We start from the raw sequence: 57,671 nt of genomic DNA on the forward strand, positions 1-57,671 counted from the left end.
GGGCCGATCAACGCATGGATCGAGCCGCGGCGCACCCGCAGGTTGACGTCGCTCACCGCCGTGAACCCCTTGAACTCCTTGGTGAGGTTCCGCGTCTGAAGAATGGTTTCGTGTTGGTGCATTTGTCTCCTGCCTGGTCTGTTCTGTTTTGCTGGTTTGAAAGCGTCTACTGCGCGGTCCAGCCGCCGTCGGCGACCCACGTCGCGCCGCGCACCTCGGCCGCCTGGGGCGAGCACAGCATCAGCGCAAGGTTGCCGAGCTCCTCGGGCGTCACGAACCGGCCCGACGGCTGCTTTTCGCCCAGCAAGCGCGCGCGCGCATCGTCCGCGCTCAGCCCTTCCCGAGCGGCAAGGTCGTCGATCTGCTGCTGCACCAGCGGGGTCAACACGAAGCCCGGACAGATGGCGTTGCAGGTCACGCCCGTGCGCGCCGTCTCCAGCGCGGTGACCTTGGTCAGCCCTACCAGCCCGTGCTTGGCGGCGACGTAGGCCGACTTGCCGGCGGAGCCGACCAGGCCATGCACCGAGGCAATGTTGATGATCCGGCCCCAGTTGCGCGCGCGCATGCCAGGCAGTGCCTGTCGGGTTGTATGGAACCCCGAGCTCAGGTTGATGGCGAGGATGTCGTCCCACTTGCGAACATCGAAGCTATCGATCGGCGCCACGTGCTGGATGCCGGCGTTGTTCACCAGCACATCTACCGCACCGAAGCGCTCCTGCGCCATGGCGAACATGGCTTCAATCTCTTGCGGACTGCGCATGTCGGCGGGATGGTGGATGACCGCGGCGCCGGTCGCCCGGATGGCGGCGACAGCGGCCTCGGCGTCGCCAAAGCCATTGAGCACGAGATTGGCGCCAGCCCGGGCCACCGCCTGCGCGATGCCCAGTCCGATGCCGCTGGTCGAGCCGGTAACGAGCGCGGTTTTTCCGTTCAGGATTGTCATAGGAATCTGTATCTATTTTTGGGCTGGCGTGTCATGGCGGGCGCGGCCGACCGCGCATGCACGTTTCCCCGCGTGCGCAAGCGCGAGTGCGGGGGCCCGGCATCATTGCAGCGTTCGTGCCAGGTCAAAATATGACTTACACCTCGCAAAACAGCGCGCATTGGCACCTGAATTCTCGCTATCGAGATCATTTGGCAAAATGCGATCCTTCATGTGAGAATCCGTCTCGCCATGGAGACACCACGATGAATGAACTTCGCGAGACCGAAGACGGCGGCATGCTGGGCAATTACGACGCCGTCGCCCGGCGCGCGATGGAATCGCTGTTCCGTACCTTCGAGAATTTCAGCGAGGGCACCATCGTGGTCGACGCGCACGCGCGCGTGGTCTGGATCAACAAGCGGTATGCCGCGCGTTTCGGCTTCGAGGACCCGCAGGCGGCAATCGGGCTGGAGTGCGAGCGGGTGATCCCGACCAGCCTGATGCGCCAGGTGGTCGAGACCGGCAAGCCGATCCTGCTCGATATCCTTGAAACCCCGCAGGATCCGATGATCGTGATGCGCCTGCCGATCAAGGACAACGATGGCAATACCATCGGCGCGGTCGGCTTTGCCCTGTTCGACGAACTCAAGTCGCTGACGCCGCTGTTTACGCACTACACCCGCGTGCGCGAAGAGCTGGTCGCCACGCGCCGTACGCTGGAGCAGACACGGCGTGCCAAGTACACCTTTGCCAGCTTCGTCGGCAACTGCCCCGCCACGCTCGAGGTCAAGCGGCTGGCGCGCCGGGCCGCGCAGGCCGATGCGCCGGTATTGCTTCTGGGCGATACCGGCACCGGCAAGGAACTGCTGGCCCACGCCATCCACGCGGCCTCTGCACGCGCGGGACGGCCGCTGGTGACCCTGAACATGGCGGCCATTCCCGAAACCTTGCTTGAAGTCGAGTTCTTCGGCGCGGCGCCGGGCGCGTACACCGGCGCCGAGCGCAAGGGCCGCATGGGCAAGTTCGAACTGGCCGACGGCGGCACGCTGTTCCTGGACGAAATCGGCGACATGCCGCTGATGCTGCAAAGCAAGCTGCTGCGCGCCCTGCAGGAGAAGGAGATCGAGCCCATTGGCTCGAACCGCATCATCCGCGCCGACGTGCGCATCATCGCCGCCACCTCCGCTGACCTGCCGGCCCTGGTGGAAGCCGGCAAATTTCGCGCGGACCTGTATTACCGGCTCAACGTGCTGCCGATCTGCCTGCCCCCGCTACGTCAGCGCCAGCCCGACGTTCTGCCGCTGGTCTATGCCACGCTGGAAGAAATCTGCGCGCGCGCTGAGCGCGATGCCCCGGTGCTGACGCAGGACGCGCTGAAACTGCTGGCCGAATACCACTGGCCCGGCAACGTGCGCCAGTTGCGCAACATCCTCGAGCGACTGGTGATGATGCACGACTCCGGCGAGGTCGACGGCAGCACGCTGGCATCCCTGCTCGGCATCAAGGCCGGCCCGGCACCGGCTGACGTGCCGCCGCCGCAGGCTGCACCGGCGGGCGCTGCCGGACAAGCAGCGGAGCCCGGCTACGCCGAAGCCATGGCCAGGTTCGAAGCCGCCTACCTGGTCCGGGCGCTGACGGCCAGTTCAGGCCACGTGGCCCGTGCCGCGGCGGCCATCGGCATCAGCCGGGCGGCGCTATACAAGAAGCTGGTCGCACACCGGAATGCCGGGCGCCTGCCGTCGCGCGGGATGTGGGACCTGGGCGGATGATTCTGTGGCGGCTGGAAAGCGTGCGCCAATGGCATCCGCCTGGCTGGTGCGATGCTGGGCCAGGCGATGCGGGCCGTGGATGGCGCGACGGCCATGCAACCGCCGATGCCGCGGCTGACCCCCACCTTGGTGGGATCTCGCCCACAACTGGCTGATGGTGTGACAGGCATCACCGACGTGACCGGCGTGCTTGCCTAGAATGCCGCGTAACGGTCGTCTTCACGGCCGTTAATCCCCGCATTTTCCGCCAGTTGCTCCCCGGGCACTGGCGGCATTTTTTGCGTGCTTCGCCACGAGCCGGCTCCGGTGGATGGAACCCGGGTCAGCCACGCCGGCAAGCGCAAGGCAGCGTCCGGCTCAGCGCATCCAGTAGCCGACAGCCAGCGCCACGGCAATGGCCAGCACAAGCAGGATAGGCACGGTGCGATTGCGGCGGTCTCGCCGCGGATAGCGATGGAATTCGCCCAGGCCGCCGTTGGTCAGTTTTTCCCAATCCATGAGAAGCGCAAAGTTGCCATGTCAGGCGCAGCAGGCGATTGTGGCAGCGCCTGCCGCACGATACTGTGCCCGCCGGCACAATCGCGCAGTCCGTCGCACGGCTCAGAACTCCATCAGCACGCCGGTGCTGACGCTGCCGGCGCGGTAGCGGAACAGCGGGATGGAATCGTCGGATTGCTGGTACAGGCCCTGGACATAGAACGAGAGATCAGTCGCATGGCGATAGGTGTAGCGCAGCAGCACCTGGCTGAGCACCTGGCGTCGGCGCGTGTCGCCGAACAATGCGCGGAAGTACGGCTGGCGATCGCGCAATTCCTGCCGCTGGGCGAGCGCCACCACCAGATGGCGCGGATGCGGCAGCCATGTCAGGTTCGCAAGGATGGCGTAGCCATCGCGGTCGCCACCCGCGCGCTCGTTGCGGGCCAGGTCGCGGATGACACCGACCGCGGCCGACACCTGCATGTTGGGCGCGAGGTCCAGCCGCCCGCGCAAGCGCAGGTCGTGGCGGCGCGCGTCGAAGGCATGGCCATCGGGATAGCGGTCGAGCGCCATGCTGGTGTCGATACCGACCCGGTAAAGCTTGCCTGCCAGCTGGCGCTCCGGCAACCAGTACCCCAGCAGCATGCTGCCGCCATACTGGTACGGTCGGCCGCCCAGCCATGTGTAGCCGAGCGCGGCCTGCCCCTCCACCAGCCCGACGCGGGTCTCGCTGCCGTAGTGGACGGCCAGGCTTGTGCCGTACTGGCTATAGTCGTGGCGCCGGGCGTATTGGCGGATCGAGGCGCCCGCGGAGACGTTCAACCCTTCGACGCCGCCGGTGCCCCAGTTCACGCTGCCGTCCATGCCGGCAAAGCGGTCCGCCTGCGCCAGCTGTGACGGCTGCAGCAACAGGTATGGCACCGATGCCCCGGGGGCCAGCGGCACCACCGGATTGCGCGGGCCATAGTTGGCGTTGGTGGTGTAGCCGGCCTGCAACGATAGCTGCCCGCGCAAACGCGGGTCAGGGCGCGTGCATCCCCCCCGGACATAGGAGTCGATCAGCACGCGGATTGCGGGCGGCACATCGGCGCCGCCCTGCAGTTGGGAAAACTGCGTGAAGGCGCGCTCGCGCTCGCCCAGCTCGCACAGGGCAATGGCGATGTCTAGCCGTGCGCCGGCGTGCGGCAGCGGCAGCCGCTCGACATCGAGCAGCAGCTGCCGCGCCGCGTCGAAGTCGCCGTCGCGCATCGCGCCATGAACGCGCTGGTAGAAGGATTCGTAAGCCCCGCCGGCGTCGAAAGCCGCGGCGGGCAATTCTGCGACGATGCCACCCGGGGATCCCGGCTGATGCGGCGCCACCAGATCCGGCATGGCTGGCCGGGCGGGGAGTACCGGCTGGGCCGAGTGCGCCCATTGCGCCGCACCGGCAGCACACATCAGCATTGCGCACAGACTCGCCCGCGTGCACCGGGCACGCGCATCAGGCAACAGCCGGCTCCGACAGGTCGAAAGGCTGCGGGCATGGCCGGCCGCGAACCGCGTAGATCTGCTCGGCCCGGCTGCGCCCGCGCAAGCGCGCGCGGCCGACCGGCTTTAGCACGTGACGCAGCGCGAGCGCCGCGGTCCCCTCGCCCACCAGCAGGTCGGCCGAGACCGCCTTGCACAGGTCCTGCAGGCGCGACGCGATATTGACCGTATCGCCGATGGCCGTGTAGCTCTTGCGCAGCGGCGAGCCGATCTCGCCGACCACGGCGTCGCCGCTGTGCAATCCGATGCAGATGCGCACCGGCGCCAGCCACGGGCATTCCGCCTGCAGCCGCGCGTTGAGCGCCGGCATGCCGGACAGGATGGCGCAGGCGCACGCCAGGCCGCGATCCGCATGGTCGGGCTGATCGAGCGGGGCGTTCCAGAACGCCATCACCGCGTCCCCCATGTACTTGTCCACGGTGCCGCCAGCGGCGTGGATCTGCGCGGTCAGCGCTTCCAGGACGATCTCCGTCACCTTGACCAGCCGCTCCGGCGCCATGGTCTCGGCCAGCGCGGTGTAGCCCTCCATGTCGGCGAACAGCACGGTCAGCGTCCGGCGCATGGGCAGCATCGCCTCGTAGCCGCGCTCGCGCAGCAGGGCTTCCATCACCGCCGGCGGCAGATAGCGGCGGAAACGGCGCTGGAACTGCCGCGCCTGCGCGCGCGCCAGCGCCCACTCCGCCGGCGCCTGCAACAGCAGCAGCATGAGCGCGGCCACCACGGGCAGCACCGCCGCCCGCCCGGCCGCGCCCGGCGGCAAGCCCAGCAGCACCAGCAGCCATAGCCCGGCCATGCCGGTCAGGGCGCCATAGGTCGCCAGCAGGTTGCCGCCGCGCGACAGCCACGCGAGCCCGAGCACCGTAGCCAGGGTCCAGGCCCAGCCCAGCCACGGCAGCACCAGCCGCGCCGAAGGCGCAGCGGCTTCCGCCAGCAGCCAGTCGAGCATCTCGGCATGCGCCATCACGCCCGGCAGGCGTGGATCGTGCGGGCTGACGACATGGTCCGACAGGCCGAGCGCCGACGCGCCGACCAGCACATAGCGTCCGGCCAGCGCCTGCGCCGGCACGCGCCGGGCCAGCACGTCGACCGCGCTGAATACCGGAAACCCCGCGCTCGCATGGCGCCACGGAATGAGCACGAAGCCATCGGCCTCCTTCGCTGCCGCCATCAGCGGCGCCAATGCGGTCCAGGGCAGCGCCGCGGGCAGGCCGGGCCTGGCGCACAGCAGGGCCGCCGCCGCCAGCATCGGATAATGCCGCCCCGCATAGCCGATCACCGGCGCCATGCGCCGTACCACCCCGTCGGCATCCACCTGGGGGGTGATATGGCCGACGCAGTCGCCGGGGGCTGCGGCGAAAAAATTGCCGAGATGGCCCGTCGCCGCCGGCACGTCGGCCATCATGCCGGGCGCCGCGGGATTGGCAGGAGCCGGCAGCGCGCCACCGGGATGACCTGTCCGCACCGCGTCCGGCGTCAGGTAAAAGGCCTGCGAAAACACCATCCGGTGCCGCCTGGAGAGCGCAAGCAAGGCGGCGTCGGCGGCGGCGTCCCGGGGTTCCGGAAACACCATGTCCAGGGCAACCACGCGGGCCCTATGCCGCGCGAAGAGTTCACCGGCCAGCCCGGCCACGACTTCGCGCGGCCACGGCCAGGGCCCGACGACATCCAGGCTGGCCTCGTCGATCTCGATCACCGCGACATGCGCCGACTGGCCGGCGGACGGGCCCAGCCGCCAGCGCAGGTCGGCCACCAGGTCCTCCAGGCGGTGAAACCAGCGCGGCGACCACGTGCCGCTGCCAAGCAAGGCGCAGGCGCCCAGGACCAGGGCGAACAGGCCCGGGCGCAGCCAGTCGCGCGGCGTGGCCGCGCCTAGCGCCCCCAATTTGTCGCCCCGACAGCGGTCTGCCCGGAGGCGCCGATTTCGCTGCTGAATACGTAGCCGGCCTGCGTCGCTTCAGTGCCGGCCAGCGCACCGCGCACCGTGGCATTGCCCGCGGCCTGGTCGCTGCGCATCATGCCGTCGGAGGTCACCGAGCCTTGCGCGCGCATCTGATGGCTGAGCTGGCCGGTGCTGACGGTAAGACTCGTGTCGAAGCGGCGCTTGCCGAAGTCGACCACGAGCGAAGGATCCGCCACCGTCGCCGCGGTCGCCTTCCCATTGCCCACGACGTAGGCCTCGGCGCCCTTCAACTGGAAGCCGAACACGCCCTTGACCGGCATCGTCATCGGCTCGCGCGTATCGCGCAACAGGGCGAACGGACCGAAACCGCCCATGGCAACGATGTCATGCACGCCTGCGCGCAGTGCCTCCAGGGTGGTGTCCGCCGGCAGGTTGGCCAGGGCCTGGTAGCGGCCCCAGAACAGCTTCTGCGCCTCCGGCGGCGGCGGGGGAGGCGGCGGGCGCACCACCGGCGTCTCGGGCACGGGCGGCGGGGCGGGACGCGGCTCAGGCAACAACCTGGCGGCGTCGCCGAGTATTTCGATCTCGTTGGCAGTGACGACCGCCGGTGCGCTGACCGCGGAGGTCCTGACCGGCCCGCCGGCAGCGCTGCCCTCGTCCTTGCCCGGCGGAGCCACTGCCTCCGGCGACAGGTGCTGGAACTGCGGCCCAAGCAGCGTCGGCTGGGTCTCGCCATGGCGCAGCTGCAGGATGCTGCCCCCCGCCTGGCTCGACAGTCCCGTGCCGCCTTCGCACGGGCCCATGCCTGCGGGTCGGCAGCCGCCAAGGAACGGCGACATCACGATGCCACCCGCGCGCACACTGACGCGCGTGGTCCGCGCGTCAGTGAAGACAGAGAAGTCGGTGCCGCGGATGCCGATCGCGGCCACCGGGGTATTCATGCGGAAACGCTCGCGCGCAGCCTGTGCGCCCTCACCTGAGATGGTACGCACCACGCCGCGGTTCAGGCGCAGCTTGATCTGGGTGTTGGCGGGCGCGGCGCCGTCGTAGACGTAGGCCTCGATGGTGAGGCTGGAGTTCGGACGCAGGCTGACAAAGCCGCGGTCTACCGTGTTGACGTACACGTAGCCGTCGCTGCCGGTCTGCAGCGTCACGCCCTCGTGCAGGGCGCTGCCGGCCTGCAGAGGCTGGCGCTCGCCGTGCAACTCGATCCAGGCGCTGCCGGCCACCACGGCGATCTTGCCCACCTCGGCCGGTCCTTGCGCCCAGGCCAGCCCCGCCCAGCCGATCGACAGCACGCCGACCAGCATTCCCCGGATTATCGATTCCATTGCAACCCCTTCTGACTTCAGTGCAGCGCAAGGGCCGCACGCCCGGCCCTGTGCAGGTCGCCCAGAGGGCTCCCGCATCGTCGACAGGCTGGCGACGATGATGACCGAGCCACGCCCGGCGCTTTGTGACAGGAGTCACAAACTTGGCCAACGCGGACGTGTTAGCTTGGACGTGGGGTGACAGCTATGTAACGTCCATGTCTAGAATTTCAGCAATGAAGCCGCTTGACCTGCTCAGGCGACAACGTCTCCTGGCCGGCCTGGATGACGAAACGCTGCTCGAGCTGCAGGCCGAGATCAGGATCCAGCGGTTTCGCAAGCGGGAATTTGTCGTCCACCACGGCGCCGCCGGCGATTCGCTGATGATGCTGCTAAGCGGCCGGCTCCAGGTCATCGCACTGGCCGAGGACGGGCGGGAAGTCGGGCTCGATTTCGTCGAACCCGGCGATTATTTCGGCGAGCTGTCCATCATCGATGGCCTGCCCCGCTCGGCATCCATCGTTGCCAGCGTCGATTCCCTCGTCGGCTTCCTGCCCCGGCAGAAGGCGAAGTGGCTGTTCTATAACCACCCTAGCGTGGTCGAGACACTGCTGCAGAAGCTGTGCAACACGATCCGCCAGGCTTCCAGCTACCGTTCGATGCTGGGCATGAACCGGGCCTATTCGCGCGTCTATGCGATCCTGATGAGCGCCGCGCGCAACCCGACCGGCAACCTCGTCACGATCGAGAACCTGCCCAATCAGCAAGGTATCGCGATCATGGCCAATGTAAGCCGCGAAACCGTGTCGCGCGCCATCCACGCCCTGGTCAGCACCGGCATCGTCCAGAAGGACTTGCGCCGCCTGATCGTGCGCGAGCCCGTCATTCTGGAAAAGCTGGCCAAGGGCGAAGCCGAGATTCAGGTACGCAAGAAGCCCGAGGCAAAGGCGGCGTAGCGTTCGCCGATCTTGCGCCAGTCGCCGTTGGCGGCGACCTTGGCGCGCGCCGACCCGACCAGCGCGTCATGACGGGCGGTGTCGAGCTCGCGCGCGGCGCACAGGGCGCCGGCAAGGTCGTCGGCCTCGATCGGCACGAAGTCTTCCCACGCCGTCAGGCCGCTGCCGCGCGCGCCGAACACCGTGCTCAGCACCAGCAGGCCGCTGGCCGTGTACTCGGCCAGCTTCAGGTTGGTGCCGGAGCCGGCCAGCACGGGATTGAGGCCATAGTCGGCCAGGCCCAGCCACAGCGACTTCTCGGCGGCATCGACTACGCCGAGCATGGCGACGTTGCCGGGGCGGGGCTCGGCGTCGAGCATGCCGCAGACCGAGCCCATGATGGCAAAGTCCAGCGCCGGGCTGCGTGCCGCCGCCGCCAGCACCAGCGCGGCGGCTTCGAGATTGGGCCCGTGCGCGCTGCCCATGAACAAGGCCAGCGGCCGCTCCTTGCCCAGGCGGCGCCCTCGTGTCTTGCGCTCGGCGGCCGCCACGAACGGCGTCTCGGCGATCTCGATGCCGTTGGCCAGCACGGCCACCGGCGTCCCGGCGAGCTGGTACAACTGGCGCAGCCGCTCGGCATCCTGTTCGCTGCAAGCCGTCACGCCACGCGCCTGTTCGGCGCACTGGCGCTCGTAATGCCGGACCAGCTGGGCCGCCCAGGCGTGCCGGCCATACATGCCCGCCTTCAGGTCGTATTCCACGTTGTGCGCCTCGTACAGGTGCGGACGCGGCTCGCCGGCAGCCTGCAAGGCGGGGAAGCCGTACGGATGCGCGCAAACCGCCAGTTGCGCGCTGCGCAGCTGCTCGCGCAGCGCCTCAAGCCACTGCGGCACGCTGTCCGGATGCATCGCGGCGGCCAGGTCGCCCGCGGACACGCCGAGCTTCTGTTCGAGATCCCGGGCATGATCGCGCAGGCGCGGCGTCACCGGCACCACCTCCTCCACTACGCCTGGCGCCAGCGGCCTGGCATGGCGCGGCATCGCGGTATCCGCCAGGTTGACGAAGCGCACATCAAAAGCCTGTGCCAGGTGACGGTAGAGGCCAAACAGCCGCAGCTTGCCACCGCTGACCACCGGTTCGACGGCAAACGTATTGACGACCACGACGCGCGGCCTGGCCGGACGCGCCACATGCGGCGCGGCGGGAGCCGGTGCGGACGCCGATGCGGCGACCGGGGCGGCACCGCACAGCAGCCAGTCGCCAAAGGCCTGCCAGTGGATCGCCGCCGCACGTTCGCGCGCGCGCAGGCCCATCGCGGCGACACCGGCCGGGTCGGCCGCAAGCCGGGCGATGGCCGCACCCAGCGACCGCGCGTCGGGTGCCGCGACCACGCCATTGACCCCGTCTTCGATCAGTTCGGTCGGTCCGCCGCTGTCGCTGACGGTCAGCACCGGCCGGCCGCACAGCATCGCCTCCAGCGTGATCAGGCCGTAGTCCTCCTGGTATGGCACGAACGGGACGAAGGCCGCGCGGGCGTACGCCTGGGCCAGTTCCGCGTCGGTCAGCCGGCCAAGGAACTGGATACCGTCGTGGCGCGCCGCGCGCGCGCGCAGGGCCTTCTCTTCGGGGCCGGCGCCGGCGATGCGCAGCGGCATGGCCGCGCCGCTGCACCTGTAGGCGTCGATCAGCAAGTCGATGCGCTTGGCGCCCACCAGCCGGCTCGCGGTGAAGATGCCGGTGTCGTCCGGCAGCGGGGCCGGCGCCAGGCCCTCCAGCCCGGTCGGGTGATGGCACACCTCAACCTGGCAGCCGGCGGGAAAATGCGCGGCACGATCCCGCACCGTGCGCGAGATCGCCGCGTAGCGCCGGATATGGCCGGGCTGCATGCCGATGCGGTCGAGCAGGTGGACCACCGCGCGCGCGAACGTCCCGGGAAAATGCAACAGGTCCGGCGGTGCATCGGCGCGCGCCAGCGCGGCCAGCAGGATATCGGCCACCTCGGCGGCATCGAGGCTTTCGCCGCCGCGGCCCTCCAGCAGCGCGGCCTCGAGCGCCGGCGGCAAGCGCAGGCGCGCCACCGCGGCGGCGTCCGGGGGCTGCGCCAGGTGCGCCGGACAGGTGTCATAGAGGCCGCGCAGCTTGTGCTGCAGATAGACCATGTGGTTAGGGTGCCGGACCATCCACGCCGGGTACTTCGTGCTGATGACCAGGTCGAAGTGGCTCAGGTCCAGGCGTGCGAACCTGCGGTAGCTGCCGATCAGCTCGATCAGGTTGCGCTCCGGGCTTGGCAGCTTGATCAGCTCGGCCACCACGCCCGCGCGCCGGTTCAGTTCGCGCAGCATGCCCCACCACAGGTTCTCGGCGCCGCCGATGATAAAAGGCACCGGACTCGGCGCCACGATCGCTACTCTCATGTGTTCCGCTCTACCATGATGTGGTCAGTTGTCTTCGCGAGGCGCCGCTCACGACGTCAGCGTCGCGACCACGTGTTCCCAGCCGATGCCGCGCGCCAGCAGCATTTGCCGGCCCGCCACGCCCATCTCGGCGGCCTGCGCCGGGCGGGCCGCGATGGCTTCCAGCGTCGCGGCGAGCGCGTCCGGATCCGGCGGCACCACCCAGCCGTTCTCGCCATGCCGCACAAATTCGAGCGGCCCGCCGCCGTCGCTGCAGACCACCACGGGCTTGGACGAGAGCATCGCCTCGAGCGGCACATAGCCGTAGTCTTCGTCCCGCGCGGGGAAACACACGGCCAGAGCGCGCGCGTAGAAGTGCAGCTTTTCCTGTTCGCTGATCTCGCCCAGCAGCGCCACGCGGTGGCCGACACCCAGCGCCTCGATCCGCTGGCGCAGTACCTCCATCTGCCCGCCGGTGCCGGCCAGCACGATCGACAGGCCGGCGCGCAACCGCGCCGCGGCCTCGACCAGCAGCGCCTGACGCTTGAGGGTCTCGAGCCGGCTCGGCATGAAGATGAACGGCAGCGCCGCTTCGCAGCGGAACTGCCCCACCAGCGGCGGCGGGTGATAGAGCGGCTCGGCCTCGATCTGGTTGTACTGCCACAGCCGCTGCGCCACGCGCTGCGAGTTGGCAAAGCGCCGGCGCGCGCGGCCCAGGCAAGCGTTGTCGAAGGCGATCACGCGCTCGCGCAGGCGCCGCAGCGAGGGCGTGGCCGCGGCTTCGGCGTACAGGTCGTACACGGTGCGATGCTGGTGCATCACCCACACGTGGTGCTCCGGGTGCGCCACCCCCCAGCCGGGAAACTGCAGGCTGATCACCCGATCGATCTCCACGCCGTTGGGGCGGTGCATGTCGAGCGCCGCGGCGTGCGCCATGGCCTGCTCCACGGCATCGTCCGGCCCAAAGCGGAACGGCAGCCGCAGCACCTCGAGCGCGTGGCCGGCTTCGCGCAACGCGGCGGCGAGATTGGCTATGTGGTACTCGGCGCCGCCGCGCATGAACGGCACCAGGTTTGCGGTCAGCAGGATCTTCACGATGCGGCGGCTTCGGGCAGCGGCGCCGGCGAAGCTGGCGGCGGCACCAGCGGCTTGCGCGCGATCAGCGCATAGTCCTGCGGTCCGCACAGGTGGCCGTTGACGCGCTCCGTCAAGGGGTCGTCGCCGGGCACCTTGGCCGAGGCCGGATAGGGATTGAGCCGCATCACCTCGGGGGCCTCGAAGCCATGGAACGCCAGCAGGAACGACAGCGACGTCGGCGTGACCGGATTGCGGTGCGAGAAGTCGTGATAGAAGGTATGGCTGCCCACCAGCAGGTTCTCCGGATTCGGCGTCTCGATCAGGATCGAACCGCCCGGCGCCAGCACCCGCGCCGCATTGGCGATCATCGCGTACAGCACTTCGAAAGGCAGGTGCTCGACCACATGGAAGGCAGTGACCGCGCCCAGCGCGGCGGCCGGCAGGCGGGCCAGGGCATCGACGCCATCGCAGGCGTCCACCTCCAATCCGCGGCCGCGGCAGAACGCGACCATCGCGCTGTTGAGATCGACGCCGCGCGCGGGAATGCCGCGTTCGGCCAGCAACTCCAGCCATTCGCCCCGTCCGCAGCCGATATCGAGCACCGGCCCGGGTGCCGCCTCGCGCAGCGCCTCGATCCAGCCGTCATAGGCGCACAGCTTGCGGCGAATCTCCTCGCGCGATCCCCGGTTCGCGTCCTCGAATGCCATGTAATAGGCCTCGATCTGCACGCGCAGGTCCGCGCCGGATGCGGCCTCGCCCCGTGCGTCGGCGCCGGCGCCGTGGTGGGACAGCAGGCCCGGCGCCGGCGGCGCGGTACGGCGCTCGCCCATGCGCGACAGCCGGTCGTGGGTCAGCTCGGCGGAGAGCTTTTCGAGCTGCTCTTCCAGCGCGTCGATACGCGCGCGCGCGTCGCGCTGTTCGCGCAGCGCATTCAGCACGCTGCCCGCGATGGCCTCGATCGGCTTGCGCCAGCCACGCTGCGCACGCAGCATGCCGTCGCGTTGCCGCCGCAGCGCATCGGCGAGCCAGACACCTGCCGCCTCGCGCCGCGCCAGGCGCCGTTCGTAGCGGCCAAAGGCATGCCGCGCCATCGCGCCCAGCCCCAGCCGCATCGCCAGACGCGCCGCCAGGTACCGTGCCAGCAGTCCACTGCCGCCGGCCAGGCGTACGCCGCGGCGGCGGCCCTCGGCCGAGCCGAGCAGCTGTGCCGCGACCCACAGCCGGCTGCCGGTGAGCGCCAGCACTGCGGCGTAGTGGGCCGCGCCGGCGTCGTCCGGCTCGCGTCCCAGCAGCATGCGGTAGGCATGCGCGACAAACTCGGCACGCGGTATCGACAACAGGTGGACCGGATGCAGCGCACCGTCCGCGCCGGCATAGGTCAGTTCGGGCAGCGCCGGCTCGGGCAGGCTCAGGTAGTCCGCGGACAGCGGATCGAGCGCGCTTGCCTTGCCGTCAGCCGCGGCGGCCTCGGCGCGCACGCGCGCGACCAGGGCCTCCAGCGCCGCGTGCGCCTGCCCAGAGTCGGCGTCGCTCGCCGCATGCGCGAGCCCTGCTGGCGCGCGCGGTTCGGACGGCTCGGATAACGCATGATGCTCATGAGGCAAAGGGAATCTCCTTGTCGGCGTCGGCACCGGCACGCGCGCGCTGCGGCGTCGCGCTGAAGCTGACCGGCAGCTCGCACACCCCCGCGAAGGCGCAGGTGCCAAATGCCGACACCTCGAATTCGAGCGCGTTGTCCAGCCAGTGCTGGCAGTTGTGAAGGTGGGTCAGCTCCGAGTGGACCGCGAGCGTGACCGAATAGCTGCCCGGCGCCAGCCGCACCGGGAAATCGAAACAGCATTCAGATACCGTGCCACGGCTGAACCCGACACGGTGCCCCAGCAGGCCGGTATTGGTGCCGAAGATGTCCTGGCCGAACCGGTCGCGCAGCAGGAAGCCGACATTGAGCGCCACGTCGTCGTCCGAGGCGACGGCAAGCCGCAGGCTGACCGCATCGCCGCAGACGAACTTGCGCGTTTCCCGCCCTTGCCCGTCATGCAGCGCCGCAGCCACGATGCGCGTGCGCCGTTGCCCGTAGTCGCCGTCGCCATCGCCCTCGCGCATGGACCTCTGCATGCCGGCGGGAACCCCGGCAATCAGGCGGAAATAGCGGCTCACGGCCTGCTCGGGCGGGCCATCGAACAGCAGCCGACCGCCCTCCAGCACCACCGCCCGGTTGCAGACCAGCTTGACCGCATTGACATCGTGCGAGACAAAGAGGATGCCGCCCCCCTGTTCCCGAAACTCGCGGATCCTGGCGATGCACTTTTGCTGGAAGCGGGCGTCGCCGACCGACAGCGCTTCGTCGACGACAAAGCAATCGGGGTCGGCGTGGATGGCGATGGCAAAGCCGAGCCGCATCGTCATGCCCGACGAATACGTGCGCACAGGCGCATCGATGAATGGCCCCAGCTCGGAGAACGCGATGATGGCGTCGAGCTTGCGACGCACTTCCGCCGCGCCCATGCCCAGCAGCCTGGCGTTGACGTCGATGTTGTCGCGTCCCGACAGGTTGGGGTCGAAACCCGTGCCCAACTCCAGCAAGCCGGTGACGCGGCCCGCATACCGGATCGTGCCAGCATCGGGCAGCAGCACTCCGGTCACCAGCTTGAGCAGCGTTGACTTGCCAGCGCCATTGCGCCCGATCACGCCGACCGCGTCGCCGGGCCTGACTTCCAGACTGACGCCGTCGAGCGCCTGGTGGTCGCGATGGCAGGCTCGGCGCAGCAGCGCCTCCCTGAGCCGGTCCGCGGGCGATGCGTAGAGACGGAACGCCTTGCTGACGCGCGTCAGCGCGAGCAGCGGCGCGGTGGATGCAATGCCTGGCATGTCAGAGCAAGTCCCGTAGTTCGCGTTCCAGCCGCCGCTTCATCCAGCGCGCGCCCAGCAGCAGCGCAGCCGCCAGCAGCGCCAGCGCCGCCAGCGGGGCCGGTGCCGGCAGCCGGGCGTCAAGGATGATGACGTGGACCGCGTCGATGGCCCAGTACGCCGGGTTGAGCGAGAGCAACCCGCGCGCCCACGGCGGCAGGATCTCGGGCAGGTAGACCACCGGTGTCATCCAGAACCCGAACTGCAGCGCGACGGCGACGATATTGCGCACGTCCGGCAGGAACACCTCGAGCATGCCCAGCACGATGCCGGCGCCGTAGGCGAAGGCGCCCAGCAGGCCGATCACGGACGGCAGCGCCAGCCACGCCGGGTTGAAGGGAAAGCCGATCACGGCCAGGTACGCGGCATAGAGCGCCATCGATATGCCGTACACCGCCAGCTCCACCGCGACCACGTGCAGCGGCATCAGCCCCAGGCTTACCGGGACCTTGCGGATCAGGTGCGCCTTGGCGGTGTAGACCGTGGACAGGCGCGACAGCGTGTTGGCGAACAGATTCCATGCCAGCATCCCGCCGATCAGGTACACGGTATAGGCGTAGGGGCTGCCGTCGTTGCCAAGCCGCGCCCGCATCAAATGCGAGAACACGGTGCTGAACACGACGATCAGGCACAGCGGGTGGATGATCAGCCAGGCCATGCCGAACAGCTGCCCCTGCTGGCGATCCACCAGCTCCTGCCGCGCGAACAGCAGCATCGTCGAAAGTGCCTGGCCCCTAGCCATGGTATGGGTTCCCTCGTCTGCCACTGGCCACGTCAGGCATGGCGCGCCGACGCCTGTGCGGCGACCGCCGGCGCCGGCGCACGGCCATAGTTGTCTTCGAAGCGCACGATGTCGTCTTCGCCGAGATAGTTGCCGCACTGCACTTCGATCAGCACCAGTTCGCCACTGCCGGGGTTGTGCAGCCGGTGCTTCTGCCCTGCCGGAATATAGGTGGACTGGTTCGCCAGCAGCCGCGCGCGCTGCGTGCCGTTCTCGACCAGCGCCTCCCCCGACACCACGATCCAGTGCTCGTAGCGATGCGCATGCAGCTGCAGCGACAGCGCCTGGCCAGGCGCGACCACGATGCGCTTGACCTTGAAGCGCTCGCCCTCCACCAGCACGGAATAGGCGCCCCAGGGCCGCCTGACGGTCCGATGGTGCCGGTAGGCGTCGTGCCCCTTGCGCTGCAGCGCCGCGACGATGTGGCGCACGTCCTCGGCATGCTCGCGGTGCGCCACCAGCAGCGCGTCCTCGGTGTCGACGATCATCAGGTTGTCCAGGCCGACGGCGCCAACCATGCGCTCGCTGCGGATATAGCAGCGGCGGGTGTTGTGCAGCACGGCGTCGCCGCTCACGCTGTTGCCGTCGCCATCCTGCGGCAGCAGCGCGCTTACGCTCGACCACGAGCCGACGTCGCTCCAGCGCATAGTGTTGCGCACCACGGCGACGCGCTGGGAGCGCTCCATCAAGGCAAAATCCAGCGACTGCGCACGCACGGCCTCGAACGCCGCCGGGTCGAGCTCGAGCGACAGCTGGTCGCCGGCGCGCAGTTCGCGGCCGCTGCTGACGCTGCCGGCGGCCTGGTCGGCGATATCCGAGGCATAGCGCTGCAGCTCAGCCAGCACGGCGCCGGCCGAGAAGCAGAACATGCCGGAATTCCACAGGTAGTCGCCACTGGCGAGATAGGTCTTGGCCAGCTCCAGCGCGGGCTTCTCGACGAAGCGGCACGCCAGGTGCGCCAGCTCGCTCGCCGCGCCGATGCGCGGCCCGGCCTGGATGTAGCCGTAGCCTGTTTCCGGCGCGGTAGGCGCCACCCCGAAGGTTGCCAGCCATCCCTGCCGCGCAACCGCCGCGGCCGCCGCCACGGCTTCGACGAAACTCTCCAGCGGCTCGATCAGGTGGTCGGCGGGCAGCACCAGCATCAGGGCATTGTCGCCATGGCGGCGCGCGACCCAGCTCGCCGCCGCGGCGATCGCGGCGGCGGTGTTGCGGCCCACCGGCTCGAGCAGGAAGCTGCACGGCATGGCCCGCGCGGCGCTGCGGGCGAGAATGTCGCGTGCGAGAAAATAGATATCGCGGTTGATGACGGTCACCACCTCGCGCACGCCAGGCAGCGCCGCGACACGATTGAAAGTCTTCTGCAGCAGGCTCTCGCCATCGGTCAGCGTCATCATCGGCTTGGGGAAGGTCTCGCGCGACACCGGCCAGAGCCGCGTGCCGGCGCCGCCGGAAATCACCACCGGGACCAGTACCGGCAGGTCAGTGTTGTCCATGTCTGGATTCTCCAAAGGGCTTCATTCCTGCTGACACGTCCGGGAACCGGCTCGCGGCCACGCGCTCGCGCCGCCCGGGCCGCTCCGGCTGAGCCACCGCGGCATCGCCCGAAAACTGCGCACTGGCGTCGCGCATGTCCTGCTCCGTGAGCAGGCCCGCCGCAAACCGCAGCCGCAGCCGCGTGACGATGTTGGTGTAGCGGGCCCGGGCCAGGTTGCGGCGTGCGGTATGGAACTGCTGCTGCGCATTGAGCAGATCCAGGTTGACGCGCATGCCCGCCGCGATGCTCAGGCGCGTCGCGTGCAGCAATTCCCGGGCCGCCTGTTCCGCCCGCTCGTACGCGCCGACCTTGACCACGCTGGAGAGGGCCAGGTCGAACTGCTTGCGCACTTCATCCACGACCTCGGTGCGGCGCCCGTCGAACTCGGCCATCGCCTTGCGGTAGTTGGCTTCCGCCTGGCTGACCTGCGCGCTCGCGGAGCCGCCGCTGTACAGCGGCACGGCCACCTGCAGGCCGACGTACGCGGTGTCGTACTTGGTGTTCAGCGTGTTGACGGTCTCCGACTTGTTCGCACCGTAGCTGGCCACCAGGTCGACCCGGGGCAGGTGCCCGGCGCGCGCGCGGCCGATATCCTGCCGCGCCGCCTCCACGCCGTGCTCGCGCGACTGCAATTCGGGATTGTTGGCAAAGGCGGCATCGGTCCAGTAGCCGAGATCGCCTGGCACCGGACCCTGCGCGTGGAACGCCGGCGACAACGTCGCCAGTACCAGGTCCCGGTCCGCCTGGCCGGCACCCAGCATCGCCTCCAGGCGCTTGCGCGCCGCCGTCAGGCCGTCGCGCGCCTCGATCACCTGCGCCACGGCGAGGTCGAGCCGGGCCTGCGTTTCGACGATGTCGGTGCGGGTCCCCTCGCCCTTGTCGAAGAAGCGCCAGTTCTGTTTCAGCTGCTCTTGCAGCGCATCGCGCTCGGCCTCGGCCAGCACGATCACGTCATGGGCCTCGAGCACCTCGGTGAAGGCCGTGGTCACGCGCAAGGCCAGCTCCTGGCGGCGGCTGTCGAACAATGCCGCGCTGGCCTGCGACTGGGCCTCGCCCTGGCGGAAGCGCGACCAGTAGTCCCAGTTGAACAGCGGCTGGCGCAACTGCACCGCGCCGCTGTAGCTGCGATAGAACTCGGTGGTGGTCTGGTCGCCGAGGCGGGGGCCGGCGTAGCGGGTGATGTCCGAACGGTTGCGCGCCCAGTTGTAGGTGAACTGGATCTGCGGCAACAGGAAGGAGCGCCCGATCACCCGGTACTGCTCGCCGGCGGCGGCCTCTTCAACGGCCGCGCGGTACCGGGGATCCTGCGCGAGGGCCAGGTGATAGGCGTCGAGCAGCGTCATGGCCTGCGCCGCGGCAAGCCCCGGCGCTCCCATCAGGCATGCGGCGGCGAGCGTGGCGAACACGCCGGCTCCAGCACGAACGGCCCGCATCATTCCTCCGTCAGCGCCGTTCTCGCGCGATCGGCTACCGGCTTGAACAGGTAGCTGAGCATGGTGCGCTCGCCGGTCTTGATAAAGACCTCCACCGGCATGCCGGGCCGTACCTGGTGGCCGGCAAGCCGGTTCATGCCGTCGGGCGTCACTTGCGCGCGGATCTTGTAGTAGGGCGCGCCCTCTTCCTCGGTCAGGCGGTCCGCCGACACGACCGAGACCGCTGCCGGGATGCGCGGCGTGCGACTCTGGTTGAACGCCGTGAACATCAGCTCCACCGGCAGGCCGCTGTTGACCTTGTCGATCAGGTTGACCGGCACCCGGGCTTCGACTTCGAGCGGCTCGCCGTCAGGCACCACATCCATCAGCCTGGCGCCGGGCGAGACCACGCCACCCTGGGTAAAGATGGCAAGTCCCACCACCGAGCCGGACACCGGCGCACGCACCTGCGTGTTCGCCACGTCGAAGTCGAGCCCCTCCAGGCGGCTGCGCAACATGCGCACATCGCGTTGCGCTTCGCCCAGCAGGGTTCGCACTTCCTTCTGTTCCTGCTCGCGGCGCAGGCCGGCGCGGATGCGCAGTTCGGTAAGCTGGCTCTGGGTGCGGCCGATGGTACCCAGGTCCGCCGAGATCTCGCCGTTGACCTGCGCATAGAGGCGTTCCGTGTCGAGCAGGCGGTTGCGTGGCATGTAGCCTTCGCGCGCCAGCTCACGCATGTTCTGCAACTGCTCGCGCAGCGCGGCCAGCTGCTGCTGCTTGTTCTGGCGCGCATCGCGCAGTCCGTTGAGCTGGGATTGCAGGCCCGCGATGCCCTCGGCGATGGTACCCAGCTCCTTCTGCAATGCCTGCCGGCGCGAGGCAAAGAGCTGCCGCTGCACGGTGAGCACCTCGGCCACGCCGGGATCGGATGCGGCCTCGCGTTCGACCTCGCCGAAGTCGATGTCGGCAAGACCGTCGCGCTCGGCCAGCAGGCGCGCCTCGACGGCAAGCGTGGTAAGCAGCTGCGCCCGCGTCGCCTCGGCCTGGGCACGCGCCTGCGTATGGTTCATGGTGACGAGGACTTGCCCCGCCGTTACCTTGTCGCCGTCCTTGACCAGGATCTTCTCGACGATGCCGCCGCTCGGGTGCTGCACCGCCTTGCGATTGCCAGAGACAATGACCGTGCCGGCCACCGGCACGCCTTTGTCCAGCGGCGCCAGCGCCGCCCACAGCACAAAGCCGCCGAGGCCTCCGGCAATCACGGTCCAGCCGATGCGGCTGTAGCGGCGTGCCGGCGCCGCGGGCGTGGATGGCTGCGCGGCGGCGAGCGGCGGCAGCGACGATGCATGGTTGGAAGACATAGCGATTCAGATCAGGAATGTGTGCCGGTTGCGCGCGCGGGCTCGCCCTGCGCCGCCGCAGCTGGCTTGCCCGCGTGTTGCGGCTGCGCCCGCTGTTGCATCGCGCGCAGCACCTCTTGCGTCGGGCCGAATGCGTGCGAGGTGCCGTCCTGAAGCACCAGCAGCCGCGTGGTCACGGCCAGGATGTTGCTGCGATGACTGACGATGACGACGGTGGCGCCGCGTTCGCGGCACAGCGTGATCGCGCGCGCCAGCGCCGCCTCGCCAGCTTCGTCCAGGTTGGAGTTCGGTTCGTCGAGCACGACCAGCGCCGGCGATCCATACAGCGCACGCGCCAGCGCGATCCGCTGCTTCTGCCCGCCCGACAGCCCCGCGCCATCCGGGCCAAGCTCGGTGCCATACCCCTTGGGCAGCTTCAGCACCATGTCGTGCACACCGGCCAGGCGCGCGGCTTCGACCACCGTCTCGGCATCGACCTCGCCGAAGCGTGCAATGTTCTCCGCCACCGTCCCCGCGAACAGTTCGATGTCCTGCGGCAGGTAGCCGACGAACGGTCCCAGTTCATCCTTGTTCCATTGCCAGACATCGGCACCGTCGAGCCGCACCTCGCCCGCCAATGGCGGCCAGACCCCAACCAGCAGGCGCGCGAGCGTGGATTTGCCCGAGGCGCTGGGACCGATCACGCCAAGCACCTCGCCCGGCGGCAGCGCGAAGTTCACGTTCTTCAGCACCGGCGCCGTGCCCGGCGCTCCGGCCACAAGGCGCGACACGGCGAGCTGCCCGCGCGGGCGCGGCAGCGACATCGCGCCGCGCCGCGCCGGATTCGCCGCCAGCAGCTTGTGCAGGCGCTCGTGGGCCGCGCGCACCGCGCTCCACTGCTTCCACCCCCCGATCACGCCTTCGACCGGGCTCAGGGTCTTGCCCATCAGGATCGAGGCCGCGATCATCATCCCGGCGGTGATCTGGTTGTCCAGCACCAGCAGGGCGCCAACCCCCAGCACCATCGACTGCAACGCGATGCGAGCGAAGCGGGTCCATGCGCCGACCATCGACGCCTTCTCGCTCGCCTCGCCTTGCTTGCCGAGAAAGGCTTCATGAATGCGCAGCCAGCGCGCCTGCAACGGGCCCAGCATGCCCATCGCCTCGATCGCTTCGGCATTGCGCAGCGTCACCGTGGCCGACTCGGCCGAACGCAGCGACAGGCGACCCGCCTCGTCGAGCGGCTGGCGCGAGATGCGCTCGTTGACCACCGCCAGCGCGATCAGCACGGCAGCGCCGCACAGCGCGAACAGCCCGAGATGGAAGTCGAACAGGAAGATCACGCCCAGATAGAGCGGGAACCACGGCGCGTCGAAGAATGCAAACAGCGTCGAGCCGGAAATGAACTGACGCAGCGTGGTCAGGTCGTTGAGTGCCTGGCCGGCGATGTAGCCACCCTGGCGCAGGTTGGTCTCGAAGGCGGCGGTATAGATACGCCGGTTGAGCTGGGCGTCGAGCTGCGCACCGACATGGATGGCGACCTGGCTGCGCACATACTCCAGCACGGAGATCAGGGCAAACAGGCCCAGCGTGATGGCGCTCAGCATCCACAGCGTGGTCTCGCTGCGGCTCTGCAGTACCCGGTCGTAGACCTGCAGCATGTAGAGCGACGGGACCAGCATCAGCAGGTTGATCACGGCACTGAACACGCCGATATTGCGCAAGGCGCTCTTATGCGCGCGCAAGGCTGTCAGGATTTCACTGCCGGGATGCGCGGATTGACTCATATGGATATACGGATACACCTTAAGCACTGCTGAGAATGTCACCTGCCGAGGCGGGTCGCGTTGTGACGCGGTGTCACAAAGCAGGTGCGAATTCTGGATTAGGGCCGGGGCCGTGCTTGTGACGTCCATCACAAAAGTGTGTGAGGTGGGTCACGGTTGGTTTTGTCCTGGTGGGTGTCTGGTACTCCTTAGGCCATGCGGATTGCTGCCGTTTGGCGCGCGTGGCAGTTTCGCCGGCGTAGCCGGCGACCTGCTTCTTCTCCGAGAGCCTCCATTTCAGAACAGATGTCGGCCCCGCCGGCACCAATATCCCCAGGGACTTCGCCATCCCAATTCGTCAGTTGACGCGTGCTGGTCGCAATCTGCGCTCACGCCGCATCCGCGCGCTCACCAGCGCCGGAACTCCGGCTCTCCTACCGGTGCGGCGACGGCGCCGTTGCGCAGGACGCTCTCGTAGAGCGCGTGGTAGCGCCGCCGCATCGTGCTTGCGCTGAACTTTTCGACAAAGCGGGCGCGGGCATTGCGGCCGAGGGTTTCGGCCAGCGCGGCATCGGCATGCAAGCGCACCAGGGCGGCGCGCAAGGCGCGCGGATCGGCCGGTGGCACCACGTAGCCGGTGTGGCCGTGCAGGTTGACGTAGCTGCTGCCGGTACCGATCTCGGAAGACACCAGCGGCTTGCCGAACATCGCGCCTTCGAGCAGCGTGACGCCGAACGCTTCCGCGCGCAGGTGCGAGGGAAAGACGACACCCCGGCAAAGCGACAGCAGCGCATGCTTGTCGGCGTCGGGCAGCACACCGAGGAAGGTCACGTTGTCCAGCCTCAGTGCGGCGGCCTGCTGCCGCAAAGCCTCTTCCTGCGGCCCGGTACCGAGGATGACAACGCGGAATGCGGCATCGCGGCATGCCTGCATCAGGATATGCAGGCCCTTGTAGTAGCGGATCACGCCGACGAACAGGAAGAATCCCTCCCCCACCCGCTCGCGCCACATCGCGACGCGCGCGGGGTCGACTTCGCACTCGGTCGCGTCGATCCCGATCGGGATGGTGTGCACGCGCGCGCGATGGCGGCGAAGTACGTCGCTGGTGTCGAGGTAATTGGGCGAGGTGGCGACGATGGCATGCATGCTGTCCAGGAAGCGATGCATCAGCGGCGCGTACACGGGCATCAGCAGGCGCTGGCGCACGATGTCCGAGTGATAGGTCACGATCGCCGGCACGCGCACGCCGGCGGCAAAATGCAGCACGTCGCCGAACGGCCACGGGAAGTGGTACTGCACGACATCGGCCCGCGCCACCGCGCGCCGGAAATGCGCCAGCGCACTGAACGAGATCGGCGTCGAGGCCGGCGCCAGGTGCGTACGCGCGCGCGTGATGCGGACTCCGTCGATCTCCAGTTCGCGCTGCGCGCCATAGCCGTGCCGGCTGAGCGTGAACACCTCGTGCGTCAGGCCATGGGGCTGACTACGCGCCAGCTGGCGGATAACCTGTTCGATGCCCCCATATGAGTCCGGGTAATACACCTTGAAGACGTGAAGGATATGCATGGCAGTGCGTGGCTTGGCATCCGGCCTGGTCGGCGCTGGTGGCAGAGTCTCTCGTGGCACGCGCGAGCGGAGTGTGATGGCCGTCACAGAACGCAGGGCGCGGGCTCGCTATGGTTGCGCCTCATGTCCGAGTCCTCCTTCCTCCTGGCCGAGCCACTACGCGTTGCGGTAGGCGCCGTTTCGCTGTCATCCCCGCTGACCGGGATCGGCCAGTACACGCGTCACCTGGTGCGCGAGCTGGCGATGCTGGGGGCTGCGCCGCACTGCTTCCTGGGCGCAGGCTGGAGCGAGCCACCGGCAGCCGGCGCACAACCCTCGGCCGATGGCCCGGGGTCGTGCCACGCCGGGCGCGCGCCGGCATGGCGCACCGCGGCGCGAGGCCTGTTGCGGCGGTCCGGGCTGGCCCACCTCGCCTCGCGCGCGTGGCAGGCGCACAGATTCCGCGCCGGCTTGCCTCGAGATGCGGCGCTCTACCATGAAACCAATTTCCTGCCGTTCTGCTATGGCGCGCTTCCCACCGTGCTCACCGCGCACGACCTGTCGTGGCTGCGCCATCCGGAGACCCATCCCGCTGCGCGGGTGAGCCTGCTGCACCGGCACTTTCCGCGCGCGCTGGCCCGGGCCGACCGCGTGATCGTGGTGTCGGACTTCGTGCGCGCAGAACTGCTGGCGCTGTGCGAGGTCGATCCCGGCAAGATTCGCGTGGTCCACAACGGCGTCGCGCCGGCGTTCCAGCCCCGCCCCGCCGACGCGCTGCGGCCGGTACTCGCACGCCATGGGCTGCTGCCCGGCCGCTATCTGCTGGCACTGGGCACGCTGGAGCCGCGCAAGCGGCTATCGACCGCACTGCGCGCGCACCAGCGCTTGCCCGCCGCGCTGCGGCGCCATGTGCCGCTGGTACTGGCCGGCATCAAGGGCTGGCTGACCAGCGAGCTGGAGCGCGAGATGGCGCCCGCCGTAGCGCGGGGCGAGGTGCGGGTGGCGGGCTACATAGCCGACGCAGACCTGCCGAGCGTCGTCGCCGGCGCCTGCGCCATGGTCTACCCGTCCATCTACGAAGGCTTCGGCCTGCCGCCGCTTGAAGCCATGGCCTGCGGCGTACCGGTGATCTGCTCGGACCGCTCGGCGCTGCCCGGCGTGGTCGGCGACGGCGGCGTATTGCTGGACCCAGACGATATCGATGGCTTCAGCGCGGCAATGCTGCGCGCCTGTGAAGACTCTTGCTGGCGCACGGCCGTCGGCGCACTTGCCCTGCGCCGCGCCGCCGGCTTCAGCTGGCAGCGCTGCGCGCGCGAAACGCTCGATGTTTACGGCGAATTGCTCCGTGCCGGGCGCGGGTGACGGCAGGCGGAGGAATGTGACAGCCGTCACGGAACGAGAGCAGCCGGCCGGCTACGCTTTCCGCTTTGATCCTGTGAGAAAGCAAGGCAGCCAGAGCATGAGCCACGCCATTCAGTTCGACATCGTCGTGGACGGGTTCCGCATTCCCTGCACGGCTTCCGCTGAAGCCGGCTCGCAGGCGCGCCGTTCGGCCGGCGCGCCGGCGGCGGACATCGATGCCGCGCTGGAACGGCTCCAGCACGCCGCGCGCTTGCGCTTCCTGCAGGGCGCGGCACCGCCGGTGGTGGTCCTGCGCGAGCATCTGCATGCCGCCGGGGATTGCCCATGACGGGTCAGCGCGGCCACGGCGGCGCGCAAACGCTGCCGGTGCGCACGGCGTTCGGCCGTTACGTGCTGACGGGCTGCGCCCTGTTGCTGGCGGATCTTGCACTGTTCCTTTCGCTTACGCATGCCGGCATCGCACCCACGGTAGCGCAGGCGGCGAGCCGCGGCGCCGGCGCGATCATCGGCTTCATTGCGCACAAGCGCTATTCCTTTCGGCACGGCGGCATGGATGCGCGCGGCCTCCTTTCCCAAGGCAGCGGCTACGGCGCGCTGACGCTCGCCGGCGTGGCACTTTCACCTTTCATCCTCGCCCTGGCACTGCGGCTCTGTGGCGAGCGCTTGCTGGTCGCCAAGCTGGCCGCGGAGGTCGTGCTGGCCGGCCTCAACTTCATTGCGATGCGCTGGCTGTTCCGTTCGCAGCCGCGCTCGGCCGCTACGCCATGATGGCGAGCGTCTTGCGCGTGGCGGTCCGGCATGCGGCGACCGACCTGCCACTCGGCCCGCGCGTTGCCCTTGCGCTGCTGCTGGCGCTGGTCCTTGCCCCCGCGGCATGGTCTCCGGCGGTCATGCTGGGCACGGATCCCGCGTTGCGCTTTCCGCAGGGAGACCAGGCGCAGGCACTGGCCGGCGCCTGGTATTACTACACCGATAGCTGGCGGCTTCCGCTGTTCTCGATGCGCGTGCCCGGCATCGAGGCCCTGCGCAGCGTGATCTTCACCGACAGCATTCCGCTGTTCGCCCTGGCCGGCAAGCTGTGGTACCGGCTGGGCGGCGCAGCGCTGGAGCTGACGCCGGCCTGGCTGTGGATCTGCGTGTTCGGGCAGGCCTGGGCCATGACGTTGCTGCTGGATCAACTGGGCCTGCGCCATGCCATTCAGGTTGCCGCCGGCACCGTGCTGGCGCTGGTCATGCCTGCCCTGCTGTTCCGGTACTGGATGTGGCATCTCGCGCTATGTGGCCACTTTGTACTGATCCTGGCCTTGGCTCTGGCACTGCGCCCGCCCGAAGCCATGGTGCGGGCCCCGCTGGACTGGCGGTGGCCCGCGCTGCTGGTGGTGGCCCTCGGCATCCATCCCTACCTGCTCGCCATGAGCCTGCCCTTCTTCCTGCTGAGCGCGACACGCTGCGCGTCCACTCGGATGACGGGCGCGCCGCGCAGTGCGCTGGCCGCCGTTGGCCTGGCCCTGGGCGTGCTCGGCATTGCGCTCTGGCTCGGTGGCTACCTCGGCAACGGGCTGGTGCGCGGCAGCGAGGGCTTCGCCATCTACTCGATGAATCTGCTCGCCCCGTTCGGGGCGATGGGCAAGAGCGGCCTGCTGCCGGGCAGCGGGCACTTCGCACGCGGCACGCCCGGCCAGATGGAGGGGTTCAACTACCTCGGGCTGGGTGTGCTGGCTGGCCTGCTGCTGGTGGCGGGCGCCGCCTGCGCGGGGCGCGCGGCGCCGCTGCGCGCCGCGGCCCGGCGGCACTGGCCGCTGCTGGTGTTGCTGGCCGGCCTGACGCTTTACGCACTGTCCACCACCGTGTATGCCGGTGGCTATCGGCTGTTGCGCTACGACTGGCCGGGGGGCCTGCGGGGCCTCACCGCAACCTTCCGTGCCTCGGGCCGCTTCTTCTGGCCGGTGGGCTATGCCATTGCTGCCTTCGTGCTCTATGGACTGTCACGCTGCTACCGCCCGCGCACGGCCGCCGCGTTGATGGTGGCGGTCGCGACGCTGCAATGGCTCGACACCGCGGTGCTGCGTACGGTCGTGGTCACCGAAAAGCCGATGGACCCGGTGTCGTCGGATCCGCTCGTCGGCGCGCTGGTCGGGCGCCATGCCGCGGTCGAAATCCATCCTCCGGTTGGCTGCTCGGACGACCGTGCCGCGATGCATGGCGGCTTTGCCCTGCAGCTGCTGGCCGCACGCGGCGGCCTCGCCATCAACAGCCTCTCGGGCGCACGCCAGGACACCGACTGCACGCGCATCGCGGCAGACCTGTCCCGACAGGCGCTCGCACCGGGCGTGCTGGTCGTGCTCGGCCCGCCGTATGACGCGCAGTACATCGCCGGGCGCGGGTGGACAGCCTATTGCCTGGCCCGGCATGGCCTGCATTTCTGTAGCTCCGGCACCAGGTGATCCCCATGAATGCCAGCGAACCGACGGAGCTGTCCGTCATCATCCCCGCGCACAACGAAGCGGCCAGCCTGCCGCTGGCGCTGCCGCGCATCGTCAGCGAACTTGCTCAGGTCGTGTCGCGCTTCGAGATCGTCATCGTGAATGACGGTTCCACCGACCAGACCGCGGCGGTTGCCGACGAACTCGCACGGCGCCACCGCTGCGTGCGTGCCATCCATTTTTCCCGCAACTTCGGCAAGGAGGCTGCGCTGGAAGCGGGGCTGGCGTACGCCCGCGGGCGTGGCCTGCTCTTTATCGACGCGGACCTGCAGCACCCACCCGCCCTGATCCCGCAGATGGTCAGCGCCTGGCGCGCCGGCGCCGACGTGGTCAATGCGCGCAAGCGCCATCGCGGCGAGGAACATGTCGCCTATGCCGCGGCGTCGCGCCTGTTCTACCGGATGTTTGAACGCGCCACGGGCTTTGCCGTCGAAGGGGCCAGCGATTACAAGCTGCTCGACCGCCAGGTGGCCGATGCCTTGCTGCGGTGTCCAGAGCGGGACCGCTTTTTTCGGGGGCTGGTGGCATGGGTCGGATTTCGCCAGGTCGATATTCCCTTCGATGTGGCGCCCCGGGAAGCTGGGCATTCTTCATGGTCGGCGGCTGGCCTGCTGCGCTATTCGCTACGCAGCCTGGTGGCATTTTCCTCGCTGCCGCTACAGGCAGTCGCCATGGCTGGCTTTGCAGGGGTGGTGCTGAGCTTCCTGCTGATCTTGCAAACCGTGGCGCGATACCTCGCCGGTAATGCGCTGGACGGTTTTACCACCGTGATCATTGCGCAGGCGGCGTTCAGCAGCCTGTTGCTGCTTGCGGTAGGTGTGCTGGCCATCTATCTGGCACGCGTCTATGACGCGCAAAAGCAGCGGCCTTCTTTCTTTGTGCGCGACTCTGACGAAGGCCTGCGAAGCGGTATCGCATTGCAGGACATGGAAATCCACCCGGCACCGCCGCGCGTGCGGACGCCCGCGGCGGCTTGTGATGCCGATCACAGCCGGGTGGATCGCGAGCTTCTATAGTTGGACCTGTTGGCGCAATGACCCCGCCAACTTTCCCGTTATCGCCAGGCTGCCCCCGCACGCCTGGCATCTTTTTTTGGTGCCCTGCCCGCGTGTTTTCTCCTCTCTCGCGCAAGCGGCAGAGGTAGTACACAACTGGTGTTGGAAATGCCTGTGGTACCGGGGGCGGGTGCGGGGGCCGGCGCATCAACGAAGTAATGCGCCCGGCCCCGACTCAATGTGAACCCCTCCGTATTCGTCGCGTAGGCCTTGGCTTGGCGGCCGACCCGGCATGTGGATGCCGGCTGACTGGCGCGACCGTGACGTGCTGATTCGGGAAGAGCCGCTCCGCGGCCTCTTTGGCCTGGGTGCAGCTCAGGTACTCCCCATTGAAGACGACGGCAAACTCTCCGACATGCTGCTCGATCGCCCAACCCGTTTCCGTACGAACCACTATTGTTATTCGTTCAACCACCTTCATTCCCCGTCGAGCCGTGCTTTGCATCACGGTCTATTTTCATTGGTAAAGCCAAAAGCTCAATGCATGGATCGAACCAATATTCCTGTCGGCGGCCCCTTGTTCCGGGACCGTTCCTTTCGGACACTGCGGGTCTATGGTGCCCTTATTCGGGCATCCACTCATCACCCAAACATGGGTTGCCTGAGCGATCCTGAAAAACGGCATGGACCTGGCATCTTTGCCACAATCACCAAAATCGCAACAACAACGCAACGGAATTATTAAAGTCATTCCGTTAGAAAGCAAGACAACTTTCGGCCGGGTCGACAGACACCCCACCAAAGGGGACTGCCGCAGCAATGCTGTGACACCTGTCACACCCCTGCACGCATTCCATCGGCTAGCCTTGCCTTTCGACAGGCACGCAATACCGGGTGCGCTACTCAGGGCTAAGAAAAAGATGCATGACGTGGAGTTCATCGAGCACGAAGGCCGGCGCTTCGTATTAATTCCAGAACGGACATGGAAGGACATCAAAGGGGGCATCCAGCGACTGCTGGCGGAAACCGGCAATGGTTCAGGCATGGCCTCATCGTTCGCCCCGCCACTGCTCGTGCAGGCCGCAATTGCGGCCGGCAGTTCGGAACTGCGCGCATGGCGCCGCTTCCGTGGCTTGCCCAGTGCCCAGCTGGCCAAACGTGTCGGCGTAACGCGGGCCTATATCTCGATGATCGAGACGGGCCGGCGCCGGCCCGCCGCACACTTGCTGCAACGGCTTGCGCATGAACTGGACATCCCGGTCTGCGCGCTGGCAACCAACCACGGCGACAGGTAGCGCGTCACGCCGACGGCGCGTTGACACCAGGCTCCATCGCAAGCGCTTCGTCGCACCGTTGCACGGCCACCGCTTTGCGCGTTTTTGTGGCCCCAGTCACTGTTTCGGTTTGCGCATTTCCGGATACTGCCCCCGACGCGTTATGCAGCGTGTCGCAGCCTGCACTGCCAATGCTGTTGGCAGTGCAGGCTGCAACGGAAGCGAGATCCGGATTTCCTACTGGCCCGCGGCGCGGGATGGCAGGCCGAAGTCCAGATCGCTTGTTTTTATTCCCAGGAGAACACTATGGCAGCATCTGCCTACTACGATCAGGTACAGAAGGTCTACGTCGCCTACTACGGCCGCCCGGCCGATCCGACGGGCCTGGAGTTCTGGGCCACCAAGCTGGACGGTGTCGGTGGCAATCTGAACGCGATCATCGACGCCTTTGGCAACTCGGCCGAGTCGACCGCGCTTTATGGCGGCCAGACCCACGGCGAGAAGATCAACGCCATTTACCAGCAGATGTTCGGCCGCGACGCCGAGCCCGCCGGTCTCGCCTTCTATACGGGCCTGCTCGCCGCGAACCCGCCCAAGGCAACCCTGGCCAGCATCGCGCTGGACATCGTCAACGGCGCGCAAGGCAGCGACAAGGTCGCTATCGAAGCCAAGCTGGCCGCCGCCGAAGGCTTTACCGCCGCGCTGAACACCACGGCCGAGATCCTGAAGTACAGCGGCGACTGGGCCGCGCAGCAGGCACGTGACTGGCTGAAGCCGGTCGACCAGGCCGGCGAGGGCTCCAATCCGCAAGCCGTGATCGACAAGATCGTCGCCGGTCCGGCGCCGCAGCCGGGCAGCAAGGTGCTGACCACCGCCATCGACACCATCACGCTCGGCGCCGCCGACACCGTGACCGGCGGCACCGAAACCCTGACCCAGGGCGACTCGATCAGCGGCCCGGGCAAGGTTGTCCTGAGCCTGGCTGCCAAGCAGGACCTCTACTCCGGCACCACCATCGCCGGCGCGAGCAAGGTCACCATCCAGCCCACCGGCGATGTGGCCGTCACTACCAAGAACTGGACCGACATCCAGCAGGTCGTGGTCGAGAAGGTCAAGGGCGACGTGAGCCTCGAAGACCTGCAGGGCGCCGCCACGCAGTATGACCTCGTCGACGCGATCCAGGCCGAAGACAAGATCACGCTGAACTTCGACGGCCAGCAGATCCAGGGCAAGGAAGCCAACGTCTCGGTCAAGGAAGTCAACGCGACGGTGGAGATCAACACCGATGCCGGCTTCGACGTCGAGACCATCAACCTGACCATCAACGACGACAAGGCTGGCTTCGAGTCGAACCTGACCGACCTGATCGGCGATGGCACCAAGACGCTGAACATCAAGGGCGGCCAGGCCGGCCTCGACTTCGGCATCAAGGGTGCGCTGGACTCGACCCTGACCACCATCGACGCGTCGGGCGCGCTGGCCAACCTGAGCCTGAACATCTCGGAATCCGACCAGCAGGTCAACGTCAAGCTGGGCTCGGGCAACGACGTGCTGAACGTCGGCGACTCGCTGCGCACGGGTGACGTGATCGACGGCGGCGCCGGTGCCGACAAGGTCGTTGCCGTGTTCGACGCCAACGCCACGGTCGCCGAAGCCAACCGTGCACCGACCATGAGCCGCGTCGAGACGCTGGACGCCACGTTCCTGAACGCGGTCCATCTGGACGGCACCAACATCAACGACCTCGCCACCATCAACCTGAAGGCCTCGAGCGGCCGTGCCGACTTCAACAACTTCGACAGCACGCTGAAGACGCTGAACATCCAGGGCAACCTGGCACAGGGCGTTGAGGTGGACTACGACGGCCAGGCGCTGACCACGCTCGATATCAACATCGAAGGCACCACCAGCGTGATCGGCAACGCCGGCAATCCGTCGGGCATCCGCGTCATCAACGCCGACAAGGTGGCGCTGAGCCACAACGGCAGCGAGAGCGTGGTGATTTCGCGTGGCCTGCAGGTGGATGACTCGTTCTCGGGCCGCTACACCACCGACCTGTCGATCACCAACAACTCGGCAGGTGACCTTACCATCGCTGGCAACAACTTCACGGACAGCGTCATCCTCGACGGCGACACCGTGCAGCGCCTGACCATCAAGTCGACCGGCCTGGGCGATCTGTCGCTGGGCAGCCAGTTCGAGAGCCTGATGGATGAAGCGACCAACCTGCAGCACCTGGTCGTGGAAGGCGCCACCGACAGCGACATCGAGATCGGCCGCGTGGGTGATGCCCGTGCCGCCGGCGACCTCGAAACCGTGAAGCTCAGCACCGGCGTCAGCACCGAGTTCACCTCGTGGGGCATCGATGCCGCCGGCGCCGACAAGCGCGCCACCATCACCAGCATCGACATTGCTGCCGCGGCTTCGGGCCATATGCACCTGCTCGGCGGCTTCGAAGGCGGCGAATGGCTGCAAGCGGCATCGGTCAACCTGATGAAGGTCGACGTGGCCGCAGGCGCGTCGGTGAACGGCGACGCCAGCGGCACGGTGTGGGCGAATGGTCAAGGCCTGGGTGGCCTCGATATCCCGGCCGCCTACTCCAACCTGGTGCGCCTGGACCTGGACGAACAGGCCGGCGCGGACAGCAAGCTGATCCTGTCGGGCGCCGGCGAGGTCACCGGCTTCGCTTTCGAGGACAACAACTTCGCCACCATCGATGCCTCGGCCCTGAAGGGCAGCGGCGTGACGATCGTGATGGAAGATCCGTCCGACGCAGCCGCGTTCACCTTCATCGGCTCGGGCCAGAACGACCGCGTCTACGCCTCGAACAGCGCTGACAACCTGAGCGGCGGCGCGGGCGACGATGTGATCTACGCCAACGGCGGTGCGGATATCGTCAACGGCGGCGCTGGCAACGACGCCCTGTACGGCGGCGAAGGCAATGACACGGTCGACGGCGGCGCGGGCGATGACTTCATCGCCGGCGGCCTCCACGCGGACGTGCTGACCGGTGGCGCGGGCGCGGACTCGTTCTACTTCAACTTCGACCAGAACCACCTGGCCGAAGCCGGCAAGTCGACCAACCCGGGCGCCGCGGCCAAGCAGGACGTCATCAGCGACTTCAAGGTTGCCGAGGACACCATCCTGGTCGATGTGGCCAACCCGCTGGCCCAGGGCGACTACGCCATGTACGTGACGAACGCCCCGGGGGGCAACGGCTTCCCGGCCTTCGGCTACCACATCGGCGAAGGCCTGGACCCGGTCAACGTCGTGATCCGCGTGGGTACGTACAACGAGGACGGTTCGTTCAACTACAACGCCAACGGCACCGACCTGCAGTTGCTGTTCAACACCGAAGGCCAGGCGTTCAACCCGCTCGACTTCACGGTGAACAACGGCGCCCAGGCCTTCGTGCAGGCCGAGCATGAAGTCGCGCTGCTCGGCGCGGCGAACCAGCTGGGCAGCCTGTCGACCTCGGACCTGGTCTGGATCTGATCGTCACCTGGTAGGTGTAGCTTGCAGTGGGAAGGGCTGGCCGCGGGCCAGCCCTTTTTTTCCAGCCGGATTGCCGTGCGCTGGTCCCGCCTGCGTCCCGCGACCGTATGCGCCCGCTCGCAATATCGTATGAATGTCCGCTTCATGATGCCCGATGCCGCTCCTCCTCGGCCCCCGTTTGTCCTGGTCATGCGCGAAGACGACGGCGGATGGCACGTCCGGATGCTGACCGAAGGCTATATCGTCTCGTTGACCGAAACCTTCTCCACCCGGCAAGAAGCGGTCGCCGCCGCAGCGGAGGCCTTTCCCAGCCTCCATATCGACGTCGGCGGCCATAGCCCCGGCGGTTGAGGAGCCGGGACATCGCGCGCCTGCCTGGAAGCGCGGCACATCTCCCGGCGGCACGCGCCGTGACCAAGCGAGGAGATATCATTCTCCGCAGTAACCCGGACGCGAACTTCTCCGAATGCATCGCGCAGACCGGCGCGCACGTCGGACAGGATCGGACCTGATCAGTGGAAAGCACCAGGATGTTGCCCCAGACCATTGCTGCCGCGCTCGCCAGGTATCTGCGCCGATGGGCACTTGTGCCGGACGCCGAACCCGTCCTGACACCGACCAGTTGCCTGCAGCCGGTGTCATACCGGGGCCAGCCGGCCATCCTCAAACTTGCCATGTGCGACGAAGAACGGCGTGGCAATGCCGTCATGGCATGGTGGAACGGCAGCGGAGCGGCTGCTCGGATACTGGCTCAGTATGACGACGCCGTCGTCATGGAGCGCCCACAATCCGCGGGCTCGCTCGCGGATCTTTCGAGGACTGGACGGGACGATGACGCCATGCGGATCGCCTGCGCAGTGCTGGGCAGGTTGCACGCTCATACCGCGCCTGACCCACCGCCCGTCGTCTCCTTGGGCGACTGGTTTGCGCCGTTGACGAACCCATCCTGGCCCCACGGCAACATTCTCCGGTTGTCCGCTCTGGTGGCGAAAGATCTGTTGTCGGCTGGCGCCATCGATCCGGTTGTGCTTCACGGCGATATGCACCACGGCAACATCCTCCATTTCGGCGCGCAGGGCTGGCTTGCCATCGATCCGAAGGGGCTTGTCGGTGAGCGCGCCTTCGATTACGCGAATCTGCTGTGCAACCCGTCCCGCAGGATCGCAGTAGGCCGATTCCACCAGCGCGTCGCCATCCTGGTGGAAGCGGCGGGGCTTGATCGCCACAGGCTGCTGCAGTGGACGCTGGCCTGGTCGTGCCTTTCGGCGCTATGGATGATGGAAGACGGGCTCTCGCCTGACACCCGGTTACGAATTGCCGCGCTGGCGGCGACCGAACTCCGGCTGCTATGACGACCGCGGCCATGTCATTGCGCGCAGCCACCTACATCCGGCGTGGCCAGCAATTTTTCCTGCATTTCAGTACGAATTCAGCAACAAATATCCCCGTTATCTGATTAACCTGCCCGCTCTTTTCCGTTTGCGTGCGTCGCAAACGCAAAAGTCCGCTGCCCCCGCCAGCCTCACAAGGACTGGCGCGGCCATTCAGATCACACGGAGACAACGAAGAATGAGTGCAAGCGCAGAACATCTGCAACGCGGCCTGGGCGAACGCCATATCCGGCTGATGGCGCTGGGATCGGCCATCGGCGTCGGCCTGTTCCTGGGCGCCGGCAATGCCATCAAGATGGCTGGCCCTGCCATCATGCTGGCCTACCTGATCGGCGGCGCGGTGATCTTCCTGATCATGCGCGCGCTGGGCGAGATGGCCGTGCACAACCCGGTGGCAGGCTCGTTCTGCCGCTATGCGCAGGACCACATGGGTCCGCTGGCGGGCTACCTGACCGGCTGGAACTACTGGTTCCTGTGGCTGGTGACGTGCGTGGCCGAGATTACGGCCGTGGCCATCTACATGGGCATGTGGTTCCCCGACGTGCCGCGCTGGATCTGGGCGCTGGCAGCGCTGGCGGCGATGGGCTCGGTCAACCTGATGGCGGTCAAGGCCTATGGCGAGTTCGAGTTCTGGTTCGCCATGATCAAGATCGTCACCATCGTGCTGATGCTGATCGGCGGCGGCGCGATGATCGTGTTCGGCTTCGGTAACGGCGGCGTTGCCACCGGCATCTCCAACCTGTGGGCGCACGGCGGCTTCATGCCCAACGGCGCCTCGGGCGTGCTGATGTCGCTGCAGATGGTGATGTTCGCCTACCTGGGGGTCGAGATGATCGGCCTGACCGCCGGCGAGGCGCGCAATCCGAAGAAATCGATTCCGGATGCGATCAACTCGGTGTTCTGGCGCATCCTGATCTTCTACGTCGGCGCGCTGTTCGTGATCCTGGCGCTGTACCCGTGGAACGAGATCGGCGCGCAGGGCAGCCCGTTCGTGCTGACCTTCGAGCGCCTGGGCATCAAGACCGCCGCCGGCATCATCAACTTCGTGGTGCTGACCGCGGCGCTGTCGTCGTGCAACGGCGGCATCTTCAGCACCGGGCGCATGCTGTACAACCTGTCGCTGCAGGGCCAGGCGCCGGCGGCCTTCGCCAAGGTCGACCGCAACGGCGTGCCGCGCCGCGCGCTGCTGGTGTCGATCGCCGCGCTGCTGGCCGGCGTGCTGCTCAACTACCTGGTGCCGGAGAAGGTGTTCGTCTGGGTGACCGCGATCTCCACCTTCGGCGCGGTCTGGACCTGGGCCATCATCCTGGTCACGCAGATCCAGTTCCGCCGCGGGCTGGCCCCGGCGGCGCGCCAGGCGCTGGCGTTCCGCATGCCGTTCTGGCCGTATGGCTCGTATATCGCGCTGGCGTTCCTGGCGCTGGTGGTGGCGCTGATGGCCTACTTCCCCGATACGCGCGTGGCGCTGTACGTGGGGCCGGGCTGGCTGGTGCTCCTGACGATCTGCTACTACGCGCTCGACATGCGCTCGCGCGGGCCGGTGAGCTACCGCGCCTGAACCACCGGCGGGCCCGCGCCCGCCGGCTGGCCATCGCCTAAAATGGCCCCCGAACCATGCCACCGCAGGGGGCCGCATGACTGAGACCACCGTGCCCGGCGCCGCCATGGCGCTGTCGCTGCTGTCGCTCGCGATCTGGGCCGTGCTGCTGTTCGGGCGCGCCGGCTTCTGGCGTGTGCACCGGCCACCGGCCGCACCGGCGCCGGCGCATTGGCCGGAAGTGGTCGCCATCATCCCCGCGCGCGACGAGGCCGAGGTCATCGGCAGCGCGGTGGCCGCAGTGCTGGGCCAGCGCTACCCGGGCCCGCTGGCGCTGGTGGTGGTGGACGACCACAGCGCGGACGGCACCGCCGATATCGCCCGCGCCGCCGCGGCCACCACCGCGCGCCCGCATGCGCTCACCGTCATCGGCGCGCGCGAACTGCCGACCGGCTGGAGCGGCAAGGTCTGGGCGCAGTCCGAAGGCCTGGCCGCCGCCGACCGTGTCGCGCCGCAGGCGCGCTATGTCTGGCTGACCGATGCCGACATCCGCCACGGAGCGGGCGTGCTGGCCGGCCTGGTGGCGCGCGCCGAGGCGGAGCGGCGCGACCTGGTCTCGCTGATGGTGCGGCTGCGCTGTGCCTCGGCGTGGGAACGGCTGGTGGTGCCGGCCTTTGTCTTTTTCTTCGCCAAGCTCTATCCCTTTGCCCGCGTGCGCGATCCGCGCAGCCGCGTTGCCGCCGCGGCCGGCGGCTGCATGCTGGCGCGCCGCGCGGCGCTGGCGCGCATCGGCGGCTTTGCCGCGATCCGCGGCGAGCTGATCGACGACTGCAGCCTGGCCGCGCGCATCAAACCCGGCGGCCCCATCCGGCTGGACCTGGCCGACGACAGTGTGTCGCTGCGCCCGTATGACCACTGGCGCAGCCTGTGGGACATGATCGCGCGCAGCGCCTACACGCAGCTGCGCCATTCGCCGCTGTGGCTGGCGGGCGCGGTCGCCGGCATGGTGCTGACCTATCTGGTGCCGCCGGTGCTGGCGCTGGGCTGGGGGGCGTGGCCGGCATGGCTGGCCTGGGCCGCGATGGCGCTGGCCTACCTGCCGATGCTGCGTGAGTACCGGCAGCCGTGGTGGCTGGCGCCGCTGCTGCCGGTGACGGCGCTGTTCTACCTGGGAGCGACGCTCGACTCCGCCCGGCGCTACCGGCTGCGGCGCGGCGGCCAGTGGAAGGGCCGCAACCAGGCCCCGCTGCGCCGCTGAGCTGGCGGCTCAGGGATGGCCGAGGTACCCGTGCGCGCGGAACCATGCCAGCGCGTCGCGCAGCCCCTCCTGGTACGGGCGCGGCTGATACCCCAGTTCCTTGCGCGCCTTGTCCGAGGTAAAGAACATCCGGTAGCGGGACATATTGAGTCCATCGACAGTCAGGAACGGCTCCTTGCCGGTCAGCCGCGCCGCCGCTTCCGCGCCGTAGGCCAGCGGGTACAGCGGCCAGCGCGGCAGCTGCAGGGTCGGCGGGCGCCGGCCGCACAACTGGGCGATATCCCGCAGCATCTGCTGCAGCATCACGTCCTGGCCACCCAGGATGTAGCGCTCGCCGGTGCGGCCGCGCTCCAGCGCCAGCAAATGCCCGTTGGCGACGTCGTCGACGTGGGCCAGGTTCAGCCCGGTATCGACAAAGGCCGGGATCTTGCCGGTGGCGGCCTCGACGATGATGCGGCCGGTCGGCGTGGGCCGCACGTCGCGCGGCCCGATGGGGGTGGACGGGTTGACGATGACCGCGGGCAGGCCGTGTTCGGCGACCCGTTGTTCGACCACGCGCTCGGCCAGCACCTTGCTGCGCTTGTACGCGCCGATGGCTTCATGCGGGCGCATCGCCGCGGTCTCGTCCACCGGTGCCTGCGCGCCGGCGACGCGCAGCGTCGCCACGCTGCTGGTATAGACGACGCGCTCGACGCCGGCCCGCTGCGCGGCTTCCATCACCGCCAGGGTGCCGTCGACGTTGGTGCGCACGATGTCTTCCGGATCGCGCGCCCACAGCCGGTAGTCGGCGGCCACGTGGAACAGGTACCGCACGCCCTGCAGCGCCGCGGCCACGGCGGCGGCATCGCGCATGTCGCCCTGCGCCACGGTCACCGGCAGCCCGGCCAGATTGGTGCGCGGGCTGTGCGGGCGCACCAGCACGCGCACGCGCCAGCCGCGCGCCAGCGCCTGGCGCGCCACCGCCGATCCCAGGAAACCCGCGGCTCCTGTCACCAGCACGTCATCGTTTTTGGTCATCAGCCCGTTTCCCCGTAAGGCGGCGTCGGCAGGGCCGGCCCTGCGCCGATCGTGGCGGCGCCAGACAAAGCCGGCGTGTCGGGTATATAGTAACCACCGTGCGAGGAAAATGTGATCCGCGGCGGATCTCCGGTGGGTCTGGCTCGATACCGGGCATCGCCGGGGCATCGTTTTCCGTTGCGCGATCCCAAACACTGAAACCCGTAGCAAAAGGGTCGGGGGCCTACTCCATGCAGGTGATTCTTGCTCAGCCCCGGGGCTTCTGTGCCGGCGTGGTGCGCGCGATCGAGATCGTCGACCGCGCCCTCGTAAAGCATGGTGCGCCGGTGTTCGTGCGGCATGAGATCGTGCATAACAAGCACGTCGTACAGGGACTGAAGGACAAGGGCGCGCGTTTCGTCGAAGAACTGGACGAAGTGCCGGCCGGCGCGGTGACCATCTTCAGCGCGCACGGGGTGTCGCGCGAAGTCGTCGACGATGCCCGCCAGCGTCAGCTACATGCCATTGACGCCACCTGCCCGCTGGTGATCAAGGTCCACACCCAGGGCCGCCAGTACGCCGCCAGCGGCCGCACCGTGATCCTGATCGGCCATGCCGGCCACCCCGAGGTCGAAGGCACCATGGGCCAGATTCCGGGCAAGGTAATCCTGGTGCAGAGCGAGGCCGATGTCGGCAAGCTCGACCTGCCCGACGACACCCCGGTCGCCTACGTCACCCAGACCACGCTGAGCGTGGACGACACCCGCAACATCATCGCCGCGCTCGGACGGCGCTTCAGCAACCTGGTCGGCCCCGATACGCGCGACATCTGCTATGCCACGCAGAACCGCCAGAGCGCGGTGCGCGACCTGTGCAAGCTGGCCGACGTGATCCTGGTGATCGGCGCGACCAACAGTTCGAACTCCAACCGCCTGCGCGAGATCGGCACCGAAAGCGGCGTGCCCAGCTACCTGATCGCCGAAGGCAGCGAGCTCGACCCGGCCTGGGTACGCGACGCCAACGTGGTGGGCATCACCGCCGGCGCCTCGGCCCCCGAGGCCATGGTCGAAGACGTGATCGCGGCACTGCGCCGGCTGGGACCGGTCGAGGTCAGCACCATGGCCGGGCGCGAAGAGCATGCCGAGTTCCGGCTGCCGGCCGAGCTGGCCGACGTGAAGCCGCCCGCGGCATCGCTCCAGTCCGGCACGGGCGCCGCGCCGGCCCCCGCCAACGAGAACATTGCAGGCTGAACCAACCAGAGGAAGCTGTCGTGGCCATTCCGCTCCTGCAGGTCGCCCGCGTGGGCGCCTATATCGTCGGCAAGCACCTGTCGCGGCAAAAACGCTACCCGCTTGCGCTGATGCTGGAACCGCTGTTCCGCTGCAACCTGGCGTGCTCGGGCTGCGGCAAGATCGATTACCCCGACCCCATCCTGAACCAGCGCCTGTCGGTGCAGCAATGCCTGGAGGCGGTGGATGAGTGCGGCGCCCCGGTGGTGTCGATCGCCGGCGGCGAGCCGCTGCTGCACAAGGACATGCCGCAGATCGTGCAAGGCATCATCCAGCGGCGCAAGTTTGTCTACCTGTGCACCAATGCGCTGCTGATGGAAAAGAAGCTGGACCAGTACCAGCCCAGTCCATATTTCATCTGGTCGGTGCACCTGGACGGCGACCGCGAGATGCACGACCGCTCGGTGTGCCAGGAAGGCGTGTACGACCGCTGCGTCGAGGCGATCCGCGCCGCCAAGGCGCGCGGCTTCCGCGTCAATATCAATTGCACGCTGTTCAACGACGCGCAGCCCGAGCGCGTGGCGAGGTTCTTCGACTCGGTCAAGGCGCTGGGCGTCGATGGCATCACCGTGTCGCCGGGCTATGCCTATGAGCGCGCGCCGGACCAGCAGCACTTCCTGAACCGCGGCAAGACCCGCCAGCTGTTCCGCGACATCCTCAGCCGCGGCCGCGCGGGCAAGAACTGGGCGTTCAGCCAGTCGACGCTGTTCCTGGACTTCCTCGCCGGCAACCAGACCTACCACTGCACCCCGTGGGGCAACCCGGCGCGCACGGTGTTCGGCTGGCAGCGCCCGTGCTACCTGGTGGGCGAAGGCTATGCCGCGACCTTCCGCGAACTGATGGACGAGACCGACTGGGACGCCTACGGCACCGGCAACTACGAGAAATGCGCCGACTGCATGGTGCACAGCGGCTACGAAGCCACCGCCGTGGCCGACACCTTTGCCCATCCGCTCAAGGCACTCGGCGTCAGCCTGCGCGGCGTGCGCACCAGCGGCCCGATGGCGCCGGACATTGCGCTGGACCGGCAGCGGCCGGCCGAATACGTGTTCTCGCGCCACGTCGAGATCAAGCTCGAGGAAATCCAGCGCACCCGGCCGCCCGCGCGGCAGCCACGAGCGGCCGAGGCGCCTGCCGGCGCCGCCACGCACTGAAGCCATTGCCATGGCCGCCGGACTTGCCAGCATCCTGCCCGGCGCAGCGCTGGTGTGCGCGGCGGCTGGCTATGCACTGGCCGCGGCCTGGCTGTCGCGACGCAAGCCCGCGCCACGCGGCGCCATGGCCGCCACGCCGGTCAGCGTGCTCAAGCCGCTGTGCGGCGCAGAACCCCGGCTCTATGCCAACCTGGCAACCTTCTGCCGGCAGCGGCATCCGTGCTTCCAGCTGGTATTCGGCGTGCGCGCCGCGGACGATCCCGCCATCGCGGTAGTGGAGCGGCTGCGGCGCGACTTCCCGGCCTGCGACATCGCACTGGTGATCGACCCGCGGGTGCACGGCAGCAACCTCAAAGTCAGCAACCTGATCAACCTGTCCGGCGCGGCCACGCACGATGCGCTGGTCATCGCCGACAGCGACGTCGCGGTGGCGCCGGACTACCTGGCGCGCGTGACCGCGCCGCTGGCTGAAGCCAACGTCGGCGTGGTGACCTGCCTGTACCGTGGGCATGCCATCGGCGGCTTCTGGTCGCGCCTCGGCGCGCAGTTCATCGACGACTGGTTTGTGCCGGCGGTGCGCATTGCCCACGCGGGCGGCTCGCGGCGCTTTGCCTTTGGCGCGACCATCGCGCTGCGCCGCGACGCGCTGGCGGCCATCGGCGGTTTCGGGGCATTGCGCGACCGGCTGGCGGACGATTTCTGGCTGGGCGAGCTGACGCGGCGGCTGGGCTTGCGCACGGTGTTGTCGGAGGTGGTGGTGACGACCGACATCATCGAAGACGGCTTCACGCTGCTGTGGCGGCATGAACTGCGCTGGATGCGCACGATCGCTTCGCTGAACCCGACGGGCTATGCGTTCAGCTTCGTCACCTTCACCTGGCCGATGCTGGCGTTGGGCATGTGGCTGGCGCCGCTGCCGCTGGTGACTACTGCGGCGGTCGCCGGCGTGGTGGCGCGCAGTGTGCTGGCGGGCAGCGCCGCGGCGGCATTGCGGGCGCCGTTGCGCGATGGGTTGTTGCTGGCGTGCTGGGCGCTGGCGTTGGCTGGCAAGCGGGTGTGGTGGCGGGAGCAGGTGCTGTCGGCAGGTGCAGGGCAGCACTCCGGTCGAGCGCCGGCGCTCTCCCCCGCCCCTCTCCCGCAAGCGGGAGAGGGGAGAAAACAGGCGAAGCCCGCTCCCGACACCCGGGCTTTCACCGGCATCCAGACCAAGAGGCCGCTATGAAAAAAACCCTGTTCCTGCAGGCCCCGTCCTTCGACGGCTTCGATGGCGGCGCCGGGTCGCGCTACCAGGCCAAGCGCGAGATCAAGTCGTTCTGGTACCCCACCTGGCTGGCGCAGCCGGCCGCGCTGGTGCCCGGCAGCCGCGTGCTCGATGCCCCGGCCGACGGCCTCACCGTGCAGCAGACGCTGGACATCGCGGCGGACTATGAACTGGTGATCATCCACACCAGCACGCCGTCGTTCCCCACCGACGCCAGGTTCGCCGAGGCGCTGAAGCAGCGCCATCCCGGCGTGATGATCGGCATGGTCGGCGCCAAGCCCGCGGTCGATCCCGGCGGCACGCTGGGCGCGAGCGACGCCATCGACTTCGTCTGCCGCGAGGAATTCGACTATACCTGCCAGGACGTGGCCGCGGGCAAGCCGCTCAGGGACATCCTGGGGCTCAGCTATCGCCTGCCGGACGGCTCGCTCGAACACAACGGCCAGCGGCCGATGATCGAGGACATGGACGCGCTGCCGTTCGTCGCGCCGGTCTACCAGCGCGACCTGAAGATCGAGAACTACTTCATCGGCTACCTGAAGCATCCTTACGTGTCGATCTACACCGGCCGCGGCTGCCGTTCGCGCTGCACCTTCTGCCTGTGGCCGCAGACCGTGGGCGGGCACCGCTACCGTACCCGCTCGGCCGCAAGCGTGATCGCCGAGGTGAAATGGATCAAGGAGAACATGCCCGAGGTCAGGGAGATCATGTTCGACGACGATACCTTCACCGACTTCAAGCCGCGCGTGGAAGAGATCGCGCGCGGACTGGGCCAGCTGGGGGTGACGTGGTCGTGCAACGCCAAGGCCAACGTGCCGTACAGCACGCTCAAGATCATGAAGGAAAACGGGCTGCGCCTGCTGCTGGTGGGCTACGAGTCCGGCGACGACCAGATCCTGCTGAACATCAAGAAGGGCCTGCGCACCGACATCGCGCGCCGCTTTACCGAAGACTGCCGCAAGCTGGGCATCCAGATCCACGGCACCTTCATCCTGGGCCTGCCGGGCGAGACGCGCGAGACCATCGAAAAGACCATCGAGTACGCCAAGGAAATCAACCCGCACACCATCCAGGTCTCGCTGGCCGCGCCCTATCCCGGCACCACGCTGTACCGCCAGGCGGTGGAAAACGGCTGGCTCGAGGAGAACAAGGTCATCAACCTGGTCAACGACCAGGGCGTGCAGCTGGCGGCGATCAGCTATCCGCACTTGTCAAAGGAGGAGATCTACCACGGCGTGGAGACCTTCTACAAGCGCTTCTACTTCCGCCCCGGCAAGATCTGGGAAATCGTGCGCGAGATGCTCGGCAGCTGGGACATGATGAAGCGGCGCCTGCGCGAAGGCGTGGAGTTCTTCCGCTTCCTGCGCTCGCACGAGGCCTGATCCTGGCCCGGGCGCTTTCCGCTGCGGCGCAACGCGCGCTGATCGTCACCGCCGACGACTTCGGGCTGCACCCGGCCGTCAACGAGGCGGTGGAACTGGCGCACCGCGACGGCGTGCTCAACGCCGCCAGCCTGATGGTGGGCGCGCCCGCGGTGGCGGATGCGGTCGCGCGCGCGCGCCGGCTGCCGGCGTTGCGCGTGGGCCTGCACGTGGTGCTGGCCGACGGCCCCGCCACCCTGCCGCGTGCGCGCATTCCCGCGCTGGTCGATGCGCACGGCCGTTTCGGCTCGGCCATGGCGCGGGACGGCTGCCGCTTCTTCTTCCTGCCCGCGGTGCGCCGCCAGCTCGCGGCCGAAATCCGCGCGCAGTTCGAGGCCTTCGCCGCCACCGGCCTGACGCTGGACCACGTCAATACGCACAAGCATTTCCATCTGCATCCGACCGTGCTGTCGCTGATCCTCTCGATCGGGCGCGAGTACGGGCTGCGCGCGATGCGGCTGCCGCGCGAGGCGGGCGCGCCCTGGCTGCTGCGCCCATGGCTGGCGATGCTGCGCCGCCGGCTGGACCGCGCCGGCATTGCGCACAATGACTACGTGGTCGGCATCGCGCGCAGCGGCCAGATGGACGAGGCCGCGCTGCTGCAAGCGCTGGCGCAACTGCCCGCGGGCGTGGGCGAGATCTACCTGCATCCGGCGATGGTTTCCGGCGCGGCCATCGCTGCGTCGATGCACGGCTACCGTCACGCCGACGAACTCGCCGCGCTGCTGTCGCCGCGCGTGCGCGCCGCGCTGGAGCGGGCGGCCCACCGGCGCGGCGGCTTTGCCGATGTGCTGGGCGGCAGGACACTCTGCTGACGATTGCCGATGAAACGCCTGGCTTACCTGACCGGACTGCTGGGGCTGCTGGCGCTGACCGCGCTGGTGATCCACCAGGGCGCCAGCGATATCGCCGCCGTGATGGCCCGGGGCGGCTGGCCGCTGTTGCTGCTGGTGCCGCTGCACGCGCTGCCGCTGCTGCTCGACGCGCAGGGCTGGCGCGTGCTGCTGACCTCCGCCGATCCCGACGAACGGGCCGGCGTCGGCTTCCTGTGGTGGGTCGCCGCGGTGCGCGAAGCGGTGGGCCGCCTGCTGCCCACGGTCGGCGTGGGCGGCGAGCTGGTCGGCATCCGCCTGACGCGGCTGCGCATCCACGACACCACCGCGGTCACCGCCAGCGTGGTGGTCGAAGTGATGGTGACGATGTTCTCGCAATACCTGTTCGCGGCCACCGGCGTGCTGATGCTGGTGGCCGCGCTGCAGCAGCGCGCCGGTGTTTGGATCATCCTGGCCGGCCTGCTGCTGTCGCTGCCGGTGCCGGTGCTGTTCGCGCTATCGCTGCGCCACGCCGCCTTGTTCGAGAAGCTCGAAGGCGCCGCGCGCCGGTTATTCGGCGCCGACCACCGCGTCGTCGCGCTGATCGACGGCGCGCGGCTGGACGCGCATATCCGCGCGCTCAACCGGCGCCACCGCGAACTGGCGAAGGCCCTGGGCTGGCAACTGGCGGGGCTGCTCAGCGGCACGCTGGAGATCTGGCTGGCGCTGTGGCTGCTGGGCCATCCGGTGCCGTTCTGGCAGGCGCTGGCGATCGAGTCGCTGACGCAGGCCGCGCGCCACGTGGCGTTCTTCGTGCCGGCCGGGCTGGGCGTGCAGGACGCGGTGGTGATGCTGCTGGGCCAGGTGCTGGGGATGAGCGCGGAGGTGGCGTTGGCGCTGGCGCTGGTCAAGCGCGCGCGCGAGATCCTGTTCGGGGTGCCGGCGCTGCTGTCATGGCAGTGGGTGGAACTGCGCCGCTGGCGGCGTGGCGGGGATCGCGGCGGGGATCGCGAACAGCGCGCGCCCTAGCGCGCCCACGTCAGCAGCCCGCTCAGATCTCCGACGCCTGCCGCGCGTTGTGCGTGGTCAGGTACTTCACCAGGCCGTCGACCCCGTTGCGCGCGACGATGTCGGCAAACTGCTTGCGGTACACCTCGATCAGCCACGCCCCCATCATGTTGATGTCATAGATCTTCCAGCCGCTCGCGGTGCGCTGCAGCCGGTAGTCGATCTGCATCTCGTCGGCGTTGTTGATCACGCGCGTCTGCACCACCACGTCGGCGGCGCCGCCGGCGGCCCTGGCCGGCTGGTAGCGGAACCTGACGTTCTGCTCGCGCAGTTGCGCCAGCGAGACCGCGTAGCTGCGCACCAGCAGCGTCTGGAACTGCTCGTAAAGTTGTTGCTGCTGCTCGGGGGTGGCCGTGCGCCAGGCGCCGCCCAGCGCCAGCCGCGTGGTGCGCTGGAAATCGGTATAGGGCAGGAATTGCTTCTGCACGACCGCGGTGATCTTGCCGAGGTCGCCGGCACGGGTCTCGGGCTGGGACTGGATGGTGCCGATCACGCCCTCCACCGCGGCCTGCACCAGCCGCTCGGGGCTGGCGCGCAGGTCGCCGGGCTGGACTGCCTGAGCGTGCACGACGGATGCCATGGCCATCGCCGCCAGCGGTGCCACGGAAAGCAAACGGTGAATCGTCATGGATGCAAGAGCGGGGAAACAACGGAAGACGGTGAAGCGGCGGCGCCGCGCTACCTGGCCGGCGCCGGCTGACAGTGTATAGCGGATCCGCCCGCATCGCGGCCGCGCCGGCGCCGCATGGCGCATGCGGCACCGCGCCAGCCGATATACTCGCGGTTCGTGCTCCTTCCGGATCCGTCCATGCTGACTTCGCTGCTGACACGCATCGTCCGGCTTGCCACCGCCTGGCCGTGGCGCGTCATCCTGCTGGCGGCACTGCTGACGGCGGCCAGCGGCATCTACGTGGCCCGCAACTTTGCCATCAACACCGACATCGGCCGCCTGCTGGATTCCGACGCGCCGTGGGCGCTGCGCGACGAGGCCATCGCCAAGGCTTTTCCCCAGCGCGGCCAGCTGATCCTTGCGGTGGTGCAGGCGCCGGCCGCCGAGCTCGCCGATGCCGCCGCCGATGCGCTGGCCGAAGCCTTGCGCCGGCAGCCGGCGCGCTTCACCGCGGTCAGCCAGCCCGGCGGCGGCGCCTTCTTCGCGCGCAACGGCCTGCTGTTCGCCGGCACCGATGAAGTCAACCAGCTGACGCAGCAACTGACGCAGGCGCGCCCGCTGCTCAACGCCCTCGCGCACGACCCGACGCTGCGCGGACTGTCGGATGTGCTCACCACCACGCTGGCGCTGCCGCTGCAGATGGGGCAGGTCAAGCTGGGCGACATGGCAGGGCTGATGGGCAGCAGCGCGCGCACGCTGGACCAGGTGCTGGCCGGCAAGCCGGCCGCGCTGTCGTGGGCGGGGCTGCTCGACGACAGCCTCAAGCCCGGCCCCGACGGCCAGGTCTACCGCTACGTCGCGCTCAGCCCCGTCCTCGACTACAGCGACCTCAAGGCCGGCGCCGCGGCCGCGCGCGCGATCCGCCACGCCGCGGACGAGCTGCAGCTGGCGCAGCGCTACCAGGCGTCGGTGCGCCTGACCGGGCCGCAGGCGCTGGCCGACGATGAGTTCGCCTCGGTCAGCGACGGTGCCGCGCTCAACGGCGTGCTGACGGTGCTGGCCGTGGTGCTGATCCTGTGGCTGGCGCTGCGTTCGGCGCGGCTGATCGTGGCGGTGCTGGCGAGCCTGTTCGCCGGGCTGCTGATCACTGCCGCGCTGGGGCTGGCCATGGTGGGCGCGCTGAACATGATCTCGGTGGCCTTCGCGGTGCTGTTCGTCGGGCTGGGGGTGGACTTCGGCATCCAGTTCGGCGTGCGCTACCGCGCCGAGCGCCATGACCGCGACCATATCGTCGATGCCCTGGGCCTGGCCGCGCGCGCCGTCGGCGCGCCGCTAGCGCTGGCCGCCGCGGCCACGGCGGCGGCGTTCTTCTGCTTCCTGCCCACCGACTACCGCGGCGTGGCCGAGCTGGGCCTGATTGCCGGCGTCGGCATGATGGTGGCGTTCGCCACCACCTTCACGTTGCTGCCGGCGCTGATCGCGGTGCTCAGGCCCGGCGGCGAATCCGCGTCGCCCGGCTTTGCCTGGCTGGCGCCGGCGGACCGCTTCTTCGACCGCTACCGCAAGCCGGTGCTGCTGGTGACGCTGCTCGCCATCCTGGCGGGCGCGCCGCTGCTGCCGCACCTGCGCTTCGACTTCGACCCGCTGCACCTGAAGGACCCGCAGTCCGAATCGATGGCCACGCTGCTGTCGCTCCAGGACGCGCCGCAGGCCGGCACCGACGATGTCAGCGTGCTGGCGCCGTCGCTGCCGGCCGCGCACGCGCTTGCGGGCCAGCTTGCCGCGCTGCCCGAAGTCGCGCGCGCGATCACGCTGCAGAGCTTTATTCCCGACGACCAGCCGCCCAAGCTGCAGGCCATCGCCCAGGCCTCGGCCGCGCTGCTGCCGGCGCTGACGCAGCCCGCCGCGGCGCCCGCCACCGACGGCGCGCGCGTCAATGCGCTGCGCAACGCCGCGCGGCAACTGGCCATCGCCGCTGACGAACATCCCGGACCGGGCGCCGCCGAAGCGGCGCACCTGTCCGCCACGCTGAAAAAGCTGGCCAGCACGGATGCGCCTACGCGCGACCGCGCCGAGCGCGCCATCGCGTTGCCGCTGCAGCTGGCACTGGCAAAACTGAAGCTGGCGCTGACGCCGCAAGCGGTCAGCCAGCAGACGCTGCCGCCCGAGCTGGTGCGCGACTGGATTGCCCCGGACGGGCGCGCGCTGGTCAACGTCAGCCCCCGGCTGCCGCCGCCCGCCAGCGCACAGCGCGAAGCCGCGCTGGCACGCTTTATCGCCGCGGTGCAGCGCGTGGCGCCCGCCGCCACGGGCGGACCGATCTCGATCCGCGGCTCGGCCGATACCATCATGACCGCGTTTGCGCAGGCAGGTGCCTGGGCGGTGCTGTCGATCACCATCCTGCTGTGGATCACGCTGCGCCGCTTCGGCGACGTGCTGCGCACGCTGATCCCGCTGCTGGTATCGGCCATCGTCACGCTGGAGCTGTGCGTGGTGTTCGGCATTGCGCTGAACTTCGCCAACGTGATCGCGCTGCCGCTGCTGCTGGGCGTGGGCGTCGCCTTCAAGATCTACTACGTGATTGCGTGGCGGCACGGCAAGACCCAGTTGCTGCAGTCCAGCCTGACGCACGCCGTGCTGTACAGCGCCGCGACCACCGCCGTCGCCTTCGGCAGCCTGTGGCTGTCACAGCATCCCGGTACCGCCAGCATGGGCAAGTTGCTGGCGCTGGCGCTGGCCTGCACGCTGGTCGGCGCGGTGTTCTTCCAGCCGATCCTGATGGGCCGTCCGCGCGCGGATGACCCTCTCGGACCAGACCAGCCCGCCCGGCCCTGAACGCGCTTGCCGTCCGCGCGACCGACCCTCCTTGTCTCGATGCCCGCTGCGCTTCGCTTTCCGACACTCGCCACGACCGCCATCGCCGCGACCCTGCTCGCGGGCTGCGCCACCGGCCCGCAAGCCAGTCCGGACGATCCGCTGGAGCCGATGAACCGCGCCATCTTCACCGTCAACGACAAGCTGGACCAGTATGTGGCGGTGCCGGTGGCCAAGGGCTACAAGGCGGTCACGCCAGAGCCGGTGCGCGCGGCGGTCAGCAATTTCTATTCGAACCTCGCGGACATCGGCAACTTCGCCAACAACCTGCTGCAGGGCAAGGGCGTGGCGGCGGCGGAGAGTTTTATGCGGGTGGCGATGAATTCCGTGCTGGGCATCGGTGGGCTGATCGATATCGCCACGCCCGCCGGGCTATCGAAGCACTCGCAGGACTTCGGGCTGACGCTGGGCACATGGGGCGTGCCGTCAGGGCCCTACCTGGTGCTGCCGCTGTTCGGCCCCAGCTCGTTGCGCGACGGCGCGGGCCTGTATGTGAATTTCTGGTTCGATCCCGCCACCTATGCCGAGCCGGCGGTACGCAACTCGCTCTACGGGATGAACGTGGTCGACGTGCGCACCAACCTGCTGGGCGCGACCGACCTGCTCCGGCTGGCGGCGCTGGACAAGTACGCCTTTGTGCGCGACGCGTACCTGCAGCGGCGGCGCTACCTGCTCGGCCAGAACACCGCGCTGCCAGACTACGGGGATGACGAGGACGCCGGCGCGGAACCGGTGCCGGCAGCACCTGCAGCCCCCGCCGGAACGCCGGCGCCCGCGCAGCCGCAGGCGCCGCGCCGAGGCGCTTAGCTACCGATACCCAGCAGCACCACCTCGAAGGTCAGCGTGGCGTTCGGCGGGATCGTGCCCGGCACGCCGCGCGCACCGTAGGCGGTGCCCGGCGGGCAGGTCAGGCGGGCCTTGCCCCCCACCTGCATGGCCTGCACGCCCTCGGTCCAGCACGGGATCACGCGATTGAGCGGAAACGAGATGGGCTGGCCGCGCTTGTACGAGCTGTCGAATTCGGTGCCGTCCGCAAGCGTGCCGCGGTAGTGCACCTGTACCGTGTCGGTGGCCTTGGGCGAGGCGCCGGTGCCCTTGATCAGGTGCTGGATGGCCATGCCCGACGCCAGCGTCTGCGGCGCCGACGCCGCGGCGGCAGGCGCCGAAGCGGCCGGCCCGGCAGCGCAGGCAGCGCCGGCAAGGGTCAGGGTGCCAAGGAAAAGCGCGAGTGTTTTCATGGAAGGCCTGCTCTCGAGGTCGTGATTGGGGATGCGGCAGTTTAACCGACGCGCGCCGCCGGTATGGCGGCGGCGGCATATCGCGCACCGCGGCCGCGCCGCCCGCAGGCATGGTGCGCCGCACCGAGCCGCAACCGTTACACCGGGCGTTTTGCCGTCTACGATGGTTCGTGACAGCCCGCTGCCGCGCGGGCGCACGGAGATGGTCATGGCACTGACGGATTCCAGGGACCTCGCGGTCTCGACCTTGAACACGCGCTCGGTGGCGCAGTACGAGACCGCCCTGCGCCTGCTGAACGGCTATTACGGCGACCCGCTCGCCGTGATCGACGCGGCGCTGGCCGACGACCCCGGCTTCGCCATGGGCCACGCGCTGCGGGCCGCGCTGATGGTGACCTCCGGCGACGGCACCGCCGAGCCCATGCTGCGCCAGAGCGTCGAGGCCGGCGAAGCGCTGCACGCCCGCGCCAACGAGCGCGAGCGCCGCCATATCGCCGCGGCGCGTGCCTGGCTCGACGGCGATTTCGAGCGCGCCGTGCGGTGCTATGGCGACATCGTGATCGATTATCCACGCGACCTGCTGGCGCTGCAGACCGCGCACCTGGGCGACTTCCTGCTGGGCCAGTCGACCATGCTGCGCGACCGCGTGGCGCAGGCGCTGCCGCACTGGGATGCCGGCATGCCCGGCTACGGCTACGTGCTCGGCATGCACGCGTTCGGCCTGGAAGAGACCCACCTCTACGAGCGTGCCGAGGAAGCCGGACGGCGCGCGCTGGAATGCCAGCCGCGCGATCCGTGGGCGGTGCACGCGGTGGCGCACGTGATGGAGATGCAGGGCCGGCTCGCCGACGGCATTGCCTGGCTCGAAGGCCGGCGCCAGGACTGGGCCGACGACAACATGCTGGCGGTGCATAACTGGTGGCACCTGGCGCTGTTCCTGCTGGAAGACGGCCGGACCGAAGAGGTGCTGGCGCTGTACGACCGGGCCATCAGCCGGCCCGCGCCGGCGATCGCGCTGGACCTGGTCGATGCCTCCGCGCTGCTGTGGCGGCTGCACCTGCGCGGCGTGGACGTGGGCCGGCGCTGGCATGCAGTGGCGGATGACTGGCTCGGCCGCGGCGCGGCCGGCTATTACGCCTTCAACGACGTGCATGCGGTGATGGCCAGCCTGGGCGCGCAACGCCCCGCGGCGGCCGACCAGGTGCGCGCCGCGCTGGAGCGGGCCGCGCTTGGCAATGGCACCAATGCGATGATGTCGCGCGAGGTGGGGCTGCCGGTGGCCGATGGCCTGATCGCATTCGCGCAGGGCGATTACGCCACCGCCATCGAGCTGCTGATGCCGGTGCGCCTGGTGGCCCACCGCTTCGGCGGCAGCCACGCGCAGCGCGACGTGATCGGCCTGACTCTGCTCGAAGCGGCGCTGCGCAGCGGCAGCGGCAACCTGGCGCTCGCGCTCACGGCCGAGCGCGCCGCGCTCAAGCCCGTCAGCGCCAGCCTGCGCCGGCTGGTGCAGCGCGCCGACACCTGCCGCGCGCAACCCTGAAAACACAGGGCCGGCGCGGCGGCAAGGTCAGGAATCGGCGCCTATACTGCACGAGTCCTGACCGGAGACCCGCCATGCCCAGCATCCGCGCCCTGTTCCGCCCCGCCCTGTTCCTCCCCGCCCTGAGCGCCGCCGCCCTGGCCATGGCGGCCGTGCCGGCCATCGCCCACCATGGCTGGTCCACCTATGACGAGACCAGGCCCCTGACGCTGACCGGCAAGATTGTCGAAAGCCATTACGAGAACCCGCACGCGCACATCCGCATCGACGCCGGCGGCAAGCGCTGGCTCGCGGTGCTGGCCCCCGTGTCGCGCATGGAAGCGCGCGGCGCGACCTCGGACAAGGTCGCGGTGGGCCGCGAGGTCACGCTGGTCGGCTACGCCAGCAAGGAAAAGCCGGACGAACTGCGCGCCGAGCGCATCACCGTGGACGGCAAGACGGTCGAGCTGCGCTGAGCCCGCACGCCGCATGCCGGCGCTCTTCACCGCATGGACCGAATGGGCCGGCACGCTGGCGCGGCTGCCGTTCGCGACTGCGCTGCGCAGTTCGGCCTGGGCCTATCCCGCGGTGGAGATCGTCCACCTCGCCGGCATGGCGCTGCTGTTCGGCTCCATCTTCGTGGTCGACATGCGACTGGCAGGGCTTGGCCGGCGGTTGCCGGTCAGCCTGCTGCTGCGCCATGCGCTGCCCTTCACCGTCGGCGCCTTCATCGCAGTCGCGGCCAGCGGCGCGTTGCTGTTCGTGGCCCATGCCGACGAGCTGGCCGCCAATCCCGCGTTCCTCGCCAAGCTGGGCCTGATCGTACTGGCGCTCGGCAACGTGCTGTGGTTCCACGCCGGCCCCGGCCGCAGCCTGCATGACCGCGAGCGCGGCTGGGATGCCGGCGCAGCGCCACCAGCAAGCGCACGCCTGAATGCGATCCTGTCCATGGCCACCTGGCTGCTGGTGATCTGCGCCGGACGGCTGATCGCCTATGTGTGAAGCGGCACGCCGCCGCCAACCATGACCCTGCCTGGCCTGGCCGACTGCGCGTAAACGCCAATCCCCGGCGGATTTGCCGGCAAGCACAATGTATTCACAATTCCAATATTCGATTAAAGTGATACATATTGCCGTAAATGTTAGTTTTGATACCAGATATTATTTTTACTTAAATCTGGTTTGCAGATAAAAAGACCGGCGACGGTCTTGCCTGGCAATACCTGGCTCCCGCGGATGCGGCCTGTCATTGGGCCGCGGCGAGCCTTGCAGGCAGGTCCGTATGCCGCGGCGCATGGGGAACCCCTTTGCATGGCGTTGACCGGCAAGGGCGCGGGGTCATCATGAGGTCCGGTTTGCCATCACGGCCTTGCCGTGATTTTCGTGGGGGAATCCTGGCGGCGCATCCGCGCCGCCAGGCCGGCTTCGGCCATCACCCAGGAAAGGCATCGGCACATGACCAAAGCCACGATCCAGACCGCGCGCGTCGCGGGGAACAGCCCGGACCAGATCCGCGCAGCGCTGTCGCAGCTCTATCCCGGGGTTGCCGTGCACACGGCGTCGCCAGCACTGGAGTTCGAACTGCAGCAGCAGCAGTTCGGCGAACTGGCGGTGATCCGGCTGTCGACCACCACGGCGATCCGGCTCGACCTGGTGCAGCGTCTTGACGGCTACCTGCTGCTGACCGCCGCGCAAGGCGCCGGGCTCGAGACCGGCAAGACGCCGTCCGCACCGCTGACGCCCATGCCGCCATCCTTTGTGCTCGACATGCAGCAGGTCGGGGTCTGGCGCTGGCAGCCGGGCAGCTACGACATGGTCATGATCGACGGCGCGCGCCTGCACAACCGGCTGCGGCACCTGCTGGAACGGCCGCTGGTGCAGCGCGTGAAATTCCACCAGTCGATCCCGGCCGATGCTCCGGCGCTGCAGCTGGCGCGCGCACTGGCCGGCGCCGCGCCTGGCCTGCGGCGCGACGACGCGCGCATGCGCGCGTGCGCGGCGGAGCTGGCGCTAAGCCTGGCCGATGCCCTCGCCTACGCCGTGCTGGACGATATCCCGCACAACTACTCGCTGCTGCTGGAGCAGCGCCACGCGGGCCCGTCGCCGCGCCATGTCAAGCGCGCGATCGACTATATCCATGCCAATGCCCGCGCCGTGCTGGCGCTGGACGACATTGCCCGCGCGGCGCGCGTCAGCGTGCGCACGCTGCAGGCCGGCTTCGCGCGCTTCCAGGGCTGCTCGCCGATGCAGTATGCCAAGCGCGTGCGGCTCGAGGGCGTCTACAGCGCCTTGCGCGGCGGTGAGCTCGAGCATTCGGTGGCGCAGATCGCGCGGCAATGGGGCTTCAGCCACCTCGGCCAGTTCGCCCACGACTATCGCATGGCCTTCGGCGAAACACCGTCGGAAACGCGGCGCACGCGCCAGGGCGCGTCGAACGACGAGGCCTTCGCCAGCCGCGGCGGCATGCCCGGCTGAGCCACGCGCGCACCGCACCGGGCCTGCCGCTATCGGGATTGCGCAGCACCTATCAAACCGGCGCACTGTATCGAATCTGAAACAGATCACGCATGGACGAATGTGTGTGCGCGCGAATACTGTGCATGCACTACCTACCGGTCACTCAGGATGAAGGAGACTCAGCATGGCTTCGTCAGGCGTTCTGCTCAACCACACGGATGTTCCTGTCGCCCCCGGCACCCGCACCGTTGCCTCACCTGACGGCCCCGCCAATTTCCTGATCGCGGCGCAGCGCGACAGCGTCGCCAACTTCGCGCGCGAAGGCAACGACCTGCTGCTGACCATGCGGGATGGCAGCACGCTGCGCATCCAGGGCTTCTTCACCAACGGGGCGCAGTACAACAACCTGGTGTTCGTGCAGGAAGACGGCCAATGGCTGGCCGACTTCAGCCAGGCGCTGGGCGCGCAGGGCGATGGCGTGGCCGAGGCGGCGATGCTGTTCGAGCCGATCGGCGACAGCGCTTCCACGGCATTGCTGCTGGGGCTGCTGGGCGCCGCGGCCGGTGCCGGCATCATCGCGGCCGCTGCCAGCGGTGGCGGCGGCGGTGACGGGTCCTCCGGCGGCGGCACCCCGCTGGCCGCGCCCAAGGTGGCGGCCACCAACGGCGCCACGCTGTCCGGCACGGCCCCGGCCGGCAGCACGGTCGGCCTCGACTTCAACGGCGACGGCAAGGCCGACGCCACCGTCACCGCCGACGCTGCGGGCAACTGGACCTATACGCCGGCGCAGCCGCTGGCCGACGGCACCGTGGTCAGCGTGACCGCCACTGACAGCTCCGGCAACACCAGCGCGCCGGCCACGGTGACCGTCGATGGCGCGGCCCCGGCAGCGCCCGCGATCAACGCGGTCAGCAACGATGCGGGCACGGGGATCGTTGCCGGAGGCAGCACCAGCGACGCCACACCCACGCTTTCCGGCAGCGCCGAGGCGGGCAGCACCGTCAGCATCTACAGCGGCACCACCCTGCTCGGCACCGCCATCGCCAACGCGAACGGCCGCTGGAGCTTCACGCCGCCGTCGAGCCTGGCCGACGGCAACCATGCGCTGACCGTCACCGCCACCGACGCGGTCGGCAATACCGGCCCGGCAAGCGCGCCGTTCCTGCTGACGGTCGATACCGCAGCGCCGGCGGCGCCCACGATCACGCCCAGCGACGGCAGCGTGATCGCCGGCACCGCCGAGCCCGGCAACACCATCCATATCGACCTGAACGGCGACGGCGCGCCCGATGCCACCGTCGCCGCCAACGACAGCGGCAACTGGACCTACACGCCGTCCCCGGCACTGGGCGACGGCGCCGTGGTCACTGTCACCGCCACCGACGCCGCTGGCAACACCAGTGCGCCGGCCACCGCCACCATCGATACCAGCGCACCGGCCGCGCCGGTGATCGGCAGCGTCACGGACGACGCCACCCCGTCGACCGGACCGCTCGCCGACGGCGACGGCACCAACGACTCCACGCCTACCCTGACGGGCACCGCCGAAGCCGGCAGCACCATCAACATCTACAACGGCGCCACGCTGATCGGCACCACCACCGCAGACGCCACCACCGGCGCCTGGACCTTCACGCCCACGTCACCGCTGCCCGACGGCGCCGTGAGCCTGACCGTCACCGCTACCGACGCCGCGGGCAATACCAGCGCACCCAGCACCGCCTTCACGCTGACGCTGGATGCCACGCCGCCGGCGATCCCGGCCATCACCGGCGTTACGGATGACAATCCGGTCAGCACCCCGCTGAACTCCGGCGACAGCACCAACGACTCCACCCCGACGCTCGCCGGCACCGCCGAAGCCGGCAGCACCATCAGCATCTACAATGGCGCCACGCTGATCGGCACCACGGTTGCCGACGCCACCACCGGCGCGTGGAGCTTCACGCCGACCACGCCGCTGACCGATGGCCCCTATGCGCTGACCGCCACTGCTACCGATACATCGGGTAACGTCAGCGCACCGACCGCTGCCTTCAACCTGACGGTCGATACGGCGCCGCCCGCCGACCCGGTCATCACGCAGGCCAGCGGCACCACGATCTCCGGTACAGCGGAAGCCGGCAGCACGGTCGATATCGATCTCGATGGCGATGGCACACCTGACGCCACGGTCACGGCCGACGCTACCACCGGCACCTGGACTTACTCGCCCGGCACGCCGCTGCCCGACGGCACCGCGATCAGCGTCACCGCCACCGATGCCGCCGGCAACACCAGCGCACCGGCAACCGCTACCGTCGATGCCCTCGCGCCGTCCGCGCCGGCCATCACCAGCGTCACCGACGACAACCCCGTCGCCAGCCCGCTGAACTCGGGCGACAGCACCAACGATTCCACGCCTACCTTGACGGGCACCGCCGAAGCGGGCAGCACGATCAGCATCTACAACGGCACCACGCTGATCGGCACAACCACCGCCGACGCCACCACCGGCGCGTGGAGCTTCACGCCGACCACGCCGCTGACCGATGGCCCCTATGCGCTGACCGCCACTGCTACCGATACATCGGGCAACGTCAGCGCACCGACCGCCGCCTTCAACCTGACGGTCGACACGGCGCCGCCCGCTGACCCCAGCATCACCGTTGCCAACGGCACCACCCTGGCCGGCACCGCCGAGCCCGGCAGCACCGTCGATATCGACCTGGACGGCGACGGCAATCCGGAAGGCACGGTCACGGCCGATGCCACCACTGGCGCCTGGACCTACTCGCCCGTGGGCGGGCTGCCTGATGGCGCGGTTGCCAGCGTCACCGCCACGGACGCCGCCGGCAATACCAGCGGACCCGCGACGGTGACCATCGACGCGGTGCCGCCCGCGATCCCGGCAATCACCGGCGCCACCGACGACAACCCGGTGGCCAGCCCGCTGAACTCCGGCGACAGCACCAACGACGCCACGCCGACGCTTACCGGCACCGCCGATGCCGGCAGCACCATCAGCGTCTACAACGGCACCACGCTGCTCGGCACCACGGTTGCCGATCCCACCACCGGCGCGTGGACCTTCACGCCGACCACGCCGCTGATCGATGGTCCCTACGCGCTGACCGCCACCGCCACGGATACGGCGGGCAATGTCAGCGGCCCGACCGCCGCCTTCAACCTGACGGTCGATACGGCGCCGCCCGCTGACCCCAGCATCACCGTTGCCAACGGTACCACCCTGGCCGGCACCGCCGAGCCCGGCAGCACCGTCGATATCGACCTGGACGGCGACGGCAATCCGGAAGGCACGGTCACGGCCGATGCCACCACTGGCGCCTGGACCTACTCGCCCGTGGGCGGGCTGCCTGATGGCGCGGTTGCCAGCGTCACCGCCACGGATGCCGCCGGCAATACCAGCGGGCCCGCGACGGTGACCATCGACGCGGTGCCGCCCGCGATCCCGGCAATCACCGGCGCCACCGACGACAACCCGGTGGCCAGCCCGCTGAACTCCGGCGACAGCACCAACGACGCCACGCCGACGCTTACCGGCACCGCCGATGCCGGCAGCACCATCAGCGTCTA

Annotated in this window: 44 protein-coding genes and 1 pseudogene (1 of these 45 running past the window's edge); 26 read left to right on the plus strand and 19 right to left on the minus strand. The window is 68.9% G+C overall.

Features of this window, described 5'->3' with window-relative positions:
• A pseudogene (locus tag GA0116996_RS28515) lies at positions 1 to 122 on the minus strand (ABC transporter ATP-binding protein); the annotation flags it as partial.
• 44 nt (positions 123 to 166) lie between these two features.
• Positions 167 to 943 (minus strand): 3-hydroxybutyrate dehydrogenase, encoded by a 777-nt coding sequence (locus GA0116996_RS17465; RefSeq protein WP_092314162.1) that lies wholly within the window; start codon positions 941 to 943, stop codon positions 167 to 169.
• A gap of 245 nt (positions 944 to 1,188) precedes the next feature.
• Here GA0116996_RS17465 and GA0116996_RS17470 point away from each other — a divergent pair, with 245 nt between their 5' ends.
• Positions 1,189 to 2,694, plus strand: a complete 1,506-nt coding sequence (locus GA0116996_RS17470) for a sigma-54 interaction domain-containing protein (RefSeq protein ID WP_092314164.1) — start codon at positions 1,189 to 1,191, stop codon at positions 2,692 to 2,694.
• 357 nt (positions 2,695 to 3,051) lie between these two features.
• On the opposite strand, the gene GA0116996_RS28295 is transcribed toward GA0116996_RS17470, so the two are convergent.
• The 4 genes from GA0116996_RS28295 to GA0116996_RS17485 all read right to left on the minus strand — a co-directional run bounded on the left by GA0116996_RS28295 (position 3,052) and on the right by GA0116996_RS17485 (position 7,929).
• Complete coding sequence (locus tag GA0116996_RS28295) at positions 3,052 to 3,192, minus strand: hypothetical protein (protein ID WP_165835173.1); 141 nt, start codon at positions 3,190 to 3,192, stop codon at positions 3,052 to 3,054.
• 102 nt (positions 3,193 to 3,294) lie between these two features.
• A complete protein-coding gene (locus tag GA0116996_RS17475; RefSeq protein ID WP_141693747.1) occupies positions 3,295 to 4,542 on the minus strand; it encodes a hypothetical protein in 1,248 nt (415 codons plus the stop codon).
• A 109-nt stretch (positions 4,543 to 4,651) separates the two neighbouring features.
• Positions 4,652 to 6,580, minus strand: coding sequence for an adenylate/guanylate cyclase domain-containing protein (locus tag GA0116996_RS17480; protein ID WP_092314168.1), 1,929 nt, complete (start codon positions 6,578 to 6,580; stop codon positions 4,652 to 4,654).
• Positions 6,568 to 7,929 (minus strand): FecR family protein, encoded by a 1,362-nt coding sequence (locus GA0116996_RS17485; RefSeq protein ID WP_167355522.1) that lies wholly within the window; start codon positions 7,927 to 7,929, stop codon positions 6,568 to 6,570. The genes GA0116996_RS17480 and GA0116996_RS17485 overlap by 13 nt, the downstream gene beginning before the upstream one ends.
• 215 nt (positions 7,930 to 8,144) lie before the next feature.
• On the opposite strand from GA0116996_RS17485, the gene GA0116996_RS17490 reads away from it, so the two are divergent.
• Positions 8,145 to 8,864, plus strand: coding sequence for a Crp/Fnr family transcriptional regulator (locus GA0116996_RS17490; protein WP_092314172.1), 720 nt, complete (start codon positions 8,145 to 8,147; stop codon positions 8,862 to 8,864).
• On the opposite strand, the gene GA0116996_RS17495 is transcribed toward GA0116996_RS17490, so the two are convergent.
• The 10 genes from GA0116996_RS17495 to GA0116996_RS17540 all read right to left on the minus strand — a co-directional run bounded on the left by GA0116996_RS17495 (position 8,828) and on the right by GA0116996_RS17540 (position 23,619).
• Positions 8,828 to 11,257 carry a glycosyltransferase family 4 protein gene (locus GA0116996_RS17495; protein ID WP_092314174.1) on the minus strand — a complete coding sequence of 810 codons (2,430 nt, stop codon included), beginning with the start codon at positions 11,255 to 11,257 and terminating at the stop codon, positions 8,828 to 8,830. The two genes, GA0116996_RS17490 and GA0116996_RS17495, sit on opposite strands and share 37 nt — an antisense overlap.
• A gap of 48 nt (positions 11,258 to 11,305) precedes the next feature.
• Entirely contained in the window at positions 11,306 to 12,331 is a 1,026-nt protein-coding gene (locus GA0116996_RS17500; RefSeq protein ID WP_092314176.1) for a glycosyltransferase family 4 protein, read from the minus strand.
• Positions 12,328 to 13,917 carry a methyltransferase domain-containing protein gene (locus tag GA0116996_RS17505; protein ID WP_092314178.1) on the minus strand — a complete coding sequence of 530 codons (1,590 nt, stop codon included), beginning with the start codon at positions 13,915 to 13,917 and terminating at the stop codon, positions 12,328 to 12,330. The genes GA0116996_RS17500 and GA0116996_RS17505 overlap by 4 nt, the downstream gene beginning before the upstream one ends.
• Positions 13,907 to 15,181: an ABC transporter ATP-binding protein gene (locus GA0116996_RS17510; protein WP_092314180.1), complete on the minus strand. Its 1,275-nt coding sequence runs from the start codon at positions 15,179 to 15,181 to the stop codon at positions 13,907 to 13,909. Before GA0116996_RS17510 ends, GA0116996_RS17505 begins: the two co-directional genes overlap by 11 nt.
• Position 15,182: 1 nt before the next feature.
• Positions 15,183 to 15,962 carry an ABC transporter permease gene (locus tag GA0116996_RS17515; protein WP_092314182.1) on the minus strand — a complete coding sequence of 260 codons (780 nt, stop codon included), beginning with the start codon at positions 15,960 to 15,962 and terminating at the stop codon, positions 15,183 to 15,185.
• Positions 15,963 to 15,994: 32 nt separating this feature from the next.
• A complete protein-coding gene (locus GA0116996_RS17520; protein ID WP_092314183.1) occupies positions 15,995 to 17,494 on the minus strand; it encodes a mannose-1-phosphate guanylyltransferase/mannose-6-phosphate isomerase in 1,500 nt (499 codons plus the stop codon).
• A complete protein-coding gene (locus GA0116996_RS17525) occupies positions 17,481 to 18,941 on the minus strand; it encodes a TolC family outer membrane protein (RefSeq protein WP_165835176.1) in 1,461 nt (486 codons plus the stop codon). Before GA0116996_RS17525 ends, GA0116996_RS17520 begins: the two co-directional genes overlap by 14 nt.
• 26 nt (positions 18,942 to 18,967) lie before the next feature.
• Positions 18,968 to 20,308 (minus strand): HlyD family type I secretion periplasmic adaptor subunit, encoded by a 1,341-nt coding sequence (locus GA0116996_RS17530; RefSeq protein WP_092314187.1) that lies wholly within the window; start codon positions 20,306 to 20,308, stop codon positions 18,968 to 18,970.
• 11 nt (positions 20,309 to 20,319) lie between these two features.
• Positions 20,320 to 22,074: a type I secretion system permease/ATPase gene (locus tag GA0116996_RS17535; protein ID WP_243419687.1), complete on the minus strand. Its 1,755-nt coding sequence runs from the start codon at positions 22,072 to 22,074 to the stop codon at positions 20,320 to 20,322.
• A gap of 387 nt (positions 22,075 to 22,461) precedes the next feature.
• The gene (locus GA0116996_RS17540; protein ID WP_092314189.1) at positions 22,462 to 23,619 is read right to left on the minus strand and encodes a glycosyltransferase; all 1,158 of its coding nucleotides are present in this window, start codon (positions 23,617 to 23,619) and stop codon (positions 22,462 to 22,464) included.
• Positions 23,620 to 23,742: 123 nt separating this feature from the next.
• Between GA0116996_RS17540 and GA0116996_RS17545 the strand changes: the two genes are divergently transcribed.
• From GA0116996_RS17545 to GA0116996_RS17595, 11 genes are all read left to right on the plus strand, one after another.
• The gene (locus GA0116996_RS17545; protein WP_092314191.1) at positions 23,743 to 24,960 is read left to right on the plus strand and encodes a glycosyltransferase family 4 protein; all 1,218 of its coding nucleotides are present in this window, start codon (positions 23,743 to 23,745) and stop codon (positions 24,958 to 24,960) included.
• Positions 24,961 to 24,976: 16 nt separating this feature from the next.
• Positions 24,977 to 25,288, plus strand: coding sequence for a hypothetical protein (locus GA0116996_RS17550; protein WP_141693748.1), 312 nt, complete (start codon positions 24,977 to 24,979; stop codon positions 25,286 to 25,288).
• 38 nt (positions 25,289 to 25,326) lie between these two features.
• Positions 25,327 to 25,728: a GtrA family protein gene (locus tag GA0116996_RS17555; protein ID WP_165835177.1), complete on the plus strand. Its 402-nt coding sequence runs from the start codon at positions 25,327 to 25,329 to the stop codon at positions 25,726 to 25,728.
• Positions 25,725 to 27,404 (plus strand): DUF6311 domain-containing protein, encoded by a 1,680-nt coding sequence (locus GA0116996_RS17560; RefSeq protein WP_133250554.1) that lies wholly within the window; start codon positions 25,725 to 25,727, stop codon positions 27,402 to 27,404. Before GA0116996_RS17555 ends, GA0116996_RS17560 begins: the two co-directional genes overlap by 4 nt.
• A gap of 5 nt (positions 27,405 to 27,409) precedes the next feature.
• Entirely contained in the window at positions 27,410 to 28,459 is a 1,050-nt protein-coding gene (locus GA0116996_RS17565; RefSeq protein ID WP_092314199.1) for a glycosyltransferase family 2 protein, read from the plus strand.
• A gap of 662 nt (positions 28,460 to 29,121) precedes the next feature.
• Positions 29,122 to 29,733: a helix-turn-helix domain-containing protein gene (locus GA0116996_RS17570; RefSeq protein WP_092314201.1), complete on the plus strand. Its 612-nt coding sequence runs from the start codon at positions 29,122 to 29,124 to the stop codon at positions 29,731 to 29,733.
• A gap of 285 nt (positions 29,734 to 30,018) precedes the next feature.
• A complete protein-coding gene (locus tag GA0116996_RS17575) occupies positions 30,019 to 33,207 on the plus strand; it encodes a hypothetical protein (RefSeq protein ID WP_092314203.1) in 3,189 nt (1,062 codons plus the stop codon).
• Positions 33,208 to 33,336: 129 nt separating this feature from the next.
• On the plus strand, positions 33,337 to 33,558 hold the full coding sequence (locus GA0116996_RS17580) for a hypothetical protein (protein ID WP_092314205.1): 222 nt from the start codon (positions 33,337 to 33,339) through the stop codon (positions 33,556 to 33,558).
• Between the two features lie 179 nt (positions 33,559 to 33,737).
• On the plus strand, positions 33,738 to 34,559 hold the full coding sequence (locus GA0116996_RS17585; RefSeq protein ID WP_092314207.1) for an aminoglycoside phosphotransferase family protein: 822 nt from the start codon (positions 33,738 to 33,740) through the stop codon (positions 34,557 to 34,559).
• Between the two features lie 217 nt (positions 34,560 to 34,776).
• Positions 34,777 to 36,156, plus strand: a complete 1,380-nt coding sequence (locus GA0116996_RS17590; RefSeq protein ID WP_092314209.1) for an amino acid permease — start codon at positions 34,777 to 34,779, stop codon at positions 36,154 to 36,156.
• Positions 36,157 to 36,232: 76 nt separating this feature from the next.
• On the plus strand, positions 36,233 to 37,393 hold the full coding sequence (locus GA0116996_RS17595; RefSeq protein ID WP_244159897.1) for a glycosyltransferase: 1,161 nt from the start codon (positions 36,233 to 36,235) through the stop codon (positions 37,391 to 37,393).
• 9 nt (positions 37,394 to 37,402) lie between these two features.
• Here GA0116996_RS17595 and hpnA read toward each other — a convergent pair whose 3' ends face one another.
• On the minus strand, positions 37,403 to 38,410 hold the full coding sequence (hpnA, locus tag GA0116996_RS17600; protein ID WP_092314211.1) for a hopanoid-associated sugar epimerase: 1,008 nt from the start codon (positions 38,408 to 38,410) through the stop codon (positions 37,403 to 37,405).
• A gap of 230 nt (positions 38,411 to 38,640) precedes the next feature.
• On the opposite strand from hpnA, the gene ispH reads away from it, so the two are divergent.
• The 6 genes from ispH to GA0116996_RS17630 are packed head-to-tail and all read left to right on the plus strand — an operon-like array spanning position 38,641 to position 45,355.
• The gene (gene ispH, locus GA0116996_RS17605) at positions 38,641 to 39,639 is read left to right on the plus strand and encodes a 4-hydroxy-3-methylbut-2-enyl diphosphate reductase (RefSeq protein WP_092314213.1); all 999 of its coding nucleotides are present in this window, start codon (positions 38,641 to 38,643) and stop codon (positions 39,637 to 39,639) included.
• Between the two features lie 20 nt (positions 39,640 to 39,659).
• Entirely contained in the window at positions 39,660 to 40,832 is a 1,173-nt protein-coding gene (gene hpnH, locus GA0116996_RS17610; RefSeq protein WP_092314215.1) for an adenosyl-hopene transferase HpnH, read from the plus strand.
• Positions 40,833 to 40,842: 10 nt separating this feature from the next.
• A complete protein-coding gene (gene hpnI, locus GA0116996_RS17615) occupies positions 40,843 to 42,054 on the plus strand; it encodes a bacteriohopanetetrol glucosamine biosynthesis glycosyltransferase HpnI (protein WP_092314217.1) in 1,212 nt (403 codons plus the stop codon).
• Positions 42,051 to 43,475, plus strand: a complete 1,425-nt coding sequence (hpnJ, locus tag GA0116996_RS17620) for a hopanoid biosynthesis associated radical SAM protein HpnJ (protein WP_092314219.1) — start codon at positions 42,051 to 42,053, stop codon at positions 43,473 to 43,475. The genes hpnI and hpnJ overlap by 4 nt, the downstream gene beginning before the upstream one ends.
• A 38-nt stretch (positions 43,476 to 43,513) precedes the next feature.
• Complete coding sequence (hpnK, locus tag GA0116996_RS17625; protein WP_092314624.1) at positions 43,514 to 44,329, plus strand: hopanoid biosynthesis-associated protein HpnK; 816 nt, start codon at positions 43,514 to 43,516, stop codon at positions 44,327 to 44,329.
• 9 nt (positions 44,330 to 44,338) lie between these two features.
• Positions 44,339 to 45,355 (plus strand): lysylphosphatidylglycerol synthase domain-containing protein, encoded by a 1,017-nt coding sequence (locus GA0116996_RS17630; RefSeq protein ID WP_092314221.1) that lies wholly within the window; start codon positions 44,339 to 44,341, stop codon positions 45,353 to 45,355.
• A 22-nt stretch (positions 45,356 to 45,377) separates the two neighbouring features.
• Here the strand turns inward: GA0116996_RS17630 and GA0116996_RS17635 are convergent, their stop codons facing one another.
• Positions 45,378 to 46,022 (minus strand): MlaC/ttg2D family ABC transporter substrate-binding protein, encoded by a 645-nt coding sequence (locus GA0116996_RS17635; RefSeq protein WP_092314223.1) that lies wholly within the window; start codon positions 46,020 to 46,022, stop codon positions 45,378 to 45,380.
• A 180-nt stretch (positions 46,023 to 46,202) separates the two neighbouring features.
• On the opposite strand from GA0116996_RS17635, the gene hpnN reads away from it, so the two are divergent.
• Complete coding sequence (gene hpnN, locus GA0116996_RS17640; protein ID WP_092314626.1) at positions 46,203 to 48,839, plus strand: hopanoid transporter HpnN; 2,637 nt, start codon at positions 46,203 to 46,205, stop codon at positions 48,837 to 48,839.
• Between the two features lie 39 nt (positions 48,840 to 48,878).
• Positions 48,879 to 49,685, plus strand: a complete 807-nt coding sequence (locus GA0116996_RS17645) for an MlaA family lipoprotein (protein WP_092314225.1) — start codon at positions 48,879 to 48,881, stop codon at positions 49,683 to 49,685.
• Here GA0116996_RS17645 and GA0116996_RS17650 read toward each other — a convergent pair.
• Positions 49,682 to 50,116: an FKBP-type peptidyl-prolyl cis-trans isomerase gene (locus tag GA0116996_RS17650; RefSeq protein WP_092314227.1), complete on the minus strand. Its 435-nt coding sequence runs from the start codon at positions 50,114 to 50,116 to the stop codon at positions 49,682 to 49,684. The genes GA0116996_RS17645 and GA0116996_RS17650 overlap by 4 nt on opposite strands.
• A 208-nt stretch (positions 50,117 to 50,324) precedes the next feature.
• Between GA0116996_RS17650 and GA0116996_RS17655 the strand changes: the two genes are divergently transcribed.
• From GA0116996_RS17655 to GA0116996_RS17675, 5 genes are all read left to right on the plus strand, one after another.
• Positions 50,325 to 51,659: a tetratricopeptide repeat protein gene (locus GA0116996_RS17655; protein WP_092314229.1), complete on the plus strand. Its 1,335-nt coding sequence runs from the start codon at positions 50,325 to 50,327 to the stop codon at positions 51,657 to 51,659.
• Between the two features lie 74 nt (positions 51,660 to 51,733).
• Entirely contained in the window at positions 51,734 to 52,114 is a 381-nt protein-coding gene (locus GA0116996_RS17660) for a DUF6152 family protein (protein ID WP_092314231.1), read from the plus strand.
• A 13-nt stretch (positions 52,115 to 52,127) separates the two neighbouring features.
• Positions 52,128 to 52,640, plus strand: coding sequence for a DUF6644 family protein (locus tag GA0116996_RS17665; protein WP_092314233.1), 513 nt, complete (start codon positions 52,128 to 52,130; stop codon positions 52,638 to 52,640).
• 453 nt (positions 52,641 to 53,093) lie between these two features.
• Positions 53,094 to 54,113 carry a helix-turn-helix transcriptional regulator gene (locus GA0116996_RS17670; protein ID WP_092314235.1) on the plus strand — a complete coding sequence of 340 codons (1,020 nt, stop codon included), beginning with the start codon at positions 53,094 to 53,096 and terminating at the stop codon, positions 54,111 to 54,113.
• 166 nt (positions 54,114 to 54,279) lie between these two features.
• Positions 54,280 to 57,671, plus strand: partial view of an Ig-like domain-containing protein gene (locus GA0116996_RS17675; protein ID WP_092314237.1) — the 5' portion only. 1,567 nt of this gene lie beyond the right edge of the window; only the first 3,392 of its 4,959 coding nucleotides appear in the window; the start codon lies at positions 54,280 to 54,282; its stop codon lies beyond the right edge, outside the window.

It is taken from the genome of Cupriavidus alkaliphilus (genome assembly GCF_900094595.1).
In the GTDB taxonomy this organism is placed as follows: Bacteria; Pseudomonadota; Gammaproteobacteria; order Burkholderiales; family Burkholderiaceae; genus Cupriavidus; species Cupriavidus alkaliphilus.

Excerpts from the sequence above, each read along its gene's own strand:
- GA0116996_RS17465 (WP_092314162.1), bottom strand. The coding sequence starts at position 943 with ATGACAATCCTGAACGGAAAAACCGCGCTCGTTACCGGCTCGACCAGC.
- GA0116996_RS17470 (WP_092314164.1), top strand. The coding sequence starts at position 1,189 with ATGAATGAACTTCGCGAGACCGAAGACGGCGGCATGCTGGGCAATTAC.
- GA0116996_RS28295 (WP_165835173.1), bottom strand. The coding sequence starts at position 3,192 with ATGGATTGGGAAAAACTGACCAACGGCGGCCTGGGCGAATTCCATCGC.
- GA0116996_RS17475 (WP_141693747.1), bottom strand. The coding sequence starts at position 4,542 with ATGCCGGATCTGGTGGCGCCGCATCAGCCGGGATCCCCGGGTGGCATC.
- GA0116996_RS17485 (WP_167355522.1), bottom strand. The coding sequence starts at position 7,929 with ATGGAATCGATAATCCGGGGAATGCTGGTCGGCGTGCTGTCGATCGGC.
- GA0116996_RS17490 (WP_092314172.1), top strand. The coding sequence starts at position 8,145 with ATGAAGCCGCTTGACCTGCTCAGGCGACAACGTCTCCTGGCCGGCCTG.
- GA0116996_RS17495 (WP_092314174.1), bottom strand. The coding sequence starts at position 11,257 with ATGAGAGTAGCGATCGTGGCGCCGAGTCCGGTGCCTTTTATCATCGGC.
- GA0116996_RS17510 (WP_092314180.1), bottom strand. The coding sequence starts at position 15,181 with ATGCCAGGCATTGCATCCACCGCGCCGCTGCTCGCGCTGACGCGCGTC.
- GA0116996_RS17515 (WP_092314182.1), bottom strand. The coding sequence starts at position 15,962 with ATGGCTAGGGGCCAGGCACTTTCGACGATGCTGCTGTTCGCGCGGCAG.
- GA0116996_RS17520 (WP_092314183.1), bottom strand. The coding sequence starts at position 17,494 with ATGGACAACACTGACCTGCCGGTACTGGTCCCGGTGGTGATTTCCGGC.
- GA0116996_RS17530 (WP_092314187.1), bottom strand. The coding sequence starts at position 20,308 with ATGTCTTCCAACCATGCATCGTCGCTGCCGCCGCTCGCCGCCGCGCAG.
- GA0116996_RS17535 (WP_243419687.1), bottom strand. The coding sequence starts at position 22,074 with ATGAGTCAATCCGCGCATCCCGGCAGTGAAATCCTGACAGCCTTGCGC.
- GA0116996_RS17540 (WP_092314189.1), bottom strand. The coding sequence starts at position 23,619 with ATGCATATCCTTCACGTCTTCAAGGTGTATTACCCGGACTCATATGGG.
- GA0116996_RS17545 (WP_092314191.1), top strand. The coding sequence starts at position 23,743 with ATGTCCGAGTCCTCCTTCCTCCTGGCCGAGCCACTACGCGTTGCGGTA.
- GA0116996_RS17560 (WP_133250554.1), top strand. The coding sequence starts at position 25,725 with ATGATGGCGAGCGTCTTGCGCGTGGCGGTCCGGCATGCGGCGACCGAC.
- GA0116996_RS17565 (WP_092314199.1), top strand. The coding sequence starts at position 27,410 with ATGAATGCCAGCGAACCGACGGAGCTGTCCGTCATCATCCCCGCGCAC.
- GA0116996_RS17570 (WP_092314201.1), top strand. The coding sequence starts at position 29,122 with ATGGACCTGGCATCTTTGCCACAATCACCAAAATCGCAACAACAACGC.
- GA0116996_RS17575 (WP_092314203.1), top strand. The coding sequence starts at position 30,019 with ATGGCAGCATCTGCCTACTACGATCAGGTACAGAAGGTCTACGTCGCC.
- GA0116996_RS17580 (WP_092314205.1), top strand. The coding sequence starts at position 33,337 with ATGAATGTCCGCTTCATGATGCCCGATGCCGCTCCTCCTCGGCCCCCG.
- GA0116996_RS17585 (WP_092314207.1), top strand. The coding sequence starts at position 33,738 with ATGTTGCCCCAGACCATTGCTGCCGCGCTCGCCAGGTATCTGCGCCGA.
- GA0116996_RS17590 (WP_092314209.1), top strand. The coding sequence starts at position 34,777 with ATGAGTGCAAGCGCAGAACATCTGCAACGCGGCCTGGGCGAACGCCAT.
- GA0116996_RS17595 (WP_244159897.1), top strand. The coding sequence starts at position 36,233 with ATGACTGAGACCACCGTGCCCGGCGCCGCCATGGCGCTGTCGCTGCTG.
- hpnA (WP_092314211.1), bottom strand. The coding sequence starts at position 38,410 with ATGACCAAAAACGATGACGTGCTGGTGACAGGAGCCGCGGGTTTCCTG.
- ispH (WP_092314213.1), top strand. The coding sequence starts at position 38,641 with ATGCAGGTGATTCTTGCTCAGCCCCGGGGCTTCTGTGCCGGCGTGGTG.
- hpnI (WP_092314217.1), top strand. The coding sequence starts at position 40,843 with ATGGCCGCCGGACTTGCCAGCATCCTGCCCGGCGCAGCGCTGGTGTGC.
- hpnJ (WP_092314219.1), top strand. The coding sequence starts at position 42,051 with ATGAAAAAAACCCTGTTCCTGCAGGCCCCGTCCTTCGACGGCTTCGAT.
- GA0116996_RS17630 (WP_092314221.1), top strand. The coding sequence starts at position 44,339 with ATGAAACGCCTGGCTTACCTGACCGGACTGCTGGGGCTGCTGGCGCTG.
- GA0116996_RS17635 (WP_092314223.1), bottom strand. The coding sequence starts at position 46,022 with ATGACGATTCACCGTTTGCTTTCCGTGGCACCGCTGGCGGCGATGGCC.
- hpnN (WP_092314626.1), top strand. The coding sequence starts at position 46,203 with ATGCTGACTTCGCTGCTGACACGCATCGTCCGGCTTGCCACCGCCTGG.
- GA0116996_RS17645 (WP_092314225.1), top strand. The coding sequence starts at position 48,879 with ATGCCCGCTGCGCTTCGCTTTCCGACACTCGCCACGACCGCCATCGCC.
- GA0116996_RS17650 (WP_092314227.1), bottom strand. The coding sequence starts at position 50,116 with ATGAAAACACTCGCGCTTTTCCTTGGCACCCTGACCCTTGCCGGCGCT.
- GA0116996_RS17655 (WP_092314229.1), top strand. The coding sequence starts at position 50,325 with ATGGCACTGACGGATTCCAGGGACCTCGCGGTCTCGACCTTGAACACG.
- GA0116996_RS17660 (WP_092314231.1), top strand. The coding sequence starts at position 51,734 with ATGCCCAGCATCCGCGCCCTGTTCCGCCCCGCCCTGTTCCTCCCCGCC.
- GA0116996_RS17665 (WP_092314233.1), top strand. The coding sequence starts at position 52,128 with ATGCCGGCGCTCTTCACCGCATGGACCGAATGGGCCGGCACGCTGGCG.
- GA0116996_RS17670 (WP_092314235.1), top strand. The coding sequence starts at position 53,094 with ATGACCAAAGCCACGATCCAGACCGCGCGCGTCGCGGGGAACAGCCCG.